The organism is Paraliobacillus sediminis (assembly GCF_003426055.1).
Genome location: NZ_QJSI01000004.1, coordinates 115,343 through 173,013 on the forward strand (window position 1 = coordinate 115,343; position 57,671 = coordinate 173,013).

The window sequence follows — 57,671 nt, forward strand, 5'->3', positions numbered from 1 at the left end:
ACTAATGGTAATTGATAGGTAGGAAGTTTTATATCGTTCATATAAAGCCTCCGTTTTTCTTTATAGTATAGCATGAAAAACCAAAAATAAGATATGTTTTCTATAAGTAGGTGTATTCCAAATGGTCAGTTTAAGACGCATAATAGAAGTAAATTATGGAGCGAGGAGAATATATATGAATAAAGTCGTTTTAAATAGTGGCCTTTTTAAAGACTCAGAAGAAAAAGGAAAAAGTTATTTATTATATTTAGATGTTGATCGGTTAGTGGCACCTTGTTATGAGGCAATTGGAAAAGAACCGAAGAATAAAAGATATGGTGGCTGGGAATCGATGGAGATTGCTGGACATTCAATAGGGCATTGGCTTTCTGCTACAGCAATGATGTATCATGTAACCGGTGATTCAAAGGTAAAAGAAAAATTAGATTATGCAGTTGCTGAATTAGCTTATTTGCAATCACTTGATTCAGAAGAATATGTAAGCGGATTCCCTAAAGATTGTTTTAATGAAGTATTTACCGGTGATTTTCGAGTTGAAAACTTTGGATTAGGTGGTTCTTGGGTTCCTTGGTACAGTATTCATAAGATTTATGCCGGTTTAATTGATGCGTATCGACTAGCAGGTAACAATCAGGCACTAACAGTAGTAACGGGTTTATCTGATTGGTCGTATAAAGGTTTATCAAAGTTAACGGATGAACAGTTTCAAAGAATGTTAATTTGTGAGTATGGTGGCATGAATGAAGTAATGGCTGATATGTATGAGATTACCAATGATCCTAAATATCTAGATTTGGCTATTCGATTTTGTGATCAAAGTGTTTTAGATCCATTAAAAGATGGAGTAGATCATTTAGAAGGCCAACACGCAAATACACAATTCCCAAAAGTGATAGGTGCTGCGAAATTGTATGATGTAACGGGAGATGAAGTATATAAAAAACTCGTAACCTTTTTTTGGGAGCAAGTCATTAATCATCGTACCTATGTAATAGGTGGAAATAGTAATGCAGAACATTTTGGCCCACTTGATACGGAACCATTAGGTGTTCTGACAACAGAAACATGTAATACGTATAATATGTTGAAGTTAACCGAGCATTTATTTGATTGGAACCCAGATAGTAGGTATATGGATTATTATGAAAATGGTTTGTATAATCACATTTTAGCTTCACAAGATCCTGATTCGGGAATGAAGACCTATTTTGTTTCAACAGAACCGGGTCATTTTAAGGTGTATTGTTCACCAGACGATTCGTTTTGGTGTTGTACTGGATCAGGAATGGAGAATCCAGCTCGTTATACAAAAAATATCTATACGAGAAAAGACAATGCGCTTTATGTAAATTTATTTATTAATTCTACTATTACATTGGAAGATAAAGAGATCCAATTAGTACAGGAGACTGCTTTCCCAACTGGAAATCAGAGTGAGATTCTAGTTAAAGAGGCAAACGGGGCTGCATTATCGATAAACATTCGAGTTCCTTATTGGTTGGCGGATAATATGAACACGCGTATAAACGGTGAGTTAATTAACCCTGAAGTTGAAAATGGTTATCTTATTCTAAATAGTGAATGGACTGCAGGCGATCGAATTGTATTTGACTTACCAATGAAGTTGCACAGATATGTAGCGAAAGATGATCCACATAAACAAGCATTTATGTATGGACCAATTGTTTTAGCGGGTGCGTTAGGAAAGGAAAACTTTCCTGAAACTGACATTGTAGCTGATCATCAGCAATTTAATAATTATAAATTGATAGATGTTCCTACACTTGTAACAGCAGAAGATGATGTGAATAAATGGCTAAAGTTAATTGACTCTAAGCCCCTAACCTTTGAGACAATGGCTATTGGTCAACCTGGTTCTGTCAGTGTGAAAATGGTTCCATTTTATGCACTGCATCATGAACGTTATACGTTATATTGGAAAGTGATGAATGAGCATGAGTTTGCTTCCTTTGTAGATCATGAAAAAGAGGCAATTGAAAAAATACGGGCGATCACTGTTGACCATGTTCAACCTGGAGAACAACAACCTGAAAAGGATCATCAGATAAAAGCAGAAAACTCAGATACGGGTTATTTAAATATTGTACATCAAAGCTGGCGTGACGTTAAAGATGAGGGTTATTTCAGTTATCAAATGGCTGTTGAGGATACTGTTCCAATGTTTTTACTTGTAACGTATTATGGTGGCGATGGCGAGCATTATATCGATGGTTTTTCTTATCAAAGAGATTTCATTATCGAAGTAGACGGAAGTCACGTTGCAAAACAAACATTAATAGCGAGTAAATCTGGGGAATTAATAGATGTTTGTTATCCAATTCCACCTGTTCTAACAAATAATAAAGAAAAAGTAGAGGTCAAATTCATTTCTACCGAGGGAAATATTGCTGGTGGTATATATGGTGTTCGGATGATTAATACACCTATAGAAGTATAATAAATAAATTTAAACTGCTAATTGATGCATTTTTATCAATTAGCAGTTTTTAATGCAAAATAGTCATGGGAATATCTAATTTATGATAAACTTATTATAATATTGCATACATAATAATAAAAGGAAAATATGATATAGTAAAAAGAATGAAAGGGAGTATGAACGATGATCACACGAAAAAGTGCAAGAGAGATTACTATGATGGAAGAAGCGGGTAAGTTGTTAGCTTCTTGTCATAAAGAAATTTCTAAAATGATGAAACCAGGCGTTACAACAAAAGAAATTGATGATTTTGTTGAAAAATTTCTAGCAGATAATGGTGCAACTCCTGAACAAAAGGGATATAACGGTTATGAATATGCAACTTGTGCATCTGTAAACGATGAGATTTGTCACGGATTTCCACGAAGCGAACCATTGAGCAATGGTGATATAGTAACAATTGATATGGTAGTGAATTTGAATGGTGGTTTGGCTGACTCTGCCTGGACATATGTGGTTGGAGAAGCGGATGAAAAGACACAACGTTTTTTAGATGTAACAAAAGAGTCACTTTATAGAGGTATAAAAGAAGCGAAGGCTGGAAATCGTATTGGTGATATTGGTTACGCAATTCAGCAGTATGCAGAGGCAGAAGGTTATGCAGTTGTACGTGACTTTACTGGGCATGGAATTGGGCCAACTATCCATGAAGAACCACATATTCCTCATTTTGGTCTAGCTGGAAAAGGTCCGCGTTTAAAAGAAGGTATGGTTATTACGATTGAACCTATGTTAAATGAAGGGTCTTGGCATAGTAAGATGGATAATAATAATTGGACGGCAAGAACAGTAGATGGAGAAAGATCAGCACAATTTGAACATACAATCGTGATAACGAAAAACGAACCATTAATTATTACAGATCAAGATTAAGTTGAATGGAGAAAGCAAGGTAATCATTACCTTGCTTTCTTTTTAATTGATTTTCAACTGAGTAGATAGAAACTGCGACGTAGTGGAACTTTCTTACCCGCTACGTCAGCAAATGGATTCCCTTTCCGTGGGCACAGTCTCAGCTAACTTGGTAAAGAAAAACACTTTACCAAGTGGATCTTCAACTTGTGCTGTTCCCACAGGAGTGTCATCCATTTGCTTCCTTCGCTAGAAAGAACTAAAGTCCGAAAAGGTCTGTTATTGTTGATATTGCAACTTCATCAATAAACATATTACCGACCAGCGATGAAAATCCACTACGACTCCTGCAGGAACAGCGCGATCTGAAGATCCACTTGGAAGTGTTTTTCTTCCAAGTTAGCTGAAGACGTGCCTGCGGAAAGCGTAGTGGATTTTTAGAGCGAGATAAGCCGTTAAATTATGTCGTAGTTGATGATATATTATGATGTAAGACTATTGCGTTTGCTTTTAGTTTTTTTGAAAATAGCTTTTTCACATGGTTTAATAATATGTTAAAGTATTATAAATATATAAAGGAACACAGGGGGGATGGCAGTGGCTGAAAGAGTTCTAATAGAACGCCATACATCACAGAGAATGAAAATGATTCAAAAAGGTTTTTTGACTGGTTTACCTATTATGTTTGGTTATTTACCGATCGCAATTACATTTGGTGTTCTTGCCTCACAGTCAGGTATGACTTTAATGGAGTTAACAGCAATGAGTGTATTTGTATACGCTGGAGCAGCGCAGTTTATGGGGGCTAATATGATTGCACTTGGTGCCGGTTCTATTGAAATTATTATAGCTACTTTTGTGTTGAATTTTCGTCACTTTGTGTTGAGCTTATCATTTATGAACAGATCTAAAGCGCTTGATATAAAGTGGAAGGCTCCGCTTTCTCTAGGACTAACAGATGAATCATTTTCTGTAGCATCGCTTCATACCAAAGAAGCAAATGAAAAAGATGGGGCTTATTTCTATGTTGGTTTAATGCTAACTGCCTATTTATCATGGGTGTTAGGTTCTGTTTTGGGCGGTATATTGGGCGATGTTATACCTGAATCCCTAAGTATGAGTATGGGAATCGCATTGTATGCTATGTTTATTGCACTGTTAATACCATCTGTTAAGGTAGAAGTACGTTTTGGTATTATTGCTGTCTTGGCAATGATTTTTAATTATATATTTAATATTCAAATGGCTCAAGGTTGGGCTATTATATGTAGTACATTGTTGGCCAGTTTTATTGGTACACTGTTTGTAAAGGTGGAAGAAAAATGATTCCATTTATAATCATTGGTATGGCACTTGTGACGATTATACCAAGGCTGATTCCTGCCTTTATAGTCGACAAAGTAAACTTTCCTAATTGGGTAAATAATTGGCTCAATGTAATACCATATGCTGCATTAGGTGCTTTAATTTTTCCAGGTATTCTAACGGTCATACCTGAAGAACCTTGGATTGGCTTTGTTGGCGGACTTACAGCGATAGCATTAGCATTATTTAGATTAAATATTATTGTTGTTTTACTAGGTGCTTCTGCTACAGTATTCCTATTAACAATTTAAAAAGTAACGAGGAAACTATTTCCTCGTTACTTTTTTTGGGATGGAAAGGGTTCAATATGAATGTGTGCATGTGGTACATCATGTTTTTTAGATAATAGATCTTCAATCCGATCCGTGATATGATGACTTTGTTTTACTGTTAACTCAGGGTCTACATAAATAGTAATCTCAATTAATGCTTGGTTCCCATGTAAACGTCCTTTCATATCTTTCACTTCTAGGACTTCTTCATCACTTATTATACTCGCTCGTATGACATCTAACTTCTCTTCGTCAAATCCGTCAGTTAATGTATGGCTTGCATTTTTGAATATATCCCAAGCTGTTTTACAAATGATGAAACCAACAAGCAGTCCAGTTACGGGATCTAACCAGTACAAGCCGAGTTGTGCACCGACAATACCGATAAATGCACCAATACTAACAAGTGCATCGGCCCTGTTGTCTTGTGCAGCAGCATATAATGATGTGCTATTTACCGTTTTTGATAGTTGCAGGTTATAGTGATAAACACCAAACATGACAAATGCTGCGGTTAGAGCAGTCCAAGCAGTTAACCAACTTGGCTGGGTATAGTTTGTTTCAATTATAGATTGAAAAGCACCAATAATAACTTGTAATCCAACGCTGATCATAATAAACGCTGCTACAAGCGATGCAATTGTTTCGGCACGAAAATGACCATAATGGTGATCTTCATCTGGAGGCTTTCTCGATATACGAAGACCAATTAAAACGGCAATTGATGCAATGACGTCTGTTGTATTATTTAGTCCGTCTGCACGTAATGCGGCAGAACCACCAATTGTTGCGACGATTAATTTAGCAGAGGCTAGAGTGAGGTATGCAATGATACTTACCCAAGCTCCTTTCTCTCCTTTTTTATAATTTTCATACTGACTCATGACGTCTCCTCCAATAGTTTCTAACTAGCATACATATCTTATCAAATATTCTATGACTGAGTCTAGAGAAAAAAAGCTTCGTCAGGCAATATCAATTGGGATATAGCAAGGATGTTTGCTTTACGAAACAATTCCAAACACTTCAGAATTTTTGTTATGTTGAGAGTTTGTATCTTTTTTTATAAAAAATACATGAAATAGAGAGGAAGAAAGCATAATAGCTTAAAGTAAACCACATGTTAATATATATTACTTTATATTTAGGAAGGGATGACTTTATGGCTCGAAATAATTCGGGGACTGGTCCAGATGAAGATGAAGTACACGAAAAAAGGTGGGCAATTGTTTCATTGGCCTCTATTCCGCTTATCATGACATTAGGAAATTCAATGCTTATTCCTATATTACCATTAATGGAGAAAGAGCTTGATATTTCTAAGATGCAATCGAGCTATATTATAACGGTGTATTCTCTTGTTGCAATTTTGCTTATACCAATAGCTGGTTTTTTATCTGATCGATTTGGAAGAAAAACAGTTATTATTCCTTCGCTATTAATAGCAGGTGCTGGCGGATTAATAGCAGGTTATGCTGCTTGGAAAATGGAATCACCTTACGTTGTCATTTTAATTGGACGAATATTACAAGGCGTTGGTGTATCTGGAACGGCACCGATTGTTTTACCATTAGTAGGGGACATGTTTAAACGTGAAAAAGATATAAGTGCTACATTAGGACTTGTAGAAACCTCGAATACATTTGGGAAAGTATTGAGTCCGATTTTAGGTGCAGCTTTAGCAAGTCTATTTTGGTTTCTTCCCTTTTTATCTATACCAATTTTCTGTTTGATATCTACAATTTTGGTCTTATTTTTAGTAAAAAAACCAAAAAATGAAAAAAAACCGATAGAAGTTAAAACTTTTTGGAAAGAAACAAAAAAAGCTTTTAAAAAACATGGAAGATGGCTAGTAGCCGTGTACCTTATCGGTGCAATCTTAATGTTTATTCTATTCGGAATCTTGTTTTACTTATCCAGTATGCTAGAAGATAATTACGCTATTACTGGGATGAAAAAAGGCTTCTACTTAGCTGGCCCATTGGCTGCTTTGTGTTTGGCTTCCTATCTGACTGGTAAACGAATTAAATCTCATATAAAAGTAATGAAATGGACAATATTTTTTGGACTTCTTGTACTAGCAGCTGCAGTAATCGCGATTTATTTTTCAGATCACTTTATCTATATTTTAGTTGTTTTTTTAGTTGGAGGAGTTGGAATTGGTGTTGGATTACCATGTTTAGATGCAATTATTACGGAGAGCCTTGATAAAGAAGTTAGAGGGACAATCACTTGCTTCTATAGCTCAGCACGTTATTTAGGTGTAGCAGCCGGTCCACCAGCAACAGCTTTTTTAATGCGACATGATATAATTTGGATGGTAATGACATTCACTGTTTTTATTGCAATTGCAATTTATTTTTCTTTAATGAAAATCAAACCAGAAAGCAATAGCTCATAAACTCAATGTTTAATTTTGAATGTATAAGGGAAACTGTTAAATAAATATTCTGAAAATTGTGCGATAAACTATTGCATTTAGAGCTGAAATCTAGGATAATGGAAAAAAGGAACTAGGAGGCGTGTTCCATGAAGAAGCAAAAAGTGAATTACACGTTGAGAGCATTTAATGGTAAGAAAGACACACCAATTGAAGCGAAACGAGAAATTTCATTTGAGATCAAACTTGCATCAACATTAATCTTGGATTCATTGGTTTCACAATGGAATAAATCTAATTTAGAAAACAAAATTAATGATTCAATTGACAAGCAGGATAAAGAGACGTTTCTTCATTTAAGTAAAGAATATCAATCATACTCATGGGAATATTAAAATAGTTAGTCCTTGTCCATCAGAGACAGGGACTTTTTTTGCGTGAAAAGTGGTTTGAATTTCCTTTCTCAACGAAGATTAGAATATGTTATAGTAAATAAGAATTTAAAATAGTAATCGAAGGGATTTTTAGAATGCGTTTATGGTTATTTCCACTTATTTTAGTAAGCTGTTTATTTATTACTGCGTGTCAGCAGATTAATAACGAGCAAGAGCCCATAACTCAAGATGATACAAATCAAAATGAAACTGTCGAAGAGACGCAAGAAGAGGATACAGTAGAGGAAGAAAACGATAGCACGGAAGAAATAGAAGAAGAAGTCAATAAACATATTGCAGAAGTGGAAGATGAAACTGGCTTACATGTAGTAGACAATCCAGAAAGTAGCCAAGTTTATCTTAACAAACAACGAAAGCTTCCAGATGGCTATGAACCAGCTGATTTAGTTGATCCAAATGTGTACCATTATGCTGCAGAAGGTGATCCAAAACGTCAGATGCGTGAAGAAGCTGCTAATGCATTGGAATCTTTATTTGCTCGTGCAAAAGAACAAGGAATTGATCTAATTGCGGTATCAGGATATCGATCTTATGATCGACAGAAACAAATATATGATAATAGTGTCGCATCTAATGGACAAGAATACGCTGATAAATACTCCGCTAGTCCTGGTACAAGTGAACACCAAACAGGTTTAGCTATGGATATAGGTTCTGCTACTGAAACAGTGGCAACGTTATTAGAAGAATCGTTTAAACAAACGAGTGAAGGAGAATGGTTAGCAGAAAATGCCCACCAAGAGGGATTCATTATTAGATATCCAGAAGGAAAAAGTGATATAACTGGCTATAATTATGAACCATGGCATATTCGCTACGTAGGTAAGGAAATTGCTACAAAAATTTATGATGAAGATCTTACATTAGAAGAATACTTTGGCTATGATTATTAATAATAAACAGGATCCTTTCTCGAATAGTTGAGAAAGGATTTTTGTATGTAGTTATATAGGAATAAAAACTGTAGAATAGATAGTAATTAATAAATATCGAGGAGTGTCGTTTAACGTGGATTATCGTGTAGAGATAGATACATTAGGAGAAGTGAAAGTTCCAATAGATAAATACTGGGGAGCGCAAACGCAACGGAGTATAGAGAATTTTCCAATTGGAACGGAGAAAATGCCACTAGAAATCATCACAGCATTTGCTTTATTAAAAAGGAGTGCTGCAATCGCGAATCATAAATTAGGTATATTAGAAAAAGACAAAATGGATGCGATTGTCTTTGCAACAGATAAAATAATAGCAGGAGAGTTATCTAATCACTTTCCATTAGTAGTATGGCAAACGGGAAGTGGAACACAAACAAATATGAATATAAATGAAGTAGTTGCTTATGTTGGAAATGAATGGTTAAAGGATAAAAACAGCAAATACACCATACATCCTAATGATGATGTTAATAAATCACAGAGTTCAAATGATACGTTCCCAACAGTTATGCATCTAGCTGCTATGCAACAAATTAAAAGTCAATTATTGCCCAGTTTAGATAAATTAACACGTACATTATTGGAAAAAATGGAGAAATACCCACATGTAATTAAAATTGGTCGAACACATTTACAGGATGCTACACCGTTAACGTTTGGACAAGAAATAAGTGGATGGCACCATATGCTTGTTAAAACAAAAGAAATGATTGAAGAAAGTAGTCGTCATTTATTAGAATTAGCAATTGGTGGAACAGCAGTAGGAACAGGGTTAAATGCACCTAAGGAATTTTCCAAAGAAGTTTGTGAAATAATCAGTGATTACACAAAAATACCATTTAAATCAGCACCAAATAAGTTTCATGCATTGACAAGTCATGATCAAATTGTACATACACATGGTGCATTAAAAGCATTAGCTGGTGATTTAATGAAAATTGCCAATGATATTCGTTGGTTAGCGAGTGGTCCTCGAGCAGGTATAGGAGAAATTGAAATCCCTGTTAATGAACCAGGAAGTTCGATTATGCCAGGTAAAGTTAATCCGACACAAGCAGAAGCCATGACGATGATTGTCTCTCAAGTAATGGGGAATGATGCAACAATTGGTTTTGCAGCAAGCCAAGGTAATTTTCAACTGAACGTATTTAAACCAGTAATCAGTTATAATTTTTGGCAATCTGTACAGTTATTAGCTGATGGTATGGAATCTTTTGATAAACGATGTATCCAAGGAATGGAGCCAATTGAATCACAAATGGAAGCACATCTAAATAATTCTTTAATGCTTGTTACTGCATTAAATCCTCATATTGGTTATGAAAATGCAGCTAAAATAGCAAAAAAAGCTTTTCAAGAGGAAATTACCTTAAAGCAAGCTGCTATCATGTTGGAGATAGTAACTGAGGAAGAGTTTGATAAATTTGTTGATCCCAAACGGATGATTTAATACAAGAAATATGCTAAATAAGAAATAAGGTTAAGTTACCAAATATTGAATTTAATAAGATCAGCTATTCTGTTTACACTATTTATTGTAGGAGGTGAATAGTTGATATGGCACAAAGTAACCAATCAAACCAATTACTAGTACCTGGAATCGAACAAGCTCTTGACCAAATGAAATTTGAAATTGCACAAGAATTTGGTGTATCTTTAGGAGCAAACGAAACATCTAGAGCAAACGGTTCTGTAGGTGGCGAAATCACCAAGCGTTTAGTTCAACAAGCAGAACAACAATTTAATTCTCAACAATAATTGAATAAGAATATGGCATGAAAAGGGGCACATTATGTGTCCCTTTTATTTGAAGAATGATCTTCGATATCTCTAACGATATTTAAAAAGAAAAAGATTTACGGTGAAAGACTACTTGAAAGAAGCTGATAACTTTGTATATGTGTCCCATCTGTAATGGATTTGCAAAAGTCAACACGATTTGTCCATCGTGTAATACAGAAATGGATGAAAAAGGGCGTTTAATTGAACAGTTAGGTGACTATGCCCCATACTTAGATAATGAAGGTATGAAGCTCTTTGATGGAGATAGTACATCAAAAACTAATCATACCTGTGTACATGTATTTACTTGTCCAACATGTGAGATAGAACAAGTGAAATCGATTGAAGAAGTAATTATATGAAAAATAAAACACTTAAAATACTATATAGTTTGTTGATGTAATCGTGTATATGAACTGCCATATATAAATTTATCAGTTATTCATTGTTAAAGGCTGTGTTCTAATGGATTGTTGTTTATGAATAAATTTTTCTGAACTCCCTTACATCGGAATTTGAATCAACTGCGACGTAACAGAATTTATTGCCCCGCTTCACAAGTGAAATTGACTCCCTTTCCGCAGGCACGGCTTCAGCTAACTTTGGAAAGCAAAAAGCGCTTTCCAAAGTGGATCTTCAGCCCGTGCTGTTCCTGCAGGAGTGTCGTCAATTTCACTTGATACGCTAGTTTGGTACACTGTAATAGTAGAAGAGCATAATTTAATTACAAGTCGAAAAGGTACGCTATCAAGCGAGACCATTTACTGACGCAGCGGGTAATAAAGTATAACTACGTCGCAGTTTCTATCGAGTACGAATATTGAAGGCAACAATGTTTGCGAATAGAGCCATTTTAAAAATCAAAAAAGCACCGTATTTATACGGTGCTTTTTGTTATGCATTTTTCATCAATATAATTAGTTTTTTTGATGGGTAATGAAACCATCAACAATTTTTGACCTTATATTATTTGATTCGTAATTCTGTCTCTTGATCAAAGAAATGTGCTTTGTGCATATCAAGTGCTAGTTCGATTGTTTCTCCACCATTTATATCAGTACGAGAATCAACGCGTGCGACAAAGTCTTGATCAGCTAATTTGGAATAAAGGAATGACTCTGCACCCATTAATTCAGCTACATCAATGATTGCGGATATCTTAGATTCTGGGTTAGCATCAATAAAGATAGGCTCATCATGCATGTCTTCTGGACGAACACCTAAAGCTAACTCTTTTCCTACATATCCTTGCTCACGAAGAATTTTCATTTTACCTTCAGGAACTTTAATTTTATTATCTTCATTTATTGAAAATTGTCCGTCTTCTAAAGTACCAGTAAAGAAGTTCATTGATGGTGAACCAATGAATCCGCCAACAAAAATGTTATCAGGCTTGTCATATACTTCTTTAGGAGCACCAACTTGTTGTATGATACCATCTTTTAGAACAACAAGGCGTGTTGCCATCGTCATTGCTTCTGTTTGGTCATGTGTTACATAAACAGTTGTTGTTTGTAAACGTTTGTGTAGTTTTTGAATCTCTGCACGCATCTGTACACGTAATTTTGCATCCAAGTTAGATAAAGGTTCATCCATCAAGAAGACTTTAGCATCACGTACAATTGCACGCCCTAGTGCTACACGTTGACGTTGTCCACCAGATAAAGCCTTAGGTTTACGATCTAAGTATGCTTCTAATCCAAGTATCTTAGCTGCATTATTAACACGTTTTTCAATTTCGTCTTTTTTAAATTTACGAAGCTTAAGTCCAAAAGCCATATTGTCTCGTACAGTCATATGTGGATACAATGCATAGTTTTGGAATACCATTGCAATATCACGATCTTTTGGTGCTACGTCGTTCATTAAAGTGTCATCAATATAAAACTCACCTGATGAAATTTCTTCTAGTCCTGCAATCATTCGAAGTGTTGTTGATTTACCACAACCAGATGGACCAACGAATACTACAAATTCTTTATCCTTTATTTCAAGATTAAAGTTATCAACTGCTTTTGCTGCATCTTTCTCGTATACTTTATCAATATTTTTCAATGTTAGTTCAGCCATGTGAAACCCTCCTGTTTTTGTAAGCGTTTTATCTTATGTGTATAGTCTACTTAAATATGATGTTTACGTAAATGGCAAACATGCACAAAAAAATGACGGCTTGTTTGTGCACGCTTACATACTTTGTTTTAATTTCTTTTTTAGTAACAGCGTTAAGTACACAGATAGAGCACCTTCGAATTGTTTCACATCGATATTTGTTTTTTCAATGAATTTATCAATTCGATATTGTAAACTGTTCCGATGCATATACATTTTTTTGGCAGCTAAAGAGGTATTCGAGTTACATTCAAGGAATATTTGAATTGTTTTAAGTAATTCTTCATCTTGATCTGTTTCTTGTAAAATAGAATCAATCATCATTATATAGTCTGTTTCTAATAGAGAGGCGCTTACTAAATAAGGAACAGCTGTAACATAATTCATAACCGACTTTTTTTCATATTGATGTACGATATGAAATGATCTTTTAATCCATTGATAGTAAACTGGACTCTTTTGTAAATCGGTGAAAAAAGGTCCGACGTAAAAAAGAATATTAATATAGAAGTCACTCATAAATACATCGATAATTTGATCATATGAAATATCGTCTTCTAAATTAGGTTTAATTTCTTCAATAATAATGCCTTCCTGTTGATTCTCCCAAATTATAGGCACCTGATGTGGGAAGAGGCCGTGTATTGCTTCTTGAAAAGCTATGGGATCAATTGATTCAGATAATGCAAAATAAACAAAACGATAGGTATCTGGCGCGAATTCCCATTCTTCTTTGTTATTTTCAAATAGTAACTGCATCCATTGTTTCTCCCTATTTGTGTTAGCGGAATGAGACTTATTACCATAGTAAGGTGTTAAAAAAGTATCTAGTAATTGTTTTTCTTTGATGTTTATTTCCTTTTTATCTATACCAATTATTTCATTATTATTTGCAGTAAACCAAAGGTATCCTTTTTTTAAAATTAAGTCATTCTTATTACCCCGTAGCAAAGATGGGAATATTTCTTCAAGTTTTTCTAGCATATAGATACCTCTTTCTATATTCGTTTCTTCTATTATAACAAATTCAAACATATAGAGGACGATAACTTTTCATGTAAATGAATTATCACTATAATGGTATAATATAAAAGTATAATCTTGTAGAAGGGAAGTTGGTGTGCAATGTCACCGGTAGTAATAGTTATAATAATGATTGGAATTGGCGCACTTATTGGTGGTATTACGAATTCCTTAGCAATTAAAATGCTCTTTCGCCCGCATGAGGCGAAGTATATTGGTACGTTTAAAATTCCATTCACGCCAGGCTTAATTCCGAAGAGAAAAGAAGAATTAGCGAAACAATTAGGAAAGATGGTAGTAGAACATCTAATTACTGTTGAGGGTATACAAAATAAATTATTTCATGCCGATTTTAAAATTCAAATAGAAAAGTGGTTCGCCAAAGAATTAGATCGTTTCATTCATTCAGATCAGACTATTCGTATGTTAGTAAAAAAAATAAATCTAAATATAGACGATACGCGAATAAAAGAAAGCGCACAAAAATGGTTGAAAAGCTATCAAAAGGACTGGATGGATAAAAATGGTACCAAACACATTAGTGAAATTATTGATCCACATATCCTGGAAGAGATAGAACCTTATCTACCTGATATTGCAGCAATGATTCAACAAAAGGTAAATCAATATATTGCGGGAGAAGCTGCTGCAAATAAAATGCAAGAGTTAATTGATACATACTTTACGGATAAGGGTTTTTTGGGAAATATGTTAGCATCGGTGTTTGGTGGGAAAACAGTTGTGGATAAGATACAACCGATATTCGTAAACTATACACAATCAGATGATATGCAGGCAGTAATTGAAAAGCTATTACGTAAAGAATGGGATAATGTATTACTGCAATCTGCAAATCAGGTTGAAGAAAAAATCGGACAAGATCGAATTGCAACTTTCATTGATTATGCAGTTGAAACCTATCTTCCAGTTAATGAAATGGTTGATAAACCGATTCGTATTTGGTTAGGATCGCTTTCTCCTTTAGTCGATCAGGTCGTTACAGGCGCTACAACTCAATTCTTGCATGTGCTAAATAAAAGAATAGGCCCTTTACTTCATACCCTTGGTTTAGAAGAGATTGTTGAAAAGGAGGTACAGGCATTTCCTTTGAAGAGAGTAGAGGAGCTTGTATTAAACATTTCACGCAAAGAATTAAAATTAATCACTTATTTGGGCGCCTTATTGGGTGGTTTAATTGGATTAATTCAAGGAATTATTATCGTATTGGTTGGATAATTAATATAGGTTTGTTATAGTAAATGAGTGAGTTATAAAGAAGGATTAAACGTAGGAGGATTTTTTAAAATGGCTAATATTCAAGATAGTGCACATGATTTAGAAAACGCAATACGAAACAGTGAAGAATTTCAAGATTTGAAACAAGCATATGAAACTGTTATGGCAGATGAAGTTGCGAAAAAAATGTTCGAAGACTTCCGTAATACACAAATAGAGTTACAAGAAAAACAAATGCAAGGACAAGAAATTACAGAAGAAGAAGTAGAAAAAGCACGTAAAGTTGTTGAGACAGTTCAACAACACGAGCAGATTTCTAAATTAATGGATCAAGAACAACGCTTAAATGTTTTAATTAATGATATTAGTAAAACAATTACGAAGCCTTTAGAAGAATTGTACGGCGCACAAGAATAAATATACTTTTTAAAAAAACTTGCTAATGATAGCAAGTTTTTTTATTTGAAATTGTATTGACATTAGACTTATTTATATTCACTATATTGATATACAATACATCAAGTAGCGATATAACATCAGATGAAAACAGATGTGAAAGACTGGTTTTAACTAAATATGATTTTTAAAGTGCTATCTACTTCTTTTATAAGCGATTATTAAAATTAGGTTAAAGATAAAAGAAGTAGAAGATAATGTGAAACTTTTATGAATTTGCGACGTATTAATAATTAGACAGGTTTTTAATGAGAGAGGAGAAATGACATTATGACGTTAAAGTTAGAACAAGTTACTAAAAAATTTGGCGACTTTACTGCTGTTAATCAATTATCACTTGAAATACCAGAAAAACAGATATTTGGTTTTCTAGGTGCGAATGGCGCAGGAAAGACAACTACTTTTCGAATGATCTTAGGATTGATGGATGCTTCAGAGGGAAAAGTTAGCTGGAATGGTGAAGCGATAGATTATAGTAAAAGTGATCAAATTGGCTATTTGCCAGAAGAAAGAGGGTTGTATCCTAAGCTCACGGTCAAGGATCAAATTATTTATTTAGGAAGACTGCGTGGGATGCAAAAAAAGGATATTATCTTGGAATTAGAACAATGGTTAGAACGATTTAAAGTTCCTGAAAATATCGATAAAAAGATCGAAGAATTGTCAAAGGGAAATCAACAGAAAATCCAATTTATTTCAGCTGTCATACATAAGCCTAAACTACTCATATTGGATGAACCTTTTTCTGGATTAGACCCTGTTAATGTCGAAATGATGGTACGCGCAGTCAAAGATTTAAAAGAGCAAGGCACATCAATTGTTTTTTCGTCGCATCAGATGGAAGTTGTTGAAGAGTTATGTGAACATCTTTGTATCATGCAACATGGTAAGCCAATTGTTCATGGCGCATTAAAAGAGATTAAACGGTCATTTGGTAAGAAAAATTTATTTATTCATGCTGATTTTGATTTAGACTTTTTGACAGATATTGTTGGTGTTCTTACACTTAAAAAGTCGCCGGAAGGTTGTAAATTACAAATTGAAAATGAAGCAGTGTCACAAACAGTGTTTGCAGCAATTCAAGATAAAGGGTTTGTCCGCAGGTTTGAATTAGAAGAACCGTCGTTGAATGATATCTTTATTGAGAAAGCAGGTGAAGCGTATGAATAAGTTTTGGATTGTCTTAGCACATACGTACTGGACACGATTTAAATCAAAATCGTTTATCATTACAACAGCTATTTTTCTTGTGTTTATTCTTGGCTTGGCAAATATTCAGTCGATTATCGATCTATTTGATAGTGATAACGAGCAGGATGTAGTTGCAGTAATTGATGAAACAGAAGAAGTGTACGATCTTCTCGCTGAAAATATAGCAATTGATGATAGTTTTGAATTAGAATTATTTGATGGAACAGTAGAAGAAGCGGAAGAAAGCGTTAAAGAAGAAGTTTACGTAGGTGTATTAAAAATTGAATCAGATCAAGATGATTTTCCAGTTGCAACGTACCATACGGAACAACTATCAAATACGTCAATTGAGTCACAATTAGAAACGCAGTTACAGCAAATTAAAGTTGCGTTAGCTACTAATCAATCTGGTATTGATCAAACTGTACTGGAGTCTATTTATTCACCTGTCGATTTTGACACTGTAGCAATTGAAACAGCGGACGGAACAACTGCTAAAACAGAAGAAGAATTAAGTGGTGCTCGTGGACTCGTGTATGTGATTCTTTTCTTATTATACTTCGCAGTGATAACGTACGGCAATATGATAGCACAGGATATAGCAAATGAAAAATCTTCACGTGTGATGGAAATATTAATTTCAAGTTCTTCACCCGTAAGTCAAATGTTTGCTAAAATTGTAGGGATTGCACTACTAGGATTAACACAAATAGGTTTGTTTATGGTAGTTGGCTTTGTCATGCTTCAACAAAAACAAGATGAACTAGTTGGCGGATTTTTTGATGCTTTTGGCTTATCAGACATTTCTGTTTCAACATTTGTCTATGCAATAGTTTTCTTTTTGTTAGGTTATTTACTGTATGCAACTTTGTCGGCAATGCTAGGTTCGCTTGTTAGTCGAATAGAAGATGTGCAACAATTAATGACACCCGTTATTTTACTGATTGTGGTTGCTTTTATGTTAGCAATATTTGGGCTCAGTGTACCTGAATCTACTGTAATTACGGTTACGTCCTTTATTCCATTCTTTACACCGATGGTTATGTTTTTACGTGTAGGAATGTTGGATATACCGTTTTGGGAAGTTGCTTTAAGTATTGGCATTATGATTGCAACGATAGCAATTTTAGCGATTATCGGAGCTAGAGTTTATCGTGGCGGTGTTCTGATGTACGGTCGTAGTGCATCATTAAAAGATTTCAAAAAAGCTATCCAATTATCAAAAAAAGAATAGGTTAAAAAAGCTTGTAACTTTGTTGCAAGCTTTTTTTATTAACTCAATTATCTCACAAAAAATAAGTATTCACGTTGACTGATTTAAGATTGGAGTATAACTGTTATATTGTTCGGTAGTCTTAAAATAAGCTGTTTCTAAAAGATTGTGTTTTATTACGAAACATCGATAAATCACATAATGTTCCATGTGTCAGATTTACCATCAACTGCGACGTAACAGGATTTCTTGACCCGCTTCACTTGATACGCTAGTTTCTTATACCGTGATAATAATAGTGATAAATTGCTTTGTTATATATTAATAATGACATTTGTCGCAAAGATACGCTATCCAGCGAAGGAAGCAAATGGGTGACACTCTAGTGCCCACAGAAAGGGAATCCATTTGCTGACGTAGCGGGTAAGGAAGTTACGTCGCAGTTTCTCTCCAATTCTCTAGATGAATTGCCATGGTTAAGAAAGTTGCGTATTAATAATAAACGAACGTGCATTCGTTCAGTCTGTCTGCTACAATAAAAGTGAAATTACATGTAAAAATTAGAGAGGAATGTATCTATGCAAGAGAATATATCTTTTATCCATTGTGCAGATTTACATATAGATAGCCCGTTTGTGGGCCTAAGTCATTTACCAGACAAACTTTTACAAGAAGTGAAAAGGAGTACATTTGATGCGTTAAATCGTCTAGTTGAAACAGCTATAGCAAAACGAGTTGACTTTGTTTTAATGGTTGGTGATATTTTTGATCAAACAGTGCAAAGTGTATATGCACAAATGCAATTTCTAAAAGCTTGTGAGATGTTAGCAAAAGAGAATATTATGGTCTATGTGTCATTTGGAAACCATGATTTTCTTAATCGTAATTTACTAACTTTCCAATTTCCAGATAATGTTCGATTATTTACAGAAGAGGATGTTCAATCGTTTATTTTTGAAAAAGATCAAAAGCAAGTAGCGACTATATATGGATTCAGCTATTTACAACGTGCTGTTATGGAGAATAAAACAGGTCAATATAACATTTCAAGTGATACACCTTATCACATCGCTATGCTTCATGGTAGTGTGAAGCAACAGACAGAGCATGACGTATATGCACCATTTCAATTAAGTGAATTGACGGAAAAGAATTTTGATTATTGGGCATTGGGACATATTCATAAGCGGCAACAACTGAAAAATGAACCGCCAGTAGTTTATGTTGGGAATACACAAGGACGTTCTAAGAAAGAAACGGGAGAAAAAGGCTGCTATTATGTTGAGTTAGGAGAAAACGGTAGCTCGTTGACCTTTTGTCCGCTACAAGTGATACGTTTTGAAGATATAGAAGTTGATTTGAAAATGTGTACGACTATTCAGGCTTTAGAGGTTATTGTAGATGAAAAAATCCAGCAAATAGCAACGTCGTTTGGCAAGTCAGTTATTAGGTTGCGTTTTTATAATTACATAGAGGAAGTTGAAACATGGTATTACGAAGAAATGATAACAGATGTAATTGATTTTATTAATGAAAAAATGCTTAATTTTCAAGATTGGGTCTGGATTCAAGAAGTTGAACTATCTAAACAGAATCATAATGATAAAGAAAAGTTACGAGAAGGTGATGATTTCCTAGGTGAATTACTTCGAACTTTTGATGAAGAAAAAGATTTTGATGAAACGGTTAAGTCTGTATGGAAACATCGTCAAGCAAGAAAGTTCTTAGACAAATTAACTGATGAAGAAAAAGCGGAAATCACAACAGAAGCAGAGAATCTGTTAATCTATCAGCTGTTAAGGAAGGAAGAAAGATGAAGATAATAGAGGCGAATATATTTGGATTTGGTAAATGGAAACAGACGACAATTGATCTATCAGGTGCTTCTTTTATTGTGATTGCTGGTCAAAATGAGTCTGGAAAATCAACGTTACGTCAATTTATGTTATTCATTTTATTTGGGATGCCACCTAAACAGCGTGCTCAGTTCCTACCGAAAACTGGAGGAGAAATGGGTGGCACGTTAACGATTCAGACACAAGATGGAGGTGCTTTTACCATTGAGCGCATTCATGATCGAAATAAAGCACAAGCAACTTGTTACGATCAAGATGGAATAGCACATGGGGAAGCATGGTTAAGAGAAAGACTAAATGGTGTAGATGCACAAACATTTGCGGATATCTTTTCATTTGATTCTATTTCGCTACAACGCTTGCAGCAAATAAAACAAACAGATATTGGTGAAGTACTACTAGGTGTTGGTATGACGGGTACGGATCAAATATATTGGACTGAAAAATGGTTGGATCAACAATTACAAGATTTGTTTCGACCACAAGGAAAAAAACCAGTGATCAATCAATTGATTGACGCAATGGAAGAAAAAGCGAAACAGTTAGAACAAATGGAACAAGAGGCAAGAAGCTATCAGGAGAAACAACAAACTAAAGCTTCTTTAGCAGAGGCAGTAGGAATTTTACAAGAAAAAAGTGAACAATTACATAAAGAAAAACAACAAACAGAACAAAAACAACAGGTATATGAAGTGATAGAAGCTTTTCATCATACACAAAACAAGTTAAGTGAGTTACCTTCAGAAATTTCTTTTCCAGAGAATGGTCTTGAACGTTATCAGCAGCTAAAAGAACAAATGCTACCATTAAAAAGTGAGTTAACTGTTGTAAGAATGAATATTGATAAAGAGGCAAAGCAACTTGAAGAAATAAAGAGCAAACAATTGACTCCAGCCACAATGGATGAACTAGAAAAAATGAAGGAACAACGCTATGCGTATCATGAAAGTATAAACAAACATTCCTTTAACATACAAACAAAAGAAGAATGGCTAAGACAGTTAACACATGAAATGGAACAATTACAAATCGGACTAACTATAGAACAAGTAGCGGATTTATCATTACCGTTTGCAACAGAAGATATATGGCAACAGTTAAAAGAAGAACACGAAGATGTAATGACAGGATTAGCAAAGACAGAAAATGAATTAAAAGAGATAGAAGAGCAAAGCCGGTTTCTCGAACAAGAAAGAGAAATGTTAGAAAACAAACAGATCGATCAGGTTACTATCGACGAATTAAATCAACAATTAGATAATGATCAGAAGAGTGCTTCACTTAATCAACAGCAAAACAACAATTGGAAAGTGCTTAGAAAAAAAAGACTGGCAAGTGCAAATCGTGTTAGTGTATATAGTTTAATTCTACTAATAATAAGTGGTGTAGTTGGTTTTTTGTTATCAAATACTTATTTATACGACCTAAGTGCAGTTATTTTAGTAATTGCTTTGTTACATCAAGTTGTGACGCGCCAATCGATTCGTTCTATGGAACCCTTATTTGTTACTCAAAACCAAGTAGATAGAACTAATACTAGTAGTAGAGATAAAATTATGGAAATAGAAACAGTAATAGCGGAACAGGCTAATTTAACTGAAAGATTAACAAAAATTAATGAGAGTTTACGGAACCTTCAATTAGAAAATTTAAAAGCGGATGAAAGAAGACAATTTTTTAAACAAAAACAATCTATTTTAGGATCCAAAAGAATGGAGCAACTTGAACAGTTTCCTTTTCTAAAAGAGATATCACTCAGTTATTGGCCAAAGCTTTTTAATCATCTCACAAAAGTAGTAGAAAAGGTAGAGAAGTTGGGCAAACTAGAACAAGATATCTTACTAGTTAGAAAGGATATTGATCAATATGAACAGGGCTTAGCTGAAGCTTTTCTTTCAATTAATCAATTACAATCACGTCAACCTACTGAAATGCTTGAGATCATTATAGATGAAGCTGATAATCAAAAACACTTAAAGCAAAAAGAACAACAGCTAAATAATAATCAAGCAAATTTAATTGGACAACAAGAAACGATTGAATCAAGATTAAAGCCATATCAAGAAGAATTGGATCAATTATGGAATAAAGCATCAGTTCATAATGAAGAAAGTTATATTACCAAAGGAAATATAAAAGAAGAACAACTTGAAAAAAGAAGAGAATTAAAAGCGTATGAACATCAAATTCGCATGTTTTTGTCTGAACACGAATGGGAAAGACTGTTAGCAGGAGAACAAATTCAAAAGTATGAAATAGAAAACGCACTATTTAAGGTAACAAGTCAGTTGAAAGATGTACAGGATCAAATAAAAATAAAGCAACAAGAAGTAGCAGACATGCATGCTGAAATAAGACAAGTCGAATTATCAACGTCATTTCAAGATGAGAAGCATCACTATTATAGGTTGAAAAACGAACTACAAGAACAGACAAAGCAATGGGCAATCTATCAATTGGCCAAGGAAAAATTACAAGAGACAAAAAACATGTATCAACGCTCTTTCTTACCGAAAGTTTTGGAACAAACAACGAAACATTTTAAAGATTTAACGAATCAAAAATATCGTGACGTCTTTCTCACAGATCAAGAGGCAATGTTGCAAGTAGAAAATGATGTTGGAATACGTTTTATCGTAACTGAGTTATCACAGGGAACAAGGGATCAATTGTATATTGCGTTACGTATTGCTTTAAGTGAAATAATACAAAAGCAATATCAAATGCCATTTTTTATTGATGATGCTTTCGTCCATTTTGACCTAGAACGTCTAGATAAGATGTATGTTATTTTTAAACAACTAGCTACGAAACAACAAATTATCATATTCACGAATGACACTTCTTGGAGTGAAACAGTGACAGAAAAAGATGATTTACGATTGATCCGAATTTAGTCTATACGCATTCCAATTTTAATTTTTTAAAAAAATCATGTGTAAACTATTGGAAAAGTGAACGTTTGCATTTAAGATAGGTGTGTAGGCTTACAAATTTTTCACGTGTTGGAGGAGCAAATAGTGCCAATTTATCAAGGTAAAGAAGAATGGATAGGTTATGAAGAGATAATGGATAAGTTTATCCAAGTAATAGCAAAGAATATGAATCTTTATGGGATTACACCATCTGTTGGTCGTTTATATGGCACGTTATATTTCAATGACGGTCCAATGACCCTTGATGAAATGCGTGATGCCTTAGAAATGAGTAAAACAAGCATGTCAACTGGTGTAAGGGCTTTGTCAGAAATGAAAATGGTTGAACCTGCATTTAAAAAAGGTGAACGAAAAGATTTATATAAATCTGAAGAAGACTGGTATAAATCATTCACATCTTTATTTGGTAACCGTTGGAGTCACCATACAGAATCAAATATTGAAGAAGCAGAAGAAACCATTCAAGCATTGGAACGGATTCGTCAACAGACAGATGAACAGGATTTAATAGACAAAATTTCATTGGATATTGATCGTCTTCGTTATGCTCAAAATTACTATAAATGGTTAATAAAGTTTATTAATGTAGTTGAAACTGGTGAAATTTTTAATTTTATACCAAAAGATGATATTGATTGAAAAATAAAGTAGGTAAGGAAAAAATCCTTTACCTACTTTATTTTTTCCGTATTTTCATAACGACTGTCTAAATAATCAACAATGTGTATGATATAACCCTCCATTGATTGTGGTTGTCTGACAGCAGCACCCCACTCAGGTAGGCCATGGTGACAAAGAATACAATGTGACATATTGTGGATTGCGTCAATAGGAACAACTATTTTATTCGTTTCAATTATTTTAGTAAGTAAAAGGACTCCATAAGGAATGTGCCCAACAAGAACACCTAAAGGATCCATCGTAATACCGGCTTGTTTACGATCCTTCGTGACGGACATATCAGCAGTTGGATACAAAAAGGAAAAGGCTTCAAAAGATTTACCTGCATAATCATATTCTAATAATTTCCCTATATCATGGTATAAAATACTTGTGATTAGTAAGTCTGAATTAAGCGGTGTTTCATGGTGTTTCATCATTCCTTGCAACATGTGATAAAGGTGATCAATTGTATCTTTCCACACAATAGCATGTGGATTGTCTACTTCATCTTGAAAGTTTGACCATAATTCATTTTTATAGGCCTTTTCCACAACATTAATTAATTTTATTGTTGCTTGAAAAGGGTTGGCATCTAATGTCGTAATATAACGTGCAAATCGCATTAATCCAACAGTATGTTTTAATAAACCGCCTAAATAATTATGATGATAGCCTTTTGCCGCTGGGGCCATACGGAAATCTTTCCAAAATCGATGCATCGCTGCATATGCAATTTCCTTATATGGATCAGATAATTCAGATAAGTAAGCAAATAATTCTGTAGTTAAATCTTCTAAGCTTTGTTGTGTATAAGGTAAAAGCGTAAAAGGATTTACTTCTTCTTTACAGGGTTTTATGCTTTGAATAGTGATTGATTTATTACCCAAGAATGCATCAACAACACCTTCAACATCAAAGACAGTATGTTTTTCTAGTAGGGGTAGATTCTCGGTAATTGCTCCTTGATTATCCCACATTTTAGCTTGGATCATGCCATTATTATTGCTAAAAGATAACCGTAAATATTGTTTGTTCGTTTTAGTTAATTTCACCTCAAAATCATTTAACAATAGGCGTTCTCTCACTTTATTACCCTGCTCTTCTTCTTGGATATTAAAAAAGGATTCCCCGCTAGGTAAGGTAGGTATCGGAAACAATTTAAGTGTTTCCTGCTTTTCTTCTGCTGAAACAGAATATGTTATTGGAACAAATTTATAAAAGTAAGTTGTATCATTTGTCATTTTTATATCACTCCATTATAAAAAATCAGTATGCATTTCTACATGTATTGTATCGTAGTTAAAGCGAGTTGAGTAGAGGAATTCTAATAAATAGAAAAAAGACTACCATAAGTCCTTATGGTAGTCTAGTCTTTACGTCTTATTATTCTTCTGTAGCAGGTACTTCTTCTGCGGCAGTTTCTTCTTCAGCTGTAAATAAGTCTTCGAATTCTTCGATCTTAACATCGATATTAGCATCTTCCATTAATTGATCTAATTTCGCTTGTGAAGTTGTCTCGTCAACCTTAGTTAAAGCAATATCATCACGAACGTCGTCACGAATATCTTCTAAAGGTTCAGGTGCTTCTTCTGCATCACGTTTGTCTGTTACTTGAATGATGTGCCATCCATTAACAGTTTCAACAGGATCACTGATTGCGTCGACTTCCAAGCCATAAGCAACTTCTTCAAATGGAGCGACCATGTCACCGGCAGTGAAATAACCTAAACTTCCACCTTCAGCAGCAGAGGCAGTATCTGTAGAGTTTTCTTCAGCTAAAGTAGCGAAATCAGCACCCTCATCTAATTGAGATTTAATGTCGGTAGCTGTTGCTTCATCAGCAACTAAAATATGTCTCGCTTCAACTTCAGTTTGCATTCTTTCGTAACGTTGCTCAATTTCTTCATCTGTTACTTCAACATCTTCAATTAAAGCTTCTTGTTGTAGAAGTTGTGTTTTTAAATCTTCACGAAAAGCATCTTCATCAGCATAACCACTTGATTGTAAGATTGTTTCCCATTGCTCACCGTATTGATCTTTATATGTTTGTAATTGTTCATCTAACTGATCTTCATCTACTTCATAGTTATCTTCTAATATCGTTTGCATTACCATCTGTTCTAAAACAGAGCTTCCACTAAGTGTTTTTAACTCCTCGTAAAATTCCTCTTGCGTAATGTTACCTGAATCTGTTTCTACTACTGTTTCAGAATCTTCGGATGAACATGCAGATAATGTTATCATCCCAGCTGCTATAGTTGCTGCGATAGCTAGTTTTTTCATTCTATTACACTCCTAGTCTCTATTCTAATTTTTTGGCTAATTAGTGTGCCCAAGAGATAATATACCACATTTCAAAATAAAAAAAACAATCTTCATTGAAATTACTCACTTTTTACATATTTCAATGGCTTTGTCTACCTATCTTGCTATGGTAAACCTTAATGGTGCTTTCATGCTGTTGAAAGGAATTTTATCTAAAACTTAAAAATAGAAAGAGGACGCGATAAAATTATCGCACCCTCTTTCTATTACATTATATAGAGCATTTTTTTACGTGTATATGATCTCTATGTATGAAGAAATTAATAAAATCGTAATTAATACATTGATAGTACGAAATACATTTGGTTGTTTTTCATTAGACATTTCCGTTTGTAAACATAAACGATATGTCAGCGAGTTGAACAAAAATAATATAAATAACGCAAAGGGGACGAAAAAGAATAATAACATCCAAAAACCTCCTTTTTCTTGTATAACAACTTTATCAAAAAAAACGTGTTTTGAACAGCCTAAAGTATTTAAAATAAAAAGTGCCTTCCCGAAGGAAAGGACACTTTATGGATTATTATTAAATCAAAATATCATAGCCGGTTCCATCATTTTCTACTATACACTTTCTAGGTGCACGAATAAATTTACTTGTATAGATGAAATCAGTGTATGAAATACCAATATTCACGGAAGAAAATATTAGAAAATACGCAAAATAATCTATATAAAGATAACTTGCAATAAGGCCTGGTAACGTTAGAAATACCGTTGGTGCAAGTAATGTAATAATTGATGTTCTTTTTGACATTCTTGCTTTTGATAGTACGGATATGATCGGAAACTTCATTTTATTAAATCGACATTTTAATTTAAAAGTACGTTTAGTTACTAATAATGGAATGAAATGTACTATTCTATGGACAATAGGTAACAAGGCTAAACCTATTAGTAAAGGGAATATACCCTGATCTTTTAATGTATACCCTTGATGTATTGCAGCAAATGGTAAAAATAAAAAAATAAAAGACAAAACGCCTACTAAAAATGATAGTAAATAAATTCGATTAATACCTACTTCTTTCTGTACGTTCACAGATTTCCAACAATTCATTCAAGAAGCCCCCCTAAAACCCGGTTATATATAGTCTGTAAATATCCTTCAATGACTATAGTATGATTTAGGAGAAAAGGCAATAGTTTTTACAAAATAAAAATCTTAAAAAGCATAGTTTATAACGTGACTATGCTTTTCACTATTCATAAATGAAATTATTGGTACTTTGTTTCAGATTTCATTGTTGCAAATGTGTGTTTAATAAGCGTTTGAAACGTAATAATATCCGTAAGTTTTTTTTCTAAGAGATGCTGCGTGTTTGTCACTGACATGTCACTTGTATTTTCAACTTTTATGTCTTGTTCAATTTCTTGTAAAGACTGTAACTGTGTTGATGTATGATTGATCCATTTATGAATATATACATTCATAAATTTACGATAAAGATTGGGATCTGTTGTATATAGATCCTTACGCACGCCTTTTTTCCAAACCCGTTCAACGAGGTTTTGTTCTAATAATGTACGAATTCCAGTGCTTACAGAAGTTTTACTTTTTCCTGATGCTACGCTCATCTCATCAAGCGTCATTGGAGTGTCTTCGATGAATAAGATGGAAAACAAACGTGCATCAGACGAGGGTATGTCAAACATTTCAATCGTTTTTGTGAATTCATTAATGATCAACTGTTTATTATTTTCTTGTGCGTTAATATCCATAGTACCTCCTTGAGAATAAGAAGCTACATATAGATTACACTAAAATATATATGAATGGAAATAGGTGTTTAATGAGTTATTAGAAGTAAATTAGAGGAAAGGTAAGTAAATAACGATAAAACTTTGTACAGTTGAAACTGTACGTAAAATATGTACGAAACTAATGGTATTTATCGTTTGAATTTTACACCCTAAAAGGGATATAGTATTAAGGTAGCATAATATGCTCGGAAATGTGCAGTATACAAATACGCTATAAAATAATTCGAATTCGGTTTGAATAGTGGTAGTAAAAGGGTACTGTTAATTAATAAGTAAAAAGAGGTGAATGGAATGCCAGTAATATCAGTAGAAGGCTTATCTAAAGTTTTTGGTAAAAATGCGAAAGAGTCATTAAAACTATTAGATGAAGGTAAGTCAAAAGATGAAATATTAAAACAAACTGGTGATACAGTAGGCGTTAATCGTGTTTCCTTTGAAGTGGAAGCTGGCGAAGTTTTTGTTATTATGGGTTTATCCGGAAGTGGTAAATCTACATTAGTAAGATTAATTAATCGTTTGATTGAACCTACTGAAGGTAGTGTGTTGGTAGATGGTGAAAATTTAGCTACGATGAATAGAGACGATCTTCGTCGTGTTAGACGTGAGAAATTAAGCATGGTATTTCAAAGTTTCGGTTTATTTCCTCATAGAACCATTTTAGAAAATGCTGAATTTGGTTTAGAAATACAAGGTATAGACAAAGAAGTAAGAAAGAAAAAAGCAAAAGAAGCTTTGGAAATGGTTGGTTTAGGTAATTATATAGATCAATTACCTGAGCAATTATCAGGTGGTATGCAACAACGTGTAGGTTTAGCAAGAGCGCTTGCTAATGACCCAACAGTCCTATTGATGGATGAAGCATTCTCAGCATTAGATCCATTAATTCGTAAAGATATGCAAGATGAGTTGTTAGAGTTACAAGAATCAATGCAAAAGACAATTTTGTTTATTACACATGATTTAGATGAAGCATTACGTATTGGTGATCGTATCGCTTTAATGAAAGATGGTGTAATTGTACAGATTGGCACACCAGAAGAAATTCTGATGAACCCTGCGAATGATTATGTAGAGCGATTTGTTGAAGATGTAGACCGTTCAAAAGTTTTAACTGCTGAACATATTATGAAACGTCCAGAGACAATCAACATTGAAAAGCATGGACCTCGTGTTGCTTTAGAACGCATGCGTGAAGAAGGTCTTTCTAGTATATATGTAATTGATAGTAAGCGAAATTTAAAGGGTTATGTAACTGCAGATGGTGCTTCTGAAGCACGTAAAAACGATGTTAGAGATCTTAAGGAAATTTTGAAAACAGATGTTCCAACAGTCACAAAAGATACGCAATTACACGATATTTTCGAAATTATCCACAATTCACCTGTTCCTATTGCAGTGGTAGAAAATGAAAAGTTACTTGGAATTATTGTAAGAGGTGCTGTTATAGCAGCACTAGTAAGTGATAGCGAGGTGAATTTAGAAAATGCTTGATTTTATTTCAAAGATACCAATAGCCGAGGGAGTTAGTGAATTTACTGACTGGCTCACAAGCACATTTGCATTCTTATTTGATCCAATAAAAAACCAATTCGGTGATTTTATGGAGTTGGTTGCAGATAGCTTAGCAGCTATTCCTCCAATTATAGTTATCCTAATCGTTGCTATTTTAGCATTTTTTGTTACTGGTAAAAAATATGGTTTAGCTGTATTTTCTATTATAGGATTATGGTTAGTATATAACCAAGGTTTATGGGAAGAGTTAATGTATACTTTCTCATTAGTATTAATAGCAAGTGTATTATCGATTGTCATTGGTGTTCCAATTGGGATTTTGATGTCAAAAAGTAAGATTGCAGAAAAAATTATTGAACCGATTCTTGACTTTATGCAGACAATGCCTGCATTCGTATATTTAATTCCTGCAGTTGCATTCTTTAGTATTGGAATGGTCCCGGGTATCTTTTCGTCATTAATATTTGCGACACCTCCGACAGTTCGTTTCACGAATTTAGGGATTAGACAAGTTTCTAAGGAATTGGTTGAAGCATCAGATGCATTTGGTAGTACTGGGGCTCAGAAGTTATTTAAAGTTGAACTTCCGATGGCAAGAGGAACGATTATGGCTGGGATTAATCAAACTGTTATGTTATCCTTGTCAATGGTTGTTATAGCATCAATGATTGGAGCGCCAGGTTTAGGTCGTGAAGTATTATCTTCACTTCAACGTGCTCAAGTAGGTACTGGTTTTGTTGCTGGTATCGGAATAGTTATTTTAGCAATTATTATCGATCGCTTTACTCAAAACTTGAATAAGTAAAGTAAACACAAGATAGTTGGATCACTTTTCGTATTGAAAAGTTTACCATAAATATATAGATTAAAGAAAAGGGGATTTTAGAATATGTTTAAATTAACATGGAAACATTTTGGTTTAGCACTTGTACTTATGCTTTCTTTAGTACTAGCTGCATGTGGTGACACAGAAGATGAAGAGGCTACTGAAGATACTGGTGATACAGAAGAAGCAACTGGTGCTGATTTAGGTAATGAAGAACTTGAATTAGTTTATGTAGAATGGGATTCTGAAGTTGCATCTACAAACGTTATTGCACAAGTATTAGAATCACAAGGTTATGACGTAGATGTTACGCCGATTGATAATGCAGTAATGTGGCAATCAGTCGCTTCTGGCGATGCTGATGGTATGGTAGCTGCATGGTTACCTGCAACACATGGTGACTTATTTGAACAATTTGGTGATCAAGTAGTTCAATTAGGCCCTAATTTAGAAGGTGCAAAAATTGGTTTAGTAGTACCTGAGTATATGGACATTTCTACTATTGGTGAGTTAGCTGATGTTGAAGGTCTTGACAATACAATTACTGGTATCGAACCGGGTGCTGGTGTAGTACAAGCCGCAGAAACTGCAGTTGAAGATTATGGTTTAGAAGGTTGGGAAGTACAAAGCTCATCTAGTGGTGCGATGGCAACTGCTTTAGGTGAAGCTTATGATAGTGAAGAACCAATCGTTGTAACAGGTTGGACTCCACACTGGAAATTTGCTGAGTATGACCTTAAATATTTAGAAGATCCTGAAGAATCATTTGGTGGATCAGAAACAATTGAAACAATGGTACGTCAAGGACTAGAAGAAGATAGTCCTGCTGCATATCAAATTCTTGATCAGTTTAGCTGGGAAGCTGCTGATATGGAAGAAGTAATGTTAGAAGTTTATAATGGTACGGATATTGAAGAAGCAGCAGCTAACTGGATTGAAGCTAATCCAGAAAAAGTTGACGAGTGGGTTGCTGGTTTAGAATAATAATTACAATTTGTTTTATAAAGATCTACCTTTGGTGATACTAAAGGTAGATCTTTATTTTTTTGGAAAGGAATTTGTGCTAAAAATGAGAAAACGAAATTACGTTCTAGGAATGTTAGTGTTATTGCTCCTTTTCTTGACTGCTTGTGGAGAAGAGGAGAAACAAGAACAAACTGTTGGAGAAAAGCTGGATTACACGATTACTGGTATTGAACCTGGTGCTGGTACAACAACATTAGCAAGACAAGCTTTAGAAGATTATGATAATCTCGCTGGTTACACATTAGAAGAAGCATCAACTGCAGCAATGGTGACGGCTTTAGGATCAGCAATTGATAAGGAAGAACCAATCGTTGTAACAGGATGGACACCACATTGGAAATTCGCAAAGTATGATTTAAAATTCTTAGAGGATCCAGAGGGTTCTTTTGGTGGTGCGGAAAATATTAACACAATAACGCGTCTTGGTCTTGAAGAAGAGATGCCTGAAGCTTACACCATTTTAGATCGTTTTATGTGGACACCAGAGGATATGGAACAAGTTATGTTACTTACACAAGATGAGGATCTTTCATTTGAAGAAGCTGCAAACCAGTGGATTGGGGAAAATGAAGATTTAGTTGCAAATTGGACTGATGGAGTAGAAGAGGTTGATAGAGGAACTAAGATTGAGATTGTATCAACTCCTTGGGATACGGAACGGGCATCTACAGCTGTTATAGCAGAAGTCTTAACGCGACAAGGCTATGACGTTACGGATACCCCTGTTGATCCATCTGTTATGTTCCAAGCAGTTGCGAGTAACGATGCTGATGCATCTGTTGCGCCATGGTTACCTGCAACACACGGTGCTTTTTTTGAGCAATATAAAGAAGACATTGTTGATTTAGGTGCTAATCTTGAAGGTGCGAAAATTGGTATGGTAGTCCCTACATATATGGATGTAGATTCTATCGCAGATTTAGATCCAGCTGAATAAAAAACTATACGCAAAAGAAAAACTTGCCCTAGAAACTAGTAGGGCAAGTTTATTATGCTTGTTTGCTTGTTTGATCTTCTAATTCTTTTAGTCGCTCTTCAATTTGCCCTAAATATTTTTGGATGTTTTTTTGATGTGGCTCAATTGTATTCTTCCAACTTTCAATCGAACTTTTCACATCAACAGATAATTCTTTGATTAGGGCTGCACCTTCTTTAGAAGTATTTGCAATCTGTTCAGTTAACAGTTTACCATCATCTTTAATTCGATCGAGTGAATGTAGGATATCTTCACTACGCGTTTTAACATCTCCACGTAATTCTTTGCCTGATTTTGGTGCGCTCAGTAACGTGGCAGCTGCACTAACAACGCCACCTGCTAAAAACCCAAATAATAATACTTTACCATTTGCCATCGCTAACACTCCTTTCTCTTATATTATACTACTTTCTCTTCTTTTATCAGGTTCAAACATAAAAAAAGAATATTTTTTTAAGATCGTATAAAAAGAGCCTTCATAATGTTAATGAAAGCACTTTTATTCTATCTATAATTAAAGCATGGATATTTGAGAACGTTTCATAATTTTTTGTAAAATTGGATATAAGATAATAGTTAAAACAGTATTAATAACGATTGTTGGTAAGACAACAGTTAAGAATAGAACGGAAAATGTCCCAGGCATTTGTCCAAGAACAACTATTGCCATGGTTAGAAAAATTGTTCCACTTATAGCGGTACCAATCGCTGTTAAAACAGGTGCAGTTATGTTTTTGTTTATTTTGTTAGGTATAAGTAATAATAGCCCGAAAAATATGAGTGCAGTAATCGGCTTGTCTACTAAATTAGAAATTTGTCCCCCTGGAGCATTTGTTGTCATTGCTGAAATAATACCAGTAGCAATTGCTAATAAAAAGACATATTGAACCTTTGGAAATAATAAAATACCTAAGAACATCATAGTGAGCATGATATCTGGCTTAACCCCAAAAATTGGTGGTGCAACGATGTGTAAAACAGCGCCTATTGCAATAAATAAAGATAATAAAACTAATACTTTTGTCTTCATGCATTTCTCTCCTCTGCTCAACTAAGCTAAACTATTATTTGACTTCCAGTCGTGCACTTATAGCCGAATGCGAAGTATCTAATTAGTATAACAAATCTAATAATGAATAAACAGAATAAATTTAGGCTCTTTTCGAAAAAAATGTTGTTATCAACATCTGGACTTGTTGGAAAAGACGAGGTATGGTAAGTTTTCTCCTCCGCTATGTCAGCAAATGGTCTCGCTTTCCGTGGGCACAACCTCAGCTAACTTGGTAAAGAAAAACATTTACCAAGTGGATCTTCGGTTTGTGCTGTTCTCACTGGACAAGGAATGCTTCAACGAGTTCACATCGCACGAAGGAAATCGGTTTATATTTTCGAGGAGTCAACCATTTGCTTCCTTCGCTGATTAAAGCAACTATTTTTAAATGTTAAACAACACTAACGCCAGAAATTAGCAGAAGGTACTAAAAAATGATGATTTAGCTTGTTAATCACTCTGTGAAAGTTGAGTTATAATAATAAATTAACTCCAAATTAGGGGTCAATTCTGATCTGTAATTAGATTGTTTGTATTGTATAACAAGAATCTATACACAATAAAGGTAAAAATAAGAAATATAAAAGTATCATATATTTGAAATGTAAAATCATCTGAGAATACCGCAATTGTGATAAATATACTAGTAATTAATTCAACAACATTCCATTTGGAGGGAATGATTTTAATTTTTTTAATATTAAAGATGTCACTAAATTCGTTTGCTTTTATTCCTCTATAACCACCAATGAGGGAACCGAAAATTATTAGTAATAAAGTTGAATTAAAGTTAAAAACAGATACTAGTAAATTAATCAACAATGATATTATTAGTATTATAAACATTTATTTCACCACCTTAGAAAAAAACGTTTATTTTAAATTAGTATACAACATATTTTATATAAAGCGGTTACTTAAAATAAACTTATCCGATAGATTTTGTTTTATACTAGAAAGTAAGCAAATGGTTGAGACTCCTTGAAAATATAAACCGATTTCCTTCGTGCGATGTGAATTCGTTGAAGCGTTCCTTGTCCTGTCGGAATAGCCCGAAAGAGGGCTTTGAATGAACGAAAAACGGAAGTGAAAGACGACGACTCCTGTGGGAACAGCACGAGTCTGAAGATCCACTAAGTAAAGCGTTCTTCGCTTTACTTAGTTAGCTGAAGCCGTGCCCACGGAAAGCGATCGTCTGTAACTGGAGTGCATGCACACACAATAAGTAAAATGTCATAATCAAGCCCTACTTCAGCAGCTTTAGATTGTACCCTCGAAAAGCAAAACCCTTTGCTGAAGTGGCGGTAAGATAAGTTTTACGCCGTAATATATAGAAAGAGGATGTTCAAAAAGTTACTAAATAATAAGTGGGCATCAATAAAGACAAGAATCAAGTGTTGGGAATCTTTTATAAAAAAATACACCTGAATCAATTCAGGTGCACTCCTATAATTTTAGATATTACTGTTTATTTCTTTTGAAATAGTAAGAAGGTCATCTTGACTATAAGCATCGCCGTTTGTTTTCCATAGCGGATTAAAGCCGTCTTCTTTACCGTAACGTGGAATTAAATGCATATGTAAGTGAAAGACGGATTGACCTGCAGCTTCACCAGTATTACTTAGCATGTTAATACCGAGTGGTTGAAACGTTTCTTTAATTCCTTTTGCGATTTTAGGTACTCGAGCGAATAAGTCACCTGCAATTTCATCTGAAGTTTCATAAATATCCTTCGTATGTTTTTTGGGAATCACTAGGGTGTGGCCCTTTGTAACCTGACTTAGGTCTAGAAAGGCGTAAACAGCATCATCTTCATACACTTTTGAAGAAGGGATTTCTCCGGACACAATTTTGCAGAATATACAATCAGCATGTTCCATTATAATAGCAACTCCTTTTTTTATTTGTCCTTATTTTACCATTAGCAACAGAAGAAAAGCAAAAGACAAAAAACAAGTGGGTTGCCTGTCACAATTAAGCCTACAAAAGACTCTCTTGTTTCTAGACAACCCACTTGCCGAAGGAGTAGGATACTATTTCTTTCAAAAGAATCAGGGGAATGATTCAAATGATTGTGCTAGTAAATAACCAATGTCAACACCTCATTTAATGTTGTTTTACCTTTCGATGGAAAGGGGGTTAGTTTAAAAGCGTAGTATATCTTTCGCCGACACCTCATTTCGTAGTAAACCACTAGTTCATGTTGTGTTGTAAAAGCGTTGTTCCTAACTCCTTCTAAAACTAGTATGAACAATTCATAAAAAAAATATACGATATATTTTTGGTTTTATCATCAGAAGATGGTAAAATTTGATTAAGTTATAAATCACTACATGAACGCTAGGAGGTTAATGGAATTGAATCCTTTATTACATATTGAGAATTTAGAAGGTGGCTACACGAATAAAAACGTATTACATGGCGTTTCTTTTGATGTTTACCCGAATGAAATTGTTGGTTTAATCGGATTAAACGGAGCTGGAAAGAGTACAACGATTAAGCATATTATTGGGTTAATGCAAGCAAAGAAAGGTAATGTTGAGATTAAAGGTAAAACCTTTAATGATTCACCTGAAACGTATAGGCAACATTTTTCTTATATACCGGAAATGCCTTTGTTGTATGATGAATTAACACTTTATGAACATTTACGATTAACAGCTATGGCCTATGATATTGATGAAGAAACCTTTGAAAAACGATTGCAACCATTATTGAAATCTTTTCGCTTAGAGAAAAAATTAAGGTGGTTTCCCATTCATTTTTCAAAAGGAATGAAACAAAAAGTAATGATTATGTGTGCATTCTTAGTTGAACCGGCTTTATATATTGTTGATGAACCTTTTGTCGGATTAGATCCGTTAGGTATAAAAGCATATCTAGAACTAATGGAAACCCAAAAGAAAAACGGAGCAGGTATTTTAATGTCGACACATATATTAGCTACAGCTGAAAGGTATTGTGATCGTTTTATTATTTTACATGAAGGTAAAATAAAAGCACTTGGAACCCTTAATGATCTTCGCGAAGAATTTGGTATGGAAAATGCTTCATTAGATGATCTTTATATACAGCTGACAAAGGAAGCAGATTATCATGTTTAATGCGAACCAACTGTTTAGGGAACGTTTTCGTGCCTATTTGAAAGAGAAGAGCAGGTATCTTCAATATATGTTAAATGGGCATACTGCGATTGCGATTTTATTCTTTATTTCTGCGGGTGCTTATTATTATCAACAGATATTAGCAGATTTACCAGCTAACTTTCCAACAGCTTGGTTGATGGCTTTGTTTTTTTCGCTGGTTGCAACGTATAGTCCCAATCAGACTTTTTTAAAAGAGGCTGATCTCGTTTTTATATTACCGGCGGAACATCGTATGGGTGTGTATTTTAGAAATGCACTTCTATATAGTTATATCATTCAACTTTATCTCGTTGTTCTTGTCCTTGCAGCCGTAGCTCCATTGTATTTTACAAGTTATCCTGGACAAACAGCTAGTACTTATATGCTGTTTGGGATCGTGTTATTAATAGTAAAAGCGTGGAATTTAATAGCAAGTTGGTGGATGTTGAAAGTTAGAGACAAAACGAGTCGTTATATCGATCATTTCGTTCGATTTTCTTTGCAATTTGTCTTGTTTTATTTCTTTATTAATGGTGAACATATGTATGCATCCATTACGACACTCATTCTTTTTGGCGTTTTTGCCTATGATTTTTACTTATCAAACAAACAAAATGTCTTAGCATGGGATTTGTTAGTGGAAAAGGACCGTATGCGAATGCGGAGTTTCTATCGATTAGCAAATATGTTTACAGATGTGCCTCATTTAAAGACACAGATTAAAAAGAGGCATGCACTCGTTTATTTACTTACAAGTTGGTTACCATTTAAACAAGTAAAAACGTATGATTATTTATATCGTATTACAAGTTTGCGAAGCGGTGATTACTTTGGTATGTACGTCAGACTTTTGATTATTGGCGGAGTGGTAATTTATTACGTTCCTAACCAATGGATGGGGGTCTTATTTGGTATCCTATTTTTATACTTAACTGGACTACAACTTATGGCGATGTGGCGTCATCACCGAACGACATTATGGATGGACTTATATCCAGTGTCTATAGCTGTCCGCAAGCGATCATTTATTAACTGGTTCTATCAATTAATGCTTATCCAAACCATCATTTACGCAGCTGTATTTGTCTTATTAAAGGATAGCGCTGGTGTGGCGATTATGTTAGTTGGGGGAATTGTTTTTTCTATTGTTTTTGTACAAGGTTATGTTAAAAATAAAATGCTTTAAAAAAAGCCACGGCTACTAGTTAAATACAACCTAGTCGTGGCTTTCGTTTTATTGATATTTTTTAATCAATTCTATAAATGTTTTTGCTGCAATAACCATTGCACGTTCATCTATATCAAATTTAGGATGATGATGGGGTTGGAAATCATTTTCTTTTTGAGCTCCAGTGAAGAAGAATGCACCTGGTTTTTCTATTAAATAGTAAGCGAAATCTTCTCCGGTCATACTTGGTTCAACAAGTTCAGCTTTTGTTACTTCTTCCACTTGATTTGCTGCCTCAATTACGATATTAGCTTCGGTTGGATGATTAACTACTGGCGGATACCCCTTGTCATATTCAAATGAATAGGTTGCACCATAACTTTGGCACGTTCCTGCAATAATAGTTTCCATTTCATTGATAATTTTTGTTTGTAAATCTTTATCAAATGTCCGAACAGTACCTGTTATTGTTGCTGTATCTGCTATAATATTATACGTATTACCAGCATGAAATGTACCAATGGTTAAAACTGCAGTTTGTAGTGGGTCAATCCTTCTACTAATAATTTGCTGTAAGTTTGTGACTAACTGAGATCCAATTACAATGGCGTCTTTTGTTTGATGTGGCATCGCACCATGACCGCCCTTTCCTTGAATGGTGACGCTGAAACGATCAGCACCGGCCATGAATTCTTTAGGTGCGGTTTGAACAATTCCGTATGGTGTATTTGTCCATAGATGCGTACCAAACATGAGGTCGACATCATCCAGAATACCTGTATCTATAATTGGCTTTGCGCCACCTGGTGCTAGTTCTTCGGCATGTTGATGAATAAAGACAATCGTACCAGCTAATTTTTCTTGATAATCTTTTAAGTGTTCAGCTACTGTTAAAAGAGTAGTGGTATGTCCGTCATGTCCGCAAGCGTGCATCACACCGGGTACGTTGGATTTATAGGATACTTTTTTTTCATCTTGAATTGGGAGTGCATCGAAATCAGCACGTAAGGCAATAGTCTTTCCTGGTTTACCGCCAACTAGTCGCGCAATAACTCCGTTCCCACCAACTTTTGTTTGAAAGGGAATACCTAATTTCTCATATGTATTAGCAATGAATTTCGCTGTATTTTCTTCTTGAAATGACAATTCAGGGTTTCGATGTAAAAAGCGCCTCATTTTTACCATGTCATCATAGTGATGATCAATTTTATTGATGATCTCTGTCCACATAAAAAAACCTCCCATAATTATTATTTTATTATATCATATTCAAAATCCGGAAATTTAAAAAAGACCTTCAGAATTTGAAGGTCTAATACTTACTATATTAATTTAATTAGAAAAAGCACTATCATTTAATAGACGTGATAATTCTTCTTTATGTCCTGTCTCATCTTCAATCATATCATCTAAATGGATAGCCAATTCGGATAAACCAAGTTTTTCAGCTTGCTCTTTTCTTTCTTCATACCGTTTTATTGTATCTTCTTCTGCTTTTAAGGCACCTTCTAACATTTCTTTTGGTTCAGTAAATTGGTCTACCTTTGCTGGCGTTGTAGTAGGTGTACCGCCAAGGATTTTTATCTTGTTTGATAAGTATAGGGCGTGTCCCATTTCATCGGTAATTTCACCTTCAAAAAAAGGTTTAAGAATCGGACGATACATCCCTTCAATTACGGAAGCATTGAACGTATACATAATAGCAGCAGAATATTCATTAGCTAAGTCCTCATTTAATCCATTAATTAAAGCTTCTAACTCACTGTTTGATTTCATTTGTCTAACATTATTGTCTCCCATAAAAAACATCCTTTCGTTTTTTTATAAAAAGCTCGTTCTATACATACACTTCCCGAATCTATTTTTTTAAAACATGGATACATAGTTAAAGTCTGTTTATCATATACGTTGTTAAAGATACGTATTGTTTTAAAATCAATAACATGTGAAACTATAGTGGTAAAGAGGTGATAACATGAAAGTTTACAATAAAAGTAAAATAGTTACAGTCTTGTCTTTTCTTATTACGGGTTTTATCGTCCTTTTGGTTACAAAAAATGTTCGAACCAATTATATGCCTGCAATAGATAAGTGGTCAGCGCCTATAGTTGAAGAATTAAATCATAATGGGGTGTTCACTTTTTTTCGTTGGATTACAGAATTAGGTTCTGGCACATTTGTTTCGCCATTTATTATTGTATTTGCTATTATATTTTATCTGTTTACTAAGAACTGGCTTGCTGGTTTGATGATACCGCTTGGGTCATTCTTTGGTTATCGATTGAACCATTGGATAAAACTTATTGTTGAGAGAGAGCGACCGAGTCTTCTTCCGGAAGCAGAAGGGGTTGGTTTTAGTTTTCCTTCTGGCCATGCTATGGGGGCCATGATCACATATGGTTTAGTTATTTATTTCTTAACTCTTTATATGCAACAGGGAAACCATCGATTAACTGTTCAGCTCTTTTTTGTTATACTAATTCTGTTAATTGGTATGAGCAGATATATGATTCAAGTTCATTATCTAACAGATGTTGTAGCGGGTTATGGATATGGTTTTTTATTTTTAATGATTTGGATCTGGTTGTATCAACTTATAAATAAATTTTTATTTAGAAAAAAAGCATAGGTCTCCGCCTTAAGTCTGAGACGAAACCAAACTGTCGTAGGTTACTAATCGACAGTTTTTTCTATATAATAAGAAGATAGTAATGCATATTTTCTTTAAAATTTAAATTCTAATATAATTAGATAAGGATGATAGAAGTAATGAAAAATAATTTCTTTCGTAATATACTAGCGATTATTGTTATTTTACTAGGTGTTGCTTTAATACTAACGAATATCGGTGTAGTTACCTGGGAGTTTGCAGAAGCATGGTATTATATTTATCCCGCATTTTTAATCATATTAGGGATCAAGTGGTGTTGGGATGGAATGAAAGGACAGGGAGGAATTACGTCAGGCTCGTTTCTTGTTATCTTTGGTTCACTATTATTGTTGGGTAGGTTTGAATTGATTCATTTTATGTTTTGGGACTTCTATAAATTATGGCCTTTATTAATTGTTTATATTGGATTTAGTTTTCTAGGAACTTCAAATCGCAAAAAGAAAAAGAAAAAGAAAAAATTCCAATTTATATTTGATTCAGATGATCATAAAAATAGTGAAACCATGTACACAGGTAAAAAGCAAAAGTTTATGATAGGGGATCACAAATTTAACACACCAAATTGGAAAGTAGAACCAATGGAACTTTGGAATGCAGTTGGTGACTATCATATAGATTTTACGAAAGCATTTATACCAGATAAAAATGTACCGATTCAAATCCATGGTTGGGCTGGTGATATTCAAATATTAATGCCTGAAAATATTGAATTCTCTGTAGAAGCAGAGGTCAAAGCAGGGGATATTATTGTATTTGAGCAGACATCTGAGGGAATTGGACGCCATCTTTCTTATCAGACAGAAAATTATCAAGAAGCAACACGAAAGCTAACAATGGATTTTAAATTAAAAGCTGGTTCGATACGAATCGATCGGGTCTAAGAGAGGGTTGGTTTTTTGTTAAAAAGATTGAATTCAATCCGCTATACGTATATTCGGTCACATTTACATGCTTTATTATTAACGGCACTAACCTTATTAACAATCTTGTTGACGATTCATGTAGTGCTTGGTCCTGATTGGTTAAACACTGCAAGCATATTCATTTTCATTGGTGCATATTTTGTTATAGCGTTTCTTTTTTCCTTATATGTTGGTTTTAAATCAAGTGGTGATATTAAAACGAGAATGGATTATCTATCTGTCTTGATTGCTCAAATGTCACGAGGAAACTATGCAACAAAAGTATATGATATTGGTGATGACGAAATTGCCCGAATTGGTGAAGAATTAAATGAACTCGGTGAAAAAATGCAAAATCAAGTAAAGTCTTTACAGCGTTTAGCAGATGAAAAGGCTGAGTTTGCAAAATCAGCACATAAGGCAGCGACCATTGAAGAACGCCAACGATTAGCGAGAGACTTACATGATGCGGTTAGTCAACAATTATTTGCTTTGGCAATGATGTCACAGGCAACTGTACGTTTAGTAGAGAAAAATCCAATTAAGGCGAAAGAGCAAATGAAAGAAATAGCTGAAACCGCATTAAAAGCACAAACTGAAATGCGTGCTTTACTATTGCATCTTCGTCCCGTTCACCTTTCAGGGGATCGACTTCCAATTGGTATTAATCAATTAGTAACAGAATTAGAACAGAAATGTCCAATAAATTTCCAGTTACATATTGATGATATTGAAAGTTTGTCTGAAACAACAGAAGAGCACTTATTCCGAATTGTTCAAGAATCTTTATCGAACACGTTAAGGCACGCTGATGCATCGGAAGTAACGATTGAGATACAGCAACATCAACGTGATGTTTTTTTACATATAGCGGATAATGGAACAGGTTTTGATTTGGCGTCTGATGAAGATAAAAAGGCGTCTTACGGATTAAAAACAATGAAAGAACGTAGTGAGGAAATTGGTGGAACATTTGCAATCCGCTCCAAACAAGGAGAAGGAACGCACATTGATATTCGAATTCCATTGTAAATGAGGAGGATGGTCAGTATGATTCGTGTCGTAGTTATCGATGATCATGATATTGTTCGGAAAGGTATCATTTCCTATTTGGAGACAGAAGATGAGCTAGATATTGTTGGAGAAGCTTCAAGTGGGAATGAAGGTGCAAAGATGGTCTTGGAAATGAAACCTGATGTGGTATTAATGGATCTAATTATGGAAAATGGTAATGGGATTGATGCTACTAAAACCATTATGCAAAAACTATCAGACTGCAAGATTATTATATTAACGAGCTATTATGATGATGAACAAGTATTTCCTGCTTTAGAAGCAGGTGCCTTTAGTTATATGTTAAAAACCTCTTCGGCGGAGGAGATTTCCGTAGCTATTCATAAAGCCTACCGGGGAGATACAGTGATAGAGTCGAAAGTAGCTAATAAAATGATGACGAGTTTTCGTGTCCAACAAGATAAGCCGCACAAGCAATTAACAGAAAGAGAACTTGAGGTATTATTGTGTATTGGAGAAGGATCAACAAATCAAGAGATTGGTGATCAATTATTTATTGGGATAAAAACAGTAAAAACGCATGTCAGTAATATATTAAGTAAACTGAGTGTTCACGACCGCACGCAAGCAGCTGTTTATGCACATCGAAATGGTTTAATTCGTAAATAATTAAGTCTTTTTTCGTGAATATATATTTTAAACGACGTAGTAGGTGTATATTGCGACTTAGATTCTTTACCCGCCTTGTCAGGTAAGCAAATAGTTTTGATGGAACGAGTAATCACAATAAGTGGTTTTTAACCTGCTACGTCAGCAAATGGTTTCGCTTTCCGGTGGGCACAACCTCAGCTATCTATAGAAACAAAGATCGCTTCTATAGAGGATCTTCGGTTTGTGCTGTTCCCACTGGAGTCTCAACCATTTACTTCCTTCGCTTGATGGCGTACCTTTTCGACTTGTAATTAATTTATGCTCTTCTAATATTGCAGTGTACTAAACTAGCGTATCAATTTCACTTGAGAAGCGGGTCAAGAAATTCTATTACGTCGTAGTTGATGAAAAAAGTGACGTAAGACTAGATAATTAGGCGGAGTGCGCGATAATTGGGCGGGATATATCAAGTTCTTTAAAAAAATAAAAAAACGTAGAGGTAATCTAAATTACTTCTACGTTTTTTTAATCGATTTTAGTTTTAATCTTTGTTTTCTGCTTCTTCTCGCTCTGCTTTAACTTCGTCCCAATCAACCATATTGTAAATGGTTCGGAATGACTTTCCAGCGCGATATTTCGGTTTGATATCCTTACCATAGTTTTGATTATAGACGTCAGAGTCTCTCCATACCTGATAACTCTGCTCACTATCCCATTGAATGGCAAGAACATAGGTGTTTCCGTGTAATGGTCGCAATACTCGAAATGCATAAAATCCTGGAACTTTTTCAATTCTATCTGCACGTTGTTTGAATTCAGATTCAAAAATTGGCTTACCATCATCCGTAACAGGAATATGAGTCATTACTACATAACCATGCTCTTGAAAACTCCCTCTGTCGGAAATAACGGTATAACTTCTAGCTTCTTTAAAAACGGATATACCTGTATCTTCATAATAAACCGTAGTAGATGTATTATTACGCATGAAATACATTGTAATAGCAGGATAGTTATCTCTTATCTGTTCTAAATACTCTAATGTTCCATTTGTCATATAAGCTTTCATCCTAATCACTCCCAAATAACTTTTCTTTCCATTTTAAAACTCTTTTTAAATTTTGTATATGTTTTTGATTTAAAAGATCTAGTAAATAGAGATATTTCTTTAAGTAAAAGTATAACTATCGTATAATGGTGCGATGATGACAAGTGTTTGTCGAAATATAGTTATTTTAAAATAACTAAAGAGGTGAAGGTATGAAGAAATATCTGTTAGGTTTGAAAAAATTAACGGCTGACCCTTGGATTAAGTGGTCATTATTGATCGTGGGAACAATTATTCTACTAGGGATTATTGGATTTTTATTTATTATATATGGTGGCAGACTCGTTGTGGATGAAAAGAAACTCGTCTTACCAGCAACAACAATTGTAGAGACGGATGATGGTACATTAGTCGGAAAGTTATATGAGGAAAACCGTGAGCTTGTGTCGATTGATCAAGTACCTACACATGTTCAAAATGCATTCATTGCCATTGAGGATGTACGTTTTTTTGACCATGCTGGAGTAGATTTCCAATCTGTTATGCGTGCTGTTTATCGAGATATAATAGCACTTGATAAGGTGGAAGGGGCCAGTACCATCACGCAACAATTAGCCAAGAATTTATTTTTGACGAATGATAAAACATTCATGCGAAAAACAAAAGAAGTAATGGCATCAATTTATTTAGAAAGACATTTCAGTAAAAAAGAAATATTAGAATTATATGTAAATAAAGTCTATTTTGCACATGGTATACATGGAGTTGGTACAGCATCAAATTATTACTTTAATAAGCCTGTGGAAGAATTGACGGTGTCAGAAGGTGCAATGCTTGCAGGTTTAGTTAAGGCACCTAATAACTATTCTCCTTATATAGATGAAGATAATGCAAAAGATCGGCGTGATATTGTGCTATCACAAATGGGCAAAGCAGGTATGTTAGAAACAGAGGAAATGTTGACACTTCAAGGTAATACATTAGGTATTACTGAGCAAGCTACAGAAGAGAAGCCATGGCTAGACGACTATCTTGATATCGTTATTCGTGAAGCAGCAGACACGTATCAATTAACAACCGCAGAATTAAAACGTGGTGGGTATCGTATTACTGTTCATCTTAATGAAGGTGCACAACAAATTGCCTATGAGACCCTGCAAAATGAAGCGTATTATAGTGGGTCACAACCCAATGTCGAAGTAGCATTTGTTTTAATGGAACAAGAGACAGGTGAATTAGAAGCTGTAATAGGTGGTCGGGATTTTCAAATTGGTGATTATCAACGTGCACTAGTAAAACGACAACCTGGTTCTGTTATGAAACCATTAGCGGTCTATGGGCCAGCGATGATGGATGATTATCAACCGTATCATTTTTTAGAAGATATTGCACAAGAGTATGATGGTTATATCGCCACTAATGTCGATGGACAGTATAGTCAAGAAGTTACCATGTATGAGGCAATACAAGACTCAAAAAATGCTCCGGCTGTTTGGCTATTAGATCAAATTGGTATTCCATATAGTAAGGAGTATTTAAAGGAAATGCAAATCGCATTAGAAGATGATGGTCTGGCAATGGCGCTAGGAGGATTAGAGACTGGTATTACACCAATGCAAGTCGTGCAAGGGTATCGAACATTTATTCATGATGGGGCATTTATTGAAGCACATGCCATTGCTGCGATCAAAGATCGAAACGGAGAGATTATAGGAGAATCTGATACGGAGGAGACCGCCATTTTTTCAAAGCAAGTGGCGTGGAATATGGTAAGCATGCTTGAAAATGTTGTGGAAAACGGAACGGCTCAATCTGGGTCTTATCAAAAGGCATTAGCAGGCAAGACTGGCTCTACACAACACCCCGCTGTAGAAGGACAAGTAAAAGATGCGTGGTTCGCTGGGATAACACCTGAATACGTGACAGCTTTATGGATGGGCTATGATCAAACAGACGAAGAACATTATTTAACAGAAGGTAGTGCAGCACCAACACGTGCTACAAAGGCAATCTTGGCAAGTATAGATCAACAACAAGAATTAGCCAGATCTTTTATGAAACCAAGTGGTGTTGAAGAACTGGAAGATCCTATTACTTTGCCAACTACTACTAATTTAGAAGGTTCTTATAAAATAGGTGGCTGGTCTCTTGTACAAGGAGAGTTAAATTGGGAAGTGCCGGCAGATGATCGTGTAATGTATCATATTTATCAAGTGACAGATTCGGGTGATAATAAAATAGGGGAAGTGACTGGAAAAGGGGAATTTTTATTAACAGATGTTTCTTTATTTCAGTCTTCTACGTACTATATTGTTCCATATAATAAGCTTACAAAAAAAGAAGGAGAACCTTCGAATCAAATTACTTTATCATTTGGTAGGTAATCGGGTATAATTACAAGTGTTATTTAATTATAATAATTATAATTTGGCGATTTAGTGACAATGTATCAAAATCACTATTCAATTAAGAAAGACATCGGTATAGTAGTATTTGGATGAAGAGAAACACAAGAATGATTGTGATGCAAAGGGTGAAAGTGTTATGAGAGAAAAGAATGAGACAATTTTAAAAGCGTTCAGAGGAGAAAAAACAGATTATACACCTGCATGGTTTATGCGACAGGCAGGAAGGTCTCAACCAGAATATCGTAAGTTAAAAGAAAAATATTCTTTGTTTGAGATTACCCATCAACCAGAGTTGTGTGCGTACGTTACGCGTCTGCCGGTAGAACAGTACGGTGTTGATGCGGCAATATTATATAAAGATATTATGTCGCCTTTGCCAGCTATAGGGGTGGATGTTGAGATTAAGTCAGGGATTGGGCCGGTGATTGATAACACGATTAAATCATTAGCTGATGTCCAGAAATTAGGTACAATTGATCCAGAATCAGATGTCCCTTATGTGATGGACACCATTCGATTGTTAACAAAAGAACAGTTGGATGTTCCTTTGATCGGTTTTAGTGGGGCACCATTTACTTTAGCTAGCTATATGATTGAAGGCGGTCCATCAAAAAATTATCATCAAACAAAAGCAATGATGTATCGTGATCCTGTTACTTGGTTTGCTTTAATGGATAAACTAGCAGATATGACAATTACCTATGTAAGAGCGCAAGTTAAAGCGGGGGCACAAGCCATTCAAATTTTTGATTCATGGGTTGGTTCACTTTCTGTACCGGATTATCGCTATTATATTAAACCAATAATGGAACGCATTTTTACTACACTTAAAAAAGAAAGTGTTCCACTTATATTGTTTGGAGTTGGAGCAAGTCATTTAATCATGGAGTGGAATGACCTTCCAGTTGACGTGATTGGAATCGATTGGCGAATTTCAATTAAAGAAGCAAGAGATCTTGGGATTACGAAGCCATTGCAAGGTAATTTAGATCCTGCAATATTATTATCCGATTGGAAAACGATTGAAGCACGGACTAAAGAAATTATTGATCAAGGTAGAGAAATGCCTGCGCATATATTCAATTTGGGACATGGCGTTACACCGGAAATATCCCCAGCTACACTAAAAAAAGTAACAGATTTAGTTCATCAGTATTCAAAGAGATAGAAAGGGTGCTTAAATTTGGCAAAGAAAAAAGTAGGACTATTAATCATGGCGTATGGTACACCATATGAAGAGGCAGATATAGAAAGATATTACACAGACATTAGACACGGACGTAAACCAACGCCAGAAATGTTGCAAGACTTAACAGATCGGTATCGTGCAATTGGCGGTATTTCACCACTAGCTGAAATGACAGAACTACAAAAAGAGGCAATTGCAAAAAAAGCGAATGAAACACAAAATGAAGTAGAATTCGTTCCATACTTAGGTTTAAAACATATCGAACCATCTATTGAAGATGCGGTTAAACAAATGGTGGATGACGGAATTGAGGAAGCGGTATCGCTTGTACTTGCACCTCATTATTCAACATTTAGTGTTAAGGCTTATAACGGTCGTGCTCAAGCAGAAGCTGAAAAATTGGGTAAGCCAGTTATCAGTTCTGTCGAGAGTTGGTATGATGCGCCAGGTTTTATTGATTATTGGAAGGAAGCAATTTTAGGCGAGTATGCGAAAATGTCTGCAGATGAGAAAGAAAAAGCAGTTCTTGTTATATCTGCACACAGCTTACCAGAGAAGATTTTAAAAGATGGTGATCCATACCCAGAACAATTAAAAACTACAGCAAAAATGATTTCAGAAGCTACAGGAATTGAGAAGTATGAAATTGGATGGCAAAGTGAAGGGAATACACCTGATCCATGGTTGGGACCAGATGTACAAGACCTAACCAAAACGCTATATCATGAAAAAGGCTACCGGACTTTTGTTTATGCACCGGTTGGTTTTATTGTTGATCACTTAGAAGTACGTTACGACAATGATTACGAATGTAAAGTAGTTTGTGATGAACTTGGAGCAGGATATTATCGTCCACCAATGCCAAATGTAGCACCAGAGTTCATTGAAACGTTAGCAGAGGTTGTTGTAAATAAATACAAAAGTACAGATAAAGATGAGTAAACAGAAAAAAATTGCAATTATAGGTGGCGGTATTACGGGTTTAACTGCTGCCTATTATTTGCAAAAAGAAATTAAGGCTAATGGGCTGCCTTATACCATAGATTTAATCGAAGGCGGAGACAAATTAGGCGGTAAAATGGAGACGATCAAACAAGATGGTTTTACCATTGAACGAGGACCCGATTCTTTTTTGATTCGCAAAGAATCTGCTGCGCGTTTGGCACGTGAAGTAGGAATTGATCACGACTTGGTCAAAAATGGAACTGGTAAAGCTTATGTATTAGTTGGAGATAAGCTCCATGAAATGCCAAAAGGTTCATTGATGGGTATTCCAACAGAGCTACAGCCGTTTTTATTATCGAATATGTTCTCTGTCAAAGGTAAAATTCGAATGCTAGCTGATTTTGTATTACCTAAAAGTACGGTAGTTGGGGATCAATCCGTTGGCGAATTCTTTCGCAGACGTTTTGGTAATGAGCTATTAGAGAATTTAATTGAGCCACTTCTATCTGGTATTTATGCTGGAAACATTGATCAACTTAGTTTAATGGCTACTTTTCCACAATTTTATCAAATGGAGCAAAAGCATCGTAGTTTGATAAAAGGTTCGCGTGAAACATTACCAAAGAAAAAAGATAGACCAGTTAATAAATCGAGTAAGTTTTATTCTTTACGTAATGGTCTACAGTCATTTGTTGACGCAATCGAAAAGCAATTGGATCCAACTATTGTCTCTATACATAAGGCAACAACGGTTGATCATATTGAGAATAAAACAGATAAATATCATTTGTTATTAGATAGCGGTGAAGTTAAGAAAGCAGATAGTGTAATTTTAACGACCGCATTTCCAGTTGTGAAACGTATTTTCAGCCAATATGATTTTTGGCAAGTTTTCGGTGAGACAAAAGCCACTTCAGTCGCTAATGTTGTTTTAACCTTTGATGTAGCTTCGATTCCTCATGATTTAGATGGCACAGGATTCGTTGTATCACGTAATAGTGATTATCGCATTACCGCGTGTACGTGGACACATAAAAAGTGGCCGAACACAACGCCTGAGGGAAAAGCGATGTTACGCTGTTATGTTGGTCGGCCTGGTGATGAGGGTGTTGTTGATTTAAGTGATGAAGAAATTGCAGCGATTGCTCTAAAAGACTTAGAAAAAATCCTTGGTATCTCAGAAAGACCGGATTTTCATATTGTGACCCGTTGGAGAGACGCAATGCCGCAGTATACAGTTGGGCATCTTGATCGACTTCATGAACTACGAAATGAAATGAAAAAGGAATTACCCGGTGTCTTGTTAGCTGGAGGTAGTTATCAAGGAATTGGTATTCCAGATTGTATTGATCAAGGCGAGCAGGCCGTTGCAGATGTCTTGGAATTCTTAAAAGAATAGTGCGTTTTTCAGAAGCTTACCAATTTGGTGAGCTTTTTGGGTTTGTGATCAATCAAGTAGGTTTTGTGATCATATTAGAAGTAGTTACAGTTTATTTAGTAATTAATGGAATTATGTTACACTAATTGTAACGAATAAAGCGTATTGTAGAGGTGATTTGATAATGAAAGTAACAGTTGTTGGTTTTTGGGGTGCATATCCGGAAGTTGGAGAGGCGACGTCCTGCTATTTGTTAGAAAAAGATGATTTCAGCTGTTTAATTGATTGTGGGAGTGGGGCATTAGCACAGGTACCAAAGTATACGAACGTGATGGAACTAGATGCAGTCATTTTATCCCATTATCACCAGGATCATATTGCAGATGTTGGTGTCTTACAGTACAATTGGCTAGTCCAAAATCAAATTCAGAATACAAGTGACATTTTACCCATTTATGGTCATACCGATGACCTGACTGGCTTTGAAAAGCTCACCCATCATTTCACCGAAGGAATTGGCTATGATCCTGAAAAGACAGTACAAGTGGGTCCATTTACGATTACATTTTTAAAAACAAAACATCCTGTTGCATGTTTTGCGATGCGAATTACAGACGGTGAAAAGGTTATTGTCTATACAGCTGATTCCAGCTATATGCAGGAGTTTGTTTCGTTTAGTCGTCATGCGGATCTATTAATCAGTGATTGCAGTTTCTATCAAGGACAGGATGGCTCAAAAGCAGGTCATATGACTAGTGTGGAGTGTGCTGAAATCGCAGAAGCTGCGGGTGTGGGCCAATTACTATTGAGTCATCACCCACACTTTGGTGATCGAGGCGACTTAGTTAGTGAAGCAAAGAAAGAGTATACTGGCATTGTCGAATTAGCGAGGACAGGTTATACATGGAACGCGTAGCCAGTAAAATTGCCTTTTTATCAGTAATATTTTAAACTAGTAACTGAAGGCTTTTTATAGAAAATAAGGAGGATGCACACATGAAATTTATTGATAATGAAGGTGTAACAGATCCATATATTAACTTAGCAATTGAAGAATATATATTAAATAATTTCGGTGAAGAAGATACATATTTGTTGTTTTACATCAATAAACCGTCGATTATTATTGGGAAGAATCAAAATACAATTGAAGAAATTAATACGAAATATGTTGATGAACAGAACATTAAAGTAGTTAGAAGACTATCTGGTGGCGGTGCAGTTTACCATGATGAAGGTAATTTGAACTTCAGTTTTATCACAAAAGATGACGGCGATAGCTTCCATAACTTTGCGAAATTTACGAAACCTGTTGTTGATGCTTTACAGAAGTTAGGTGTTCCTGCAGAATTGAGTGGTCGTAATGATCTAGTTGCTGATGGACGTAAAATATCTGGTAATGCACAATTCACTACACGTGGTCGCATGTTTAGTCACGGTACACTAATGTATGATTCTGAAATTGAACATGTAGTGTCCGCTTTAAATGTTAATGCAGAAAAGATCAAATCAAAAGGCATAAAGTCGATCCGCAGTAGGGTCACAAATATTTCTGATTTTATGGAAGAAAAATTACCAATGGACGCGTTTAAAACGTATATCTTAAAATATGTTTTTGATACGGAGAATGTTAAGGACGTTCCACGTTATCAGTTAACAGAAGAAGATTGGAAAAACATTCATAAACTTTCAGAGGAGCGCTACCAGCAATGGGATTGGAATTTTGGTAAATCTCCTAAATTCGATATACAAAAGTCACATAAGTTTGATTCAGGCTTAGTTGATGTTCGAATGGACATCTCTAAAGGTATTATTAAAGATTGTAAGATTTATGGTGATTTCTTTGGCATTGGTGATGTAAATGTCATTGCAGAACAATTAGTGGACACGCGCTATCAGCGTCAAGCACTAGAAGAAGCGCTAGAAGACATAGATGTTCCACACTATCTTGGTAAAATAACGAAAGAACAATTAATTGATTTGATTTATTAAATAGTGAATGAAGTACTATCCTTATCTATTATCAAAAAATGATGGGGATAGTTTTTCTATTTTGAATAAATTGGAGCGGTAAAATATGAAAAAAATACTCCTAGCCTATGCCATCTATCTTGTTGTTGTTTTTGGCTATTTTCTTTTTTTATATCCACTACAAACATTGAGTGACACGAATTATGCAGCGATTGCCCATGCGCTATTCTTTGGTAAGTTACCATTAATTTTCATACTATTATATGGTGTTATTACATATGAATGGATTCGTAAGTGGCAAGAGGCATTTCAGTGGCGCAATCGATTCATAGAAACGAGTCTGGTTGGGTTGTTGCTTCTATTCATTTATCAAGTTATTCAGCTACCATTTGATCTCTTTTGGTTTTATGTTACACATGCTGTCGGAACAAGTAATCAATCTCTATTAGACTGGGTTGGGGAGTTAACGCTGGATTTACTCTTTCTATGGATTGGTTTAACCTTACTATTATTAACATTTCAGTGGTTGGTTAAAAAGCGAAAAAAAAGTTGGCCTATTATTCTTTGGCTTATCACGATTCCTGTGGCTATCTTTGTCGTGTATATACAACCGGTTTGGATTGATCCGTTATATGAGGATTTCACCCCGCTAGCAGAAGGAGAGTTACGTCATGCAATTGAAGCTTTAACAGCAGATGCTGGTTTACAAGATGCGACGTTGCTGCAAGTAAATATGAGTGAAAAAGTAACAACATTTAATGCTTATGTAACAGGCATCTTTGGAAATGCGCGCATTGTATTATGGGATACAACAATAGAAGGAATGAACCAGTCGGAAATTTTATTTATTTTAGCACATGAAATTGGTCATTATCTCATGAACCATGTTTATTATGGCGTTATCGGTTATTTGTTGTTTGCGCTTGTTTTAATTTTGTTAATTGCATTCTTTTATCGTCGTATCATGGATAAAAAGTTTCCACAAATGCAACTATCGGACATTCGAGCAATTCCAGTCCTTCTTTTTATTACGATGCTGGTTTTAACGATTAGTCAGCCAGTATCATTGTTTGTTTCTCGGCAAATGGAAGTACAAGCGGATACTTATGCGATAGAACATACAGAAGAACTAGAGCCGGCTATTGAGGGGTTTATTCGTATGTCTATCCAATCTAAAAGTGATATTAATCCAGTGTTTTGGGTGAAGTGGATGCGCTACAGTCATCCTCCAATGCAGGAACGGATTGATATGATCGAGCGTGTTATAAAAGAACGTAAAACAAAATAGGTGAATTAGTTTAGGGAATATCTATGGGTTGGTAATGGATATTCCCTTTTGGTCGGTTATTTTGGGCGTATATTGGTAATGAGGTTTTCTTCATCTGTTATATAAAATTCTTGATGAGGACGATAATGCAATAGATCTAATTTCTCTAATTTATGATAGCTTACTTTATGATAAGGATCTCCATGTATCGTAGGTGGTTCGTTTGTTTGCTGTATATATGCATCAACTGCACGTTGGATGTTATCAAAGTTTACAGCTAGTTGCTGATCTTTCTCTTCAAATAATTGATATGTTTCGATCGACATGTAGTAGGTTTTACTTGGTATTCCTTTTAAAACTGGTGCGAGTAATTTGTAATCAATGCTTAAATCGTCATTTATTAAGACACTTAAAGGAATTTCTTTTGGAAGATCCATACCGTATTCATGGATCGCATGTTTTAGTTCTGCTAATGAAATATCAATAATTGGATATTCTCTTTTCTTCTTAGAATCCTGAGTCTGCTTTTTTTTGAATATGTTCCACATAGATTCACTCCTTCCTCTTATATGATTTAGTACTTTCAGTATACCAAAAGATCGCTTTGGATACATAAATGTGACAATTTTGGGTACAAATAGCTATTTTAGTACCAAAACTGACATTTTGATAGTATATTTTACTTATGTTTAAGAACAATTAAATATTTAATTATTCTTAAACAAAATTTAAAAAAGGAAGTGTTGAAATATGGAAAAAGATTATGAAATTAATCCTGTAACAATAGCGATAGTTGCAGAGAAGATGAATGGTGCTTATGTCTCTAAAGTGATCGAGATTAGTGAGGATGGCACATATTACGTTAAAGGATCACCTGGTAAGTTAATCGATGCTGCGTGTAAGTATTTTGGCAGTAGTTTGAAAGGAAGACAAGAAGGTGCACGTACTGTTTGTGGAATCAAACATAAAGTGCCGATATCAATTGATCCTTCGAGTGGCATGTACTTTTTTCCTACTTCATCACCTCAGAATCCATATTGCTCATGGATTTCACACACACATGTTGACCGCATACGTAAAGCTCCAGGTCGGGGTACAGAATTTATTTTTAAGAACGGTATGAACCTAATCTTAGAAGTTTCTTATGGCTCGATGATCAATCAACTACAACGAACAGCACAATTCCGCTACCAACTAGAAAAAAGATTAAACGCAACACCACCACAACCACGACCAGACAAAAGAAAAGATGATGACTTTTTTGTTCTTACTTAAGTTGGATTGCTAAAGATAGTTGTTTTAAGGGAAATTGATAAAATTCGACGTAACGTTCCTGTCGTCGGAGTTATCATCAACTGTGACATAACATTACCACCGCTACGGAAGCAAATGGGCTCCCTTTCTGTGGGCACAGCCTCAGCTAATTTGGAAGCAAAGAACACTTCCAAGTGGATCTTCGGCTTGTGGGATTGCGATTACTCATCCCATCGAAAACATTTGCTGTTCCCACTAGAGTGTCACCCATTTGCTTCCTTCGCTTAGTAGAGCAACTAATTTCAAAAACGTTGTAATATTAACTATAGAAATTGGTATTAGGCGCTAAAAATTGATGTGTTTTTCAGTTATTAATATAGTTGCTGACGTTTTAATTCAGTATGCAATAGGACACGCTTTACTTATTTATAGACAAAACTAGCGGAGCAAGTGAAATGGGTGAGACTCCTGTGGGAACAGCACGGGCTGAAGATCCACTCTAAGCGTTCTTTGCTTACGAGTTAGCTGAAGCCGTGCCCACGGAAAGCGAGCCCATTTCACTTGTGAAGCGGATAAGGGTCTTCTGGTACGTCGCAGTTTCTATCAAGTCCAATTATTGAAAAGCAACAATGTTTATGAAAAGAGCGTTAATTTAAAATGTAAATAATGGAGGAACTCATTAGATGTGATGAGTTCCTTCATTATTTGAGATGACGAGGATAATTATTAGCTTGTTAGTGTATGATTTGAAGGTTTATTGACGTTTTCCATCAACTCACGGATAATTTTTTCTACGTTTTTTCGAATGGTAGGATTAAAGTAATTCCGCTTCTCTTCTCGGCCCTGACAAAGATATAAATAGGATGAAAAGGTATCATTTTTCTCTAAAGCAATCACCTGTAACTTTTGCTGTATCATATATTTCCGTAATTGCAGTCTTTCGGCTACAGCTCTTTTCTCCATCCTTTGAAGCAACTCCATATAAGGTTCTTTTATCTTAAAGCTTTTTTCCTTTTCGATCTGTACTAAATCCTTTTGTATGACGACAATTGCCATGGATAAGAATAAAAACCGGGAACCTAATGCATATTCCGAATCATGTAAATAGCGCATCATTGCCCTCCTTGAATAGAACGTTTGTTCTATTATAACCTAATTCAACTCAAATTCAAATGAATAGTTAAATTTTTTTATGGTAAAAAACGAAATAATAGGAAAAAAAGATGTTTTACATTAATATAGAAAGTGTAAACTAAGGATATGTAATTGTTTCTATAGAGGAGTCCGCCAATGATGTATTTATTTAATATAACAAATTTAGATATAAGTTCGATACAAGAATTAATAGAAGCTAATCAATTTGATACACTTCTAAACCAACTACTGAAAACATATGAAAGTTTTGGACCCTTACCTGGATTTCTTTTACCTTTCATTGAGGCATTTCTTCCATTCCTGCCGTTGGTTGTATTTGTCATGACCAATGCAGCGGCGTACGGATTATTAGAAGGTTTCTTACTATCTTGGGCTGGTGCAAGTGCAGGTGCATTATCCGTATTTTACGTTATCCGTAAGCTAGGCGATAAACGCTTTTTTGTTTGGATTCGTCGAAATAAACAAGTCAAACGCGTTACGCATTGGTTAGAACATCATGGATTTGGTCCATTATTCTTATTAATGTGCTTTCCTTTTTCTCCTTCGGCTATTATTAACACAGTAGCAGCCTTGTCAAAAATTAGTACATATCAATTTGTCCTAGCTGTGTTATTAGGGAAAACAGTAATGATTTTTTCAATTGCTTATGTAGGAAGCAGTATTGCATCTTTTGCGCAAAATCCTGTTAAAGCTATTGTAGTGGGTATTAGTATTTCATTATTTTGGTTAATTGGTAAATTCATTGAAAGATTACTACATAGAAAAGGAAAAATGGGCGCAAAACAGGAATAAAAAAGGATTAAATTTCCTCCTCGGTGGGTATAATAGTATAAGTAATACCTTGGAGGAATCCAGATGAAAACAAAAAAATGGAAGCGTTTAATTGTGTTGCGAACAATTTTAATTGTGGTAATCTTTGCTATGTTTTTTCGTTCTTATTTATTTGCAAGTTATGTAGTAGATGGAAAATCAATGGAGCCAACATTGTACGATGGTAATTTAATTATGGTAAATCAGATATTGTATGATTTTTCAGATGTCTCCCGCTTCGATGTCATCGTTTTTCATGCGAATGACGAAGAAGATTATGTGAAGCGGGTAATCGGAGAGCCAGGAGATCATATTAAAGTAGTAGATGATAAATTATATATCAATGATGAATACATGGAAGAAGCGTACTTGCAGGCTTTTCGCGATCAAATAACAGGGATCTTAACAAAAGACTTCACTTTAGAAGAAATAACAGGGGAAAGTCGTGTACCAGAAGGGCAACTATTTGTACTAGGTGATAATAGAAGGAATAGCTTTGATAGTCGCTACTTTGGCTTTATTGATCAAGAGACAGTGGTGGGAAAAGTTGATATTCGATATTGGCCTGTTTCTCAAGTAGGATTTCATTTTACAGATTAGGTTAGGGTGTGGACACAAATAGATGTCCACACTCTTTTTTTTCGTGCGGGCATGTTAAAATAGATATAGTCGATCCAATGATAGGAGAGAAAAATTATGGGAATACGCTTTTTATTAGGAAATGCAACAACTTCAAAGAGTAACCAATGTTTAGACGAAATAAAAAACAAATTAAAAAGTGACCCTGAGGGGCCTGCGATTATATATTTAGTTCCAGATCAGATGACTTTCCAACAAGAGTATGCACTCATAGATGACGAAGATGTTAGCGGAAGCATTCGTGCACAAGTGTTTAGTTTCTCTAGACTTGCTTGGCGTGTTCTCCAGGAAACTGGTGGTGCGACAAAGCAATTTATTAGTTCAACAGGTGTGCAAATGATGTTGCGGAAAATTATTGAAGAACGAACAACAGATTGGCAAATGTTTCAGAAGTCAATTGAGAAACAAGGTTTTATTGATCAAATGGAAACAATGATTACGGAGTTTAAACGCTATTGTATCACACCAGATATGTTAGCTGTGCAGATAAGCGAAATGGATCGTTTTCAGCATCTTGAACCGAATGAAATTGGTCTGAAGCAAAAATTAGAAGATTTACATTATATTTATGACAAGTTATCAAGCGTGTTATATGGCAAGTATATTGATAGTGAAGACCAATTAGCTTTATTAGCTCAAAAAATAGGCGAAACAACTTTTTTAGAAGATGCTGTTGTATATATAGATGGTTTCCATCGATTCACGCCACAAGAGCAATTGGTGTTGGAAGCAATTATGAAAAAAAGTGATGACGTTACGGTAACATTGACAATGGATCAGGCTACAGATGAAACTGTCTCCCAATTTGATTTGTTTTCTCAAACAAAAGAGACATATCAAACATTAGTGGAAATGGCGGATAATCTAGCAATTACTAAAAAGGTTGAAATAGTAAATCCAAAAGAAGATGTAAAACCGTACTTTGTCCATTTAGAAAAATATTTTGATAAGCGTCCGGCTCCTGCTTATCATGCTGAAGTACCGATTCAAATAGCCCAAGCTGTACATCCACGTGCAGAAGTGGAAGGGGCAGCACAGGAAATTCTTCGATTAGTCAGAGAAGAAGGCTATCGTTATCAAGATATGGTTGTATTAGTTCGAGAAACTGCTATTTATCATGACTTGATTGCAACTATTTTTCAAGACTATCAGATTCCAGCATTTATTGATGAAAAACGCACGATGCTCCACCACCCATTAATTGAATTAATACGTTCTGCATTGGATGTTGTAAGTGGAAACTGGCGTTATGATGCAGTCTTTCGTTTGTTGAAGACTGGATTAATTCCTAGCCAAAGTCAAGAAGATCCATTAGATGAAAATGCGGTCGATACATTAGAGAACTATGTGTTGGAATATGGTATACGTG

Annotated in this window: 55 protein-coding genes (2 of these 55 running past the window's edge); 38 read left to right on the top strand and 17 right to left on the bottom strand. The window is 34.9% G+C overall.

All coding sequences use genetic code 11. The features are described 5' to 3' along the window. Positions 1–41, bottom strand: the 5' portion of a protein-coding gene (locus tag D2K60_RS19605) for a helix-turn-helix domain-containing protein (protein ID WP_162880800.1). 835 nt of this gene lie to the left of the window's left edge; 41 of the gene's 876 nt are visible here — the first part of the coding sequence; the start codon lies at positions 39–41; the stop codon falls past the left edge of the window. Between the two features lie 134 nt (positions 42–175). Between D2K60_RS19605 and D2K60_RS19610 the strand changes: the two genes are divergently transcribed. The 4 genes from D2K60_RS19610 to D2K60_RS19625 all read left to right on the top strand — a co-directional run bounded on the left by D2K60_RS19610 (position 176) and on the right by D2K60_RS19625 (position 4,968). Then, entirely contained in the window at positions 176–2,458 is a 2,283-nt protein-coding gene (locus D2K60_RS19610; RefSeq protein ID WP_117170801.1) for a glycoside hydrolase family 127 protein, read from the top strand. A gap of 165 nt (positions 2,459–2,623) precedes the next feature. Next, positions 2,624–3,373, top strand: a complete 750-nt coding sequence (gene map / locus D2K60_RS19615) for a type I methionyl aminopeptidase (protein WP_117170802.1) — start codon at positions 2,624–2,626, stop codon at positions 3,371–3,373. Between the two features lie 570 nt (positions 3,374–3,943). After that, positions 3,944–4,678 (top strand): AzlC family ABC transporter permease, encoded by a 735-nt coding sequence (locus tag D2K60_RS19620; RefSeq protein WP_117170803.1) that lies wholly within the window; start codon positions 3,944–3,946, stop codon positions 4,676–4,678. After that, positions 4,675–4,968, top strand: a complete 294-nt coding sequence (locus D2K60_RS19625; protein WP_117170804.1) for an AzlD domain-containing protein — start codon at positions 4,675–4,677, stop codon at positions 4,966–4,968. Before D2K60_RS19620 ends, D2K60_RS19625 begins: the two co-directional genes overlap by 4 nt. A gap of 26 nt (positions 4,969–4,994) precedes the next feature. On the opposite strand, the gene D2K60_RS19630 is transcribed toward D2K60_RS19625, so the two are convergent. Further along, a complete protein-coding gene (locus D2K60_RS19630; protein ID WP_117170805.1) occupies positions 4,995–5,873 on the bottom strand; it encodes a cation diffusion facilitator family transporter in 879 nt (292 codons plus the stop codon). Between the two features lie 278 nt (positions 5,874–6,151). On the opposite strand from D2K60_RS19630, the gene D2K60_RS19635 reads away from it, so the two are divergent. From D2K60_RS19635 to D2K60_RS19660, 6 genes are all read left to right on the top strand, one after another. Continuing rightward, entirely contained in the window at positions 6,152–7,390 is a 1,239-nt protein-coding gene (locus D2K60_RS19635; RefSeq protein WP_117170806.1) for an MFS transporter, read from the top strand. Between the two features lie 128 nt (positions 7,391–7,518). Continuing rightward, entirely contained in the window at positions 7,519–7,764 is a 246-nt protein-coding gene (locus D2K60_RS19640; protein ID WP_117170807.1) for an IDEAL domain-containing protein, read from the top strand. A 134-nt stretch (positions 7,765–7,898) separates the two neighbouring features. Next, positions 7,899–8,717, top strand: coding sequence for a M15 family metallopeptidase (locus tag D2K60_RS19645; RefSeq protein ID WP_117170808.1), 819 nt, complete (start codon positions 7,899–7,901; stop codon positions 8,715–8,717). 115 nt (positions 8,718–8,832) lie between these two features. Further along, positions 8,833–10,209: a class II fumarate hydratase gene (fumC, locus tag D2K60_RS19650; RefSeq protein WP_117170809.1), complete on the top strand. Its 1,377-nt coding sequence runs from the start codon at positions 8,833–8,835 to the stop codon at positions 10,207–10,209. Between the two features lie 107 nt (positions 10,210–10,316). Further along, a complete protein-coding gene (locus tag D2K60_RS19655; protein ID WP_117170810.1) occupies positions 10,317–10,517 on the top strand; it encodes an alpha/beta-type small acid-soluble spore protein in 201 nt (66 codons plus the stop codon). Positions 10,518–10,651: 134 nt separating this feature from the next. Next, a complete protein-coding gene (locus D2K60_RS19660; protein ID WP_117170811.1) occupies positions 10,652–10,903 on the top strand; it encodes a hypothetical protein in 252 nt (83 codons plus the stop codon). Between the two features lie 604 nt (positions 10,904–11,507). On the opposite strand, the gene D2K60_RS19665 is transcribed toward D2K60_RS19660, so the two are convergent. Together D2K60_RS19665 and D2K60_RS19670 are read right to left on the bottom strand one after the other, a co-directional pair. Further along, positions 11,508–12,611 (bottom strand): ABC transporter ATP-binding protein, encoded by a 1,104-nt coding sequence (locus D2K60_RS19665; protein WP_117170812.1) that lies wholly within the window; start codon positions 12,609–12,611, stop codon positions 11,508–11,510. 114 nt (positions 12,612–12,725) lie between these two features. Further along, positions 12,726–13,634 carry a PucR family transcriptional regulator gene (locus D2K60_RS19670; RefSeq protein WP_117170813.1) on the bottom strand — a complete coding sequence of 303 codons (909 nt, stop codon included), beginning with the start codon at positions 13,632–13,634 and terminating at the stop codon, positions 12,726–12,728. A gap of 141 nt (positions 13,635–13,775) precedes the next feature. Between D2K60_RS19670 and D2K60_RS19675 the strand changes: the two genes are divergently transcribed. The 7 genes from D2K60_RS19675 to D2K60_RS19705 all read left to right on the top strand — a co-directional run bounded on the left by D2K60_RS19675 (position 13,776) and on the right by D2K60_RS19705 (position 23,200). Then, positions 13,776–14,909, top strand: a complete 1,134-nt coding sequence (locus D2K60_RS19675; RefSeq protein ID WP_117170814.1) for a DUF445 family protein — start codon at positions 13,776–13,778, stop codon at positions 14,907–14,909. Between the two features lie 69 nt (positions 14,910–14,978). Continuing rightward, entirely contained in the window at positions 14,979–15,326 is a 348-nt protein-coding gene (locus D2K60_RS19680) for a YlbF/YmcA family competence regulator (RefSeq protein WP_117170815.1), read from the top strand. Positions 15,327–15,635: 309 nt separating this feature from the next. Further along, complete coding sequence (locus tag D2K60_RS19685; RefSeq protein WP_117170816.1) at positions 15,636–16,535, top strand: ABC transporter ATP-binding protein; 900 nt, start codon at positions 15,636–15,638, stop codon at positions 16,533–16,535. Then, positions 16,528–17,790 (top strand): ABC transporter permease, encoded by a 1,263-nt coding sequence (locus D2K60_RS19690; protein WP_117170817.1) that lies wholly within the window; start codon positions 16,528–16,530, stop codon positions 17,788–17,790. The genes D2K60_RS19685 and D2K60_RS19690 overlap by 8 nt, the downstream gene beginning before the upstream one ends. 557 nt (positions 17,791–18,347) lie before the next feature. Continuing rightward, positions 18,348–19,586 (top strand): metallophosphoesterase family protein, encoded by a 1,239-nt coding sequence (locus tag D2K60_RS19695; RefSeq protein WP_117170818.1) that lies wholly within the window; start codon positions 18,348–18,350, stop codon positions 19,584–19,586. Next, positions 19,583–22,522 (top strand): ATP-binding protein, encoded by a 2,940-nt coding sequence (locus D2K60_RS19700; protein WP_117170819.1) that lies wholly within the window; start codon positions 19,583–19,585, stop codon positions 22,520–22,522. Before D2K60_RS19695 ends, D2K60_RS19700 begins: the two co-directional genes overlap by 4 nt. A gap of 171 nt (positions 22,523–22,693) precedes the next feature. Continuing rightward, positions 22,694–23,200 carry a GbsR/MarR family transcriptional regulator gene (locus D2K60_RS19705; RefSeq protein WP_117170969.1) on the top strand — a complete coding sequence of 169 codons (507 nt, stop codon included), beginning with the start codon at positions 22,694–22,696 and terminating at the stop codon, positions 23,198–23,200. A gap of 32 nt (positions 23,201–23,232) precedes the next feature. On the opposite strand, the gene D2K60_RS19710 is transcribed toward D2K60_RS19705, so the two are convergent. From D2K60_RS19710 to D2K60_RS19730, 5 genes are all read right to left on the bottom strand, one after another. Further along, positions 23,233–24,465, bottom strand: coding sequence for an HD domain-containing protein (locus D2K60_RS19710; protein ID WP_117170820.1), 1,233 nt, complete (start codon positions 24,463–24,465; stop codon positions 23,233–23,235). Between the two features lie 142 nt (positions 24,466–24,607). Further along, on the bottom strand, positions 24,608–25,507 hold the full coding sequence (locus D2K60_RS19715; protein WP_117170821.1) for a peptidylprolyl isomerase: 900 nt from the start codon (positions 25,505–25,507) through the stop codon (positions 24,608–24,610). Between the two features lie 270 nt (positions 25,508–25,777). Beyond that, positions 25,778–25,960, bottom strand: coding sequence for a hypothetical protein (locus tag D2K60_RS21055; RefSeq protein WP_117170822.1), 183 nt, complete (start codon positions 25,958–25,960; stop codon positions 25,778–25,780). 118 nt (positions 25,961–26,078) lie between these two features. Then, on the bottom strand, positions 26,079–26,612 hold the full coding sequence (locus D2K60_RS19725) for a DUF3267 domain-containing protein (protein WP_117170823.1): 534 nt from the start codon (positions 26,610–26,612) through the stop codon (positions 26,079–26,081). 158 nt (positions 26,613–26,770) lie between these two features. Next, the gene (locus D2K60_RS19730; protein ID WP_117170824.1) at positions 26,771–27,274 is read right to left on the bottom strand and encodes a GbsR/MarR family transcriptional regulator; all 504 of its coding nucleotides are present in this window, start codon (positions 27,272–27,274) and stop codon (positions 26,771–26,773) included. A 333-nt stretch (positions 27,275–27,607) separates the two neighbouring features. Between D2K60_RS19730 and D2K60_RS19735 the strand changes: the two genes are divergently transcribed. The 4 genes from D2K60_RS19735 to D2K60_RS19750 all read left to right on the top strand — a co-directional run bounded on the left by D2K60_RS19735 (position 27,608) and on the right by D2K60_RS19750 (position 31,617). Then, positions 27,608–28,807 (top strand): quaternary amine ABC transporter ATP-binding protein, encoded by a 1,200-nt coding sequence (locus D2K60_RS19735; RefSeq protein ID WP_117170825.1) that lies wholly within the window; start codon positions 27,608–27,610, stop codon positions 28,805–28,807. Beyond that, positions 28,800–29,633, top strand: coding sequence for an ABC transporter permease (locus tag D2K60_RS19740; RefSeq protein WP_117170826.1), 834 nt, complete (start codon positions 28,800–28,802; stop codon positions 29,631–29,633). The genes D2K60_RS19735 and D2K60_RS19740 overlap by 8 nt, the downstream gene beginning before the upstream one ends. 84 nt (positions 29,634–29,717) lie before the next feature. Then, positions 29,718–30,638, top strand: coding sequence for a glycine betaine ABC transporter substrate-binding protein (locus tag D2K60_RS19745; protein WP_117170827.1), 921 nt, complete (start codon positions 29,718–29,720; stop codon positions 30,636–30,638). Between the two features lie 85 nt (positions 30,639–30,723). Then, the gene (locus D2K60_RS19750; RefSeq protein ID WP_117170828.1) at positions 30,724–31,617 is read left to right on the top strand and encodes a glycine betaine ABC transporter substrate-binding protein; all 894 of its coding nucleotides are present in this window, start codon (positions 30,724–30,726) and stop codon (positions 31,615–31,617) included. A gap of 52 nt (positions 31,618–31,669) precedes the next feature. Here D2K60_RS19750 and D2K60_RS19755 read toward each other — a convergent pair whose 3' ends face one another. From D2K60_RS19755 to D2K60_RS19770, 3 genes are all read right to left on the bottom strand, one after another. Further along, on the bottom strand, positions 31,670–32,032 hold the full coding sequence (locus tag D2K60_RS19755; protein ID WP_117170829.1) for a YtxH domain-containing protein: 363 nt from the start codon (positions 32,030–32,032) through the stop codon (positions 31,670–31,672). A gap of 138 nt (positions 32,033–32,170) precedes the next feature. Next, positions 32,171–32,686 carry a tryptophan transporter gene (locus D2K60_RS19760; protein ID WP_117170830.1) on the bottom strand — a complete coding sequence of 172 codons (516 nt, stop codon included), beginning with the start codon at positions 32,684–32,686 and terminating at the stop codon, positions 32,171–32,173. A gap of 1,475 nt (positions 32,687–34,161) precedes the next feature. Beyond that, positions 34,162–34,587: an HIT family protein gene (locus D2K60_RS19770; RefSeq protein ID WP_117170832.1), complete on the bottom strand. Its 426-nt coding sequence runs from the start codon at positions 34,585–34,587 to the stop codon at positions 34,162–34,164. Positions 34,588–35,064: 477 nt separating this feature from the next. Here D2K60_RS19770 and D2K60_RS19775 point away from each other — a divergent pair, with 477 nt between their 5' ends. Then, positions 35,065–35,811 carry an ABC transporter ATP-binding protein gene (locus D2K60_RS19775; RefSeq protein ID WP_117170970.1) on the top strand — a complete coding sequence of 249 codons (747 nt, stop codon included), beginning with the start codon at positions 35,065–35,067 and terminating at the stop codon, positions 35,809–35,811. Beyond that, a complete protein-coding gene (locus D2K60_RS19780; RefSeq protein WP_117170833.1) occupies positions 35,804–37,018 on the top strand; it encodes an ABC transporter permease in 1,215 nt (404 codons plus the stop codon). Before D2K60_RS19775 ends, D2K60_RS19780 begins: the two co-directional genes overlap by 8 nt. A gap of 48 nt (positions 37,019–37,066) precedes the next feature. Here the strand turns inward: D2K60_RS19780 and D2K60_RS19785 are convergent, their stop codons facing one another. Continuing rightward, positions 37,067–38,230, bottom strand: coding sequence for a M20 metallopeptidase family protein (locus D2K60_RS19785; protein WP_117170834.1), 1,164 nt, complete (start codon positions 38,228–38,230; stop codon positions 37,067–37,069). 102 nt (positions 38,231–38,332) lie between these two features. Beyond that, positions 38,333–38,800 carry a ferritin-like domain-containing protein gene (locus tag D2K60_RS19790; protein WP_420818831.1) on the bottom strand — a complete coding sequence of 156 codons (468 nt, stop codon included), beginning with the start codon at positions 38,798–38,800 and terminating at the stop codon, positions 38,333–38,335. A 175-nt stretch (positions 38,801–38,975) separates the two neighbouring features. Between D2K60_RS19790 and D2K60_RS19795 the strand changes: the two genes are divergently transcribed. The 4 genes from D2K60_RS19795 to D2K60_RS19810 all read left to right on the top strand — a co-directional run bounded on the left by D2K60_RS19795 (position 38,976) and on the right by D2K60_RS19810 (position 42,256). Beyond that, entirely contained in the window at positions 38,976–39,629 is a 654-nt protein-coding gene (locus D2K60_RS19795) for a phosphatase PAP2 family protein (RefSeq protein WP_117170835.1), read from the top strand. A gap of 140 nt (positions 39,630–39,769) precedes the next feature. Continuing rightward, positions 39,770–40,552 carry a cell wall-active antibiotics response protein LiaF gene (gene liaF / locus D2K60_RS19800; protein WP_117170836.1) on the top strand — a complete coding sequence of 261 codons (783 nt, stop codon included), beginning with the start codon at positions 39,770–39,772 and terminating at the stop codon, positions 40,550–40,552. A 15-nt stretch (positions 40,553–40,567) separates the two neighbouring features. Then, the gene (locus D2K60_RS19805) at positions 40,568–41,605 is read left to right on the top strand and encodes a sensor histidine kinase (protein WP_117170837.1); all 1,038 of its coding nucleotides are present in this window, start codon (positions 40,568–40,570) and stop codon (positions 41,603–41,605) included. A gap of 18 nt (positions 41,606–41,623) precedes the next feature. Further along, complete coding sequence (locus tag D2K60_RS19810) at positions 41,624–42,256, top strand: response regulator (RefSeq protein WP_117170838.1); 633 nt, start codon at positions 41,624–41,626, stop codon at positions 42,254–42,256. 523 nt (positions 42,257–42,779) lie between these two features. On the opposite strand, the gene D2K60_RS19815 is transcribed toward D2K60_RS19810, so the two are convergent. After that, complete coding sequence (locus D2K60_RS19815; protein ID WP_117170839.1) at positions 42,780–43,307, bottom strand: antibiotic biosynthesis monooxygenase family protein; 528 nt, start codon at positions 43,305–43,307, stop codon at positions 42,780–42,782. A gap of 191 nt (positions 43,308–43,498) precedes the next feature. On the opposite strand from D2K60_RS19815, the gene D2K60_RS19820 reads away from it, so the two are divergent. From D2K60_RS19820 to D2K60_RS19850, 7 genes are all read left to right on the top strand, one after another. Then, positions 43,499–45,670, top strand: a complete 2,172-nt coding sequence (locus tag D2K60_RS19820; RefSeq protein ID WP_117170840.1) for a transglycosylase domain-containing protein — start codon at positions 43,499–43,501, stop codon at positions 45,668–45,670. A 160-nt stretch (positions 45,671–45,830) separates the two neighbouring features. Beyond that, a complete protein-coding gene (hemE, locus tag D2K60_RS19825) occupies positions 45,831–46,862 on the top strand; it encodes a uroporphyrinogen decarboxylase (protein ID WP_117170841.1) in 1,032 nt (343 codons plus the stop codon). A 15-nt stretch (positions 46,863–46,877) separates the two neighbouring features. Further along, positions 46,878–47,825, top strand: a complete 948-nt coding sequence (gene hemH, locus D2K60_RS19830) for a ferrochelatase (protein WP_117170842.1) — start codon at positions 46,878–46,880, stop codon at positions 47,823–47,825. Then, positions 47,818–49,227: a protoporphyrinogen oxidase gene (gene hemY / locus D2K60_RS19835; protein ID WP_117170843.1), complete on the top strand. Its 1,410-nt coding sequence runs from the start codon at positions 47,818–47,820 to the stop codon at positions 49,225–49,227. The genes hemH and hemY overlap by 8 nt, the downstream gene beginning before the upstream one ends. A gap of 163 nt (positions 49,228–49,390) precedes the next feature. Next, complete coding sequence (locus D2K60_RS19840; protein WP_117170844.1) at positions 49,391–50,122, top strand: MBL fold metallo-hydrolase; 732 nt, start codon at positions 49,391–49,393, stop codon at positions 50,120–50,122. Between the two features lie 80 nt (positions 50,123–50,202). After that, a complete protein-coding gene (locus D2K60_RS19845; RefSeq protein WP_117170845.1) occupies positions 50,203–51,198 on the top strand; it encodes a lipoate--protein ligase in 996 nt (331 codons plus the stop codon). A gap of 85 nt (positions 51,199–51,283) precedes the next feature. Beyond that, the gene (locus tag D2K60_RS19850; protein ID WP_117170846.1) at positions 51,284–52,465 is read left to right on the top strand and encodes a M48 family metallopeptidase; all 1,182 of its coding nucleotides are present in this window, start codon (positions 51,284–51,286) and stop codon (positions 52,463–52,465) included. Between the two features lie 56 nt (positions 52,466–52,521). On the opposite strand, the gene D2K60_RS19855 is transcribed toward D2K60_RS19850, so the two are convergent. Then, positions 52,522–52,992, bottom strand: a complete 471-nt coding sequence (locus D2K60_RS19855; protein ID WP_117170847.1) for a DUF3939 domain-containing protein — start codon at positions 52,990–52,992, stop codon at positions 52,522–52,524. 202 nt (positions 52,993–53,194) lie between these two features. Between D2K60_RS19855 and D2K60_RS19860 the strand changes: the two genes are divergently transcribed. Further along, the gene (locus tag D2K60_RS19860) at positions 53,195–53,719 is read left to right on the top strand and encodes a competence protein ComK (RefSeq protein ID WP_117170848.1); all 525 of its coding nucleotides are present in this window, start codon (positions 53,195–53,197) and stop codon (positions 53,717–53,719) included. Between the two features lie 705 nt (positions 53,720–54,424). Here the strand turns inward: D2K60_RS19860 and D2K60_RS19865 are convergent. Then, on the bottom strand, positions 54,425–54,811 hold the full coding sequence (locus D2K60_RS19865) for a YhjD family protein (RefSeq protein WP_117170849.1): 387 nt from the start codon (positions 54,809–54,811) through the stop codon (positions 54,425–54,427). A 180-nt stretch (positions 54,812–54,991) separates the two neighbouring features. On the opposite strand from D2K60_RS19865, the gene D2K60_RS19870 reads away from it, so the two are divergent. The 3 genes from D2K60_RS19870 to addB form a co-directional block, all read left to right on the top strand. Next, complete coding sequence (locus D2K60_RS19870) at positions 54,992–55,645, top strand: TVP38/TMEM64 family protein (RefSeq protein WP_117170850.1); 654 nt, start codon at positions 54,992–54,994, stop codon at positions 55,643–55,645. Between the two features lie 63 nt (positions 55,646–55,708). Beyond that, positions 55,709–56,263 carry a signal peptidase I gene (gene lepB, locus D2K60_RS19875; protein WP_117170851.1) on the top strand — a complete coding sequence of 185 codons (555 nt, stop codon included), beginning with the start codon at positions 55,709–55,711 and terminating at the stop codon, positions 56,261–56,263. Positions 56,264–56,359: 96 nt separating this feature from the next. Further along, positions 56,360–57,671, top strand: the beginning of a protein-coding gene (gene addB / locus D2K60_RS19880) for a helicase-exonuclease AddAB subunit AddB (protein ID WP_117170852.1). The gene runs 2,171 nt beyond the window's last position; the window shows 1,312 of its 3,483 coding nt (coding positions 1–1,312); it begins with the start codon at positions 56,360–56,362; its stop codon lies beyond the right edge, outside the window.

Coding starts and splice junctions, on each gene's coding strand:
- D2K60_RS19730 (WP_117170824.1), bottom strand. CDS start 27,274: ATGGATATTAACGCACAAGAAAATAATAAACAGTTGATCATTAATGAA.
- D2K60_RS19655 (WP_117170810.1), top strand. CDS start 10,317: ATGGCACAAAGTAACCAATCAAACCAATTACTAGTACCTGGAATCGAA.
- D2K60_RS19810 (WP_117170838.1), top strand. CDS start 41,624: ATGATTCGTGTCGTAGTTATCGATGATCATGATATTGTTCGGAAAGGT.
- D2K60_RS19750 (WP_117170828.1), top strand. CDS start 30,724: ATGAGAAAACGAAATTACGTTCTAGGAATGTTAGTGTTATTGCTCCTT.
- D2K60_RS19665 (WP_117170812.1), bottom strand. CDS start 12,611: ATGGCTGAACTAACATTGAAAAATATTGATAAAGTATACGAGAAAGAT.
- D2K60_RS19705 (WP_117170969.1), top strand. CDS start 22,694: ATGGATAAGTTTATCCAAGTAATAGCAAAGAATATGAATCTTTATGGG.
- D2K60_RS19645 (WP_117170808.1), top strand. CDS start 7,899: ATGCGTTTATGGTTATTTCCACTTATTTTAGTAAGCTGTTTATTTATT.
- D2K60_RS19745 (WP_117170827.1), top strand. CDS start 29,718: ATGTTTAAATTAACATGGAAACATTTTGGTTTAGCACTTGTACTTATG.
- D2K60_RS19850 (WP_117170846.1), top strand. CDS start 51,284: ATGAAAAAAATACTCCTAGCCTATGCCATCTATCTTGTTGTTGTTTTT.
- D2K60_RS19690 (WP_117170817.1), top strand. CDS start 16,528: ATGAATAAGTTTTGGATTGTCTTAGCACATACGTACTGGACACGATTT.
- D2K60_RS19630 (WP_117170805.1), bottom strand. CDS start 5,873: ATGAGTCAGTATGAAAATTATAAAAAAGGAGAGAAAGGAGCTTGGGTA.
- D2K60_RS19795 (WP_117170835.1), top strand. CDS start 38,976: ATGAAAGTTTACAATAAAAGTAAAATAGTTACAGTCTTGTCTTTTCTT.
- D2K60_RS19640 (WP_117170807.1), top strand. CDS start 7,519: ATGAAGAAGCAAAAAGTGAATTACACGTTGAGAGCATTTAATGGTAAG.
- D2K60_RS19695 (WP_117170818.1), top strand. CDS start 18,348: ATGCAAGAGAATATATCTTTTATCCATTGTGCAGATTTACATATAGAT.
- D2K60_RS19780 (WP_117170833.1), top strand. CDS start 35,804: ATGTTTAATGCGAACCAACTGTTTAGGGAACGTTTTCGTGCCTATTTG.
- lepB (WP_117170851.1), top strand. CDS start 55,709: ATGAAAACAAAAAAATGGAAGCGTTTAATTGTGTTGCGAACAATTTTA.
- D2K60_RS19860 (WP_117170848.1), top strand. CDS start 53,195: ATGGAAAAAGATTATGAAATTAATCCTGTAACAATAGCGATAGTTGCA.
- D2K60_RS19865 (WP_117170849.1), bottom strand. CDS start 54,811: ATGCGCTATTTACATGATTCGGAATATGCATTAGGTTCCCGGTTTTTA.
- D2K60_RS19700 (WP_117170819.1), top strand. CDS start 19,583: ATGAAGATAATAGAGGCGAATATATTTGGATTTGGTAAATGGAAACAG.
- D2K60_RS19840 (WP_117170844.1), top strand. CDS start 49,391: ATGAAAGTAACAGTTGTTGGTTTTTGGGGTGCATATCCGGAAGTTGGA.
- liaF (WP_117170836.1), top strand. CDS start 39,770: ATGAAAAATAATTTCTTTCGTAATATACTAGCGATTATTGTTATTTTA.
- D2K60_RS19755 (WP_117170829.1), bottom strand. CDS start 32,032: ATGGCAAATGGTAAAGTATTATTATTTGGGTTTTTAGCAGGTGGCGTT.
- D2K60_RS19845 (WP_117170845.1), top strand. CDS start 50,203: ATGAAATTTATTGATAATGAAGGTGTAACAGATCCATATATTAACTTA.
- D2K60_RS19635 (WP_117170806.1), top strand. CDS start 6,152: ATGGCTCGAAATAATTCGGGGACTGGTCCAGATGAAGATGAAGTACAC.
- D2K60_RS19675 (WP_117170814.1), top strand. CDS start 13,776: ATGTCACCGGTAGTAATAGTTATAATAATGATTGGAATTGGCGCACTT.
- D2K60_RS19870 (WP_117170850.1), top strand. CDS start 54,992: ATGTATTTATTTAATATAACAAATTTAGATATAAGTTCGATACAAGAA.
- D2K60_RS21055 (WP_117170822.1), bottom strand. CDS start 25,960: ATGTTATTATTCTTTTTCGTCCCCTTTGCGTTATTTATATTATTTTTG.
- D2K60_RS19740 (WP_117170826.1), top strand. CDS start 28,800: ATGCTTGATTTTATTTCAAAGATACCAATAGCCGAGGGAGTTAGTGAA.
- D2K60_RS19790 (WP_420818831.1), bottom strand. CDS start 38,800: ATGGGAGACAATAATGTTAGACAAATGAAATCAAACAGTGAGTTAGAA.
- D2K60_RS19610 (WP_117170801.1), top strand. CDS start 176: ATGAATAAAGTCGTTTTAAATAGTGGCCTTTTTAAAGACTCAGAAGAA.
- D2K60_RS19785 (WP_117170834.1), bottom strand. CDS start 38,230: ATGTGGACAGAGATCATCAATAAAATTGATCATCACTATGATGACATG.
- map (WP_117170802.1), top strand. CDS start 2,624: ATGATCACACGAAAAAGTGCAAGAGAGATTACTATGATGGAAGAAGCG.
- D2K60_RS19725 (WP_117170823.1), bottom strand. CDS start 26,612: ATGAATTGTTGGAAATCTGTGAACGTACAGAAAGAAGTAGGTATTAAT.
- D2K60_RS19770 (WP_117170832.1), bottom strand. CDS start 34,587: ATGGAACATGCTGATTGTATATTCTGCAAAATTGTGTCCGGAGAAATC.
- D2K60_RS19715 (WP_117170821.1), bottom strand. CDS start 25,507: ATGAAAAAACTAGCTATCGCAGCAACTATAGCAGCTGGGATGATAACA.
- D2K60_RS19620 (WP_117170803.1), top strand. CDS start 3,944: ATGGCAGTGGCTGAAAGAGTTCTAATAGAACGCCATACATCACAGAGA.
- D2K60_RS19820 (WP_117170840.1), top strand. CDS start 43,499: ATGAAGAAATATCTGTTAGGTTTGAAAAAATTAACGGCTGACCCTTGG.
- D2K60_RS19685 (WP_117170816.1), top strand. CDS start 15,636: ATGACGTTAAAGTTAGAACAAGTTACTAAAAAATTTGGCGACTTTACT.
- hemY (WP_117170843.1), top strand. CDS start 47,818: ATGAGTAAACAGAAAAAAATTGCAATTATAGGTGGCGGTATTACGGGT.
- D2K60_RS19680 (WP_117170815.1), top strand. CDS start 14,979: ATGGCTAATATTCAAGATAGTGCACATGATTTAGAAAACGCAATACGA.
- hemE (WP_117170841.1), top strand. CDS start 45,831: ATGAGAGAAAAGAATGAGACAATTTTAAAAGCGTTCAGAGGAGAAAAA.
- D2K60_RS19760 (WP_117170830.1), bottom strand. CDS start 32,686: ATGAAGACAAAAGTATTAGTTTTATTATCTTTATTTATTGCAATAGGC.
- D2K60_RS19710 (WP_117170820.1), bottom strand. CDS start 24,465: ATGACAAATGATACAACTTACTTTTATAAATTTGTTCCAATAACATAT.
- D2K60_RS19855 (WP_117170847.1), bottom strand. CDS start 52,992: ATGTGGAACATATTCAAAAAAAAGCAGACTCAGGATTCTAAGAAGAAA.
- D2K60_RS19815 (WP_117170839.1), bottom strand. CDS start 43,307: ATGAAAGCTTATATGACAAATGGAACATTAGAGTATTTAGAACAGATA.
- D2K60_RS19735 (WP_117170825.1), top strand. CDS start 27,608: ATGCCAGTAATATCAGTAGAAGGCTTATCTAAAGTTTTTGGTAAAAAT.
- D2K60_RS19670 (WP_117170813.1), bottom strand. CDS start 13,634: ATGCTAGAAAAACTTGAAGAAATATTCCCATCTTTGCTACGGGGTAAT.
- D2K60_RS19625 (WP_117170804.1), top strand. CDS start 4,675: ATGATTCCATTTATAATCATTGGTATGGCACTTGTGACGATTATACCA.